Origin of the sequence: Bradyrhizobium sp. CW1 (genome assembly GCF_023100665.1) — a bacterium.
Taxonomy (GTDB): domain Bacteria; phylum Pseudomonadota; class Alphaproteobacteria; order Rhizobiales; family Xanthobacteraceae; genus Bradyrhizobium; species Bradyrhizobium canariense_D.
Map to the genome: position 1 here is coordinate 4,868,991 of NZ_CP064684.1, position 57,671 is coordinate 4,926,661.

Here is a 57,671-nt window from a genome sequence, read left to right on the forward strand (position 1 = left end):
ATTGGACCTCGATTGCAAGGGTCGGCTCGACCCAGGTCGCCTTCGGCTTTTTGATCGCCGCATCGAGCGGAGAAGTCTTGCGGATCAACGGATCAAGCCGCTCGCGCAATTCGCGCGCGGTCGTCTCGGTGTAGCCGGTACGCACCTTGCCGGCGTAGAGCAGTTTGCCATTCTGGCGCCGGCCGACGTAGAGGGAGGCGACCTTGCGCGGGCGCGCCCCAAGCTTCTCCACGAAGGCGACGATCGGAAATGTCTCGCTCTTCTTGCACTTGAGCTTGATCCAGCTCTCCTGCCGACCCGAGCGGTATGGTTCGCCGAGTCGTTTGGCGATCAGACCTTCGAGGCCCAGTTTGCACCCCTTGTCGAAGATCACGTTGCCGTCGGCCGCAAGCGCCTCGACATAGATGAAGGTCTCTGGCGCGTCCTTCAGAAGCCGCTGCAGCAGGCGCTTGCGATCCTCATACGCGACGCCGCGCAAGTCATAGCCGTCGAGGTACAGGAGATCGAAAGCGTGGTAGCGCACGCGCTCGCTGCGCTTCGGACCGAGCTCCCGCCTCAGCTGCTGGAAGTCCGGCAGGCCGGCACTGCCGTACACCACGGCCTCGCCGTCGATGATCGCACCGTTTGCCTTGAGCAGCTCGGCGCTCGCTGCAATGGAGGAGAATTGTTCGGTCCAGTCCAGGCCCGTGCGTGAATAGACTTTGACGTCCCCATCTCGCAGGTGCAGCTGCGCACGGTAGCCGTCCGCCTTGATCTCGTAGACCCAGTCTTCGCCGCGCGGCGGCTTCTCGCGTAACGTGGGATCACACGGCTCGATGTAACCAGGAATAGCAGCTTTGATGGCGCCGTGGACACGCGGTACTCCCGAACGAGACTGACGCAACGCCACAGCACACATGCCGATTCAACGTCGTCAGGCTGATTCGTTCCGTGTCTCATCTGCGGATCCCCGGAACGTGGCTTGCCTCCGAGCGTTGGCGAGCGGTGGTGCAGGGGGGGAGCGAGTGCGATGATCGAAACGGAGACCCTACTCGAAAAATGTCCCCGATGCGGCGCATGGCCCATGGCAGCGAACATCCCGAAGTCCGCTTCCGTGCGACGCGAAATCCAGTTCAGGTGTCCGAGGTGCCGGGCGGAAGAGGTCGGCTGGCTCCGTCGTCCGCAGTCGCCGCTGCGCGCTGCCTGATACCGAAGCGGCCCAAGAGCCCGTGGAAGTGTCGGCGCGCGTTCTTCCAAAGAGGCAGATGCCGTGTGGTTTCTCGCAAAGATGGCTTGAGCCCAATAATCCGGTCGAGGAAGGGCAGTGGCTCACCTGTTTTCAACAATCAGCAGCAGCAGGCGTTTTGGAACGTAATTGCCCTTCTCCGCTTTTTCTCCGTGATCGCCGGAGGAACGCGATGAAATCGACGTGGGCAGCTCTCACATTGACACTTGCCGCCTCGACATTGGGGGCTTCGGCCCAGCCGGTCAGATGGACCAGATACAACATTCCGGAGAGCGGCACCTCCGTCGACTTTCCGTCCGCGATTTTTACCGAACCAGCGGGCCGACCCGACGGTTACGGGCAACGCTTCCGCACCGCCGACGGACGCGCAGACCTCACGATCCAGGCGGCGCTGAACGTCGAGAACGATTCTCCCGCTGCTTTTCTGGCAAAGAAGCATCCGCCTTCACGCATTCAATACAAGCGAGTGACGCCACGGTTCTTTGCGGTCTCCAGCTACAAGGGCGACAAGGTTTGGTACAACCGCTGCAACTTCTCCGGGCGGCTGATCCATTGCATCCTCATCAACTATCCCGCCGACGAAGAGCGCGACTGGGACAACATCGTCACTCGCATCAGTCTGTCGCTCAGCGGCAAATAGCTTCTCCACGGGCTCACGCTGACATCTTCGCAGTCCCGCCGTTCAAAGCGCGCTGAGGTCGTCCGGGACTTCGCCGAACTTGCGAATGACGGTGGCGTCTCCGAACTCGCCGGTCGCAGGATCACCGCTACGGCTGAACGCGACCGCGCCCAGGACCCCGGGCTGGCGAGACAGCGCCTCGGCACGCATCACGGCGGCATTGGCCGAGAAGCACTCCGTCGCCTCGCCGGCGGCGGTCCCATCGTCGGCGGCAACGAAGGGCAAGGCGACGTAGTAGGTGACCTCGGCCATCTCAGTCGTACCAATCCTTCCGATCGCGCGGGATGTCGAGCCGGCGGCGCGAGTAGCCGGCGGAAACCGAGGCGCGTAGCTCCACGACCTGAGCCTCCAGGAAGCAGTTGGCGACAAGCAGCGATTTGACCGCTTCCCGCGCATCTCCGCCGCAGGCGGCGATGGCCTGGTCGGCGGCGGCTTCCACCTCGAAGGTGGCTGGTTTGGATGGCTCGGGTCGGGTCACGGGAGTATGTTCTCAGTTTGTTCGCAAGAGTCAAGGCTGCACGTGTCGTGTGATGGTGCCTCGCTGGGCAGTCAGGCACGGATATGCGTGGACGGGGGCGGCAGTGTCGGAACTGTGTCGCGCCGTCCGTCTTGAGTCCGAGTCCCCGTACCTGGAGCGTTGCGTACCGATGGCCCCCCGCGCGAACTGGAAAGGCTTCCTGCGCCTGTCGCTCGTCACCTGCCCGGTGGCGCTCTACCCGGCTACTTCCGAGAGCGAGAAGATCTCGTTCAACCAGCTGAACCGGCAGACCGGTCACCGAATCAAGTACCTCAAGGTCGACACCGACACCGGCGAGGAGGTCCCGAACGAGGACATCGTCAAGGGCTACCAGTTCGAGAAAGATCAGTTCATCGAGGTCTCCAAGGAAGAGCTCGAAGCGATCGCGCTGGAGTCCACGCGGACCATCGAGATCGACGAGTTCGTCGACAAGGCCGACATCGACCCGCGCTACCTGATCCGTCCCTACTACATCCGCCCCGACGGGAAGGTCGGCCACGACGCCTTTGCCGTGATCCGCGAAACCATTCGCGAGATGGACAAGGTCGCAATCGGCCGTGTGGTGCTGACCAACCGCGAGCACATCATCGCGCTCGAGCCTATGGACAAGGGCTTGGTCGGCACGCTGCGCTACCCCTACGAAGTGCGCAGCGAGCAGGAGTATTTCGAAGAGATACAGGACGTCAAAGTCACCAAGGATATGCTCGATCTCGCCAGGCACATCGTGAACCAGAAGGCGGGGCGCTTCGATCCGGAGAAATTTGAGGATCACCATGAAAACGCGCTGATCGAGCTCATCAACCAGAAGCGCGCCGGCAAGCCGATTACCCCGAAGGAGCGTCCGCGCGGTGATAACGTCGTCGATCTAATGGACGCGCTACGCAAGAGCGTCGGCAGTGCAGCAGCCGAGAGTAAGACAGCGAAGAAGCTCACGAAGAAAGTGAAGAAGGCGGCGGCTGGCCAGAAGGAAATACTGATGCCGATCGCCGGCAAGAAGCCGGCAAAGGAAGTCACCCCGAAGAAGCAGACGGCCGGGACGCGGCGGAAGTCTGCCTGACGTTGAAACAGGGGTCGCATGGAGGCGAAACGCGTGCTTGGAGAGCACGGTTTGGGTGGAAGACGCTGCGCCCGACCCTAACGGGTACGCCCTACAGAATACTTAGTAGGCCGATCGGTACGCCAAAACTAAGCGGCGACCTTCAGAGCGCCCAACCGCTTACGGAGAAACGCCAGGACATAATCTCGTTGGCGGTGAGCTTCGACTAACGCGCTCCAGATCTCGACAATGTCGCCGGCCGTATTTGAAGGGATGCTAAGGTCGCCGGACGAAAAGCGAAATCTGCGGTGTGGAATGCACTTGTTCTACTGGAGTTGCGGCCTTTCCGCCGTACTCTTTTGGCCAATGCGGTGCGTTCCCCCCACGCTCTGCGCGTTTGCGGTACCACGGCATTCCGTCAACAGGCGGCGGGCGGAAGGTAAGAAACCGAAGGTGATTCGGAAGATTTTCTTCTAACCAGATCCGGACACCCCGCCGAAAGCCAAGCTGCTCCTGCGTTTCAGAACGCAACATCCTTTAGGTTGCCGTTCTTTTTCAGCTACAATGACGCTAGGCGCTCTTCTCAAGGAGCTGGGCGCTTTTGATGAGGTCGGTTGCCCGATCGCGCAGTTCGCGTTTGATAACCTTACCGAGGGAATTTCGCGGCAACGCGTCGACGATGAAGACGTACTTGGGCTTTTTGTAGCCAGCGACCAGGTTGCGGACGTGTTCAACAACCGAACCCGACGTAGGAGCGGCTCCTTGTTCCCGCTCGATAAAGGCCGCAACCGCCTCTCCGAAAACGGCATCGGGTACCCCGACTACGGCGGCGTCGGCGACATCGGGATTTTGCAGCAGGGCCTGCTCGACTTCTTTGGTGTAGATGTTGAAGCCGCCGCTGAGCACCATGTCCTTCTTGCGATCGACGATATAGAGGTAGCCATCGTCATCAGCCTTGGCGACGTCACCCGTGTATATCCACCCGTCCTTGATGGCGTTCGCTGTTTCGTCGGGTCTGTTGTAGTATCCACGCATGACGGAATACCGCCCTGGCTGCCCCACGCGCACGAGCAGTTCGCCTGGCTCGCCCGTCTTCACCTCGACGCCTGTATCGTCGACGATCCGAATCTCGACACCAGGCGTCGGCCGACCGATCGATGAGGCGTGATCGAACTGCTCCTCATGCGAAAGCGAGGTCACGCCCCCTACTTCGGTCATCGCGAAGAACGAAACCAGCCTTACGTCTGGAAGCAACGCAAGAAACTGCTGCTTCAGCTCAACCGGAAACGCCTCGCCCGTCACGACGATGCGCCTGAGCGACGCGCAGCGCGCGGGATCGGCCTTGATCTCGGGAAGCAGCATGCGGCAAACCGTGGGGACCATGCCGACGACGGTAATCTTTTCCCTTGCGATCACGTCGACGGTCTCACGCGGGTCGAACTTTTTCATGACGACCAGGGTGCCACCTAGCGTCAACGAGTTGGCGAGCCGGGCGAAGCCCGTGCGATGAGCGAGCGGCGTAGTCACCAGATAGTGGTCTTCGCTCGAAATTCCCCATTCGACAGCGTTTATGAAACAATGCTGAACAACGACATTCGAGTGGGTCAGGATGGCTCCCTTCGGTTTTCCCGTCGTCCCCGAAGTGTACATTATTATTGCGTCATCCGATTCGATCGATAGCCGCGGTAAGAGATCGGGCTCCGTCTTTCTAAGCTCCGCATATTCAACTGCGCCCTCTACGTCCCTTCCTGTGGTGATCCATATGGCGTCCGGATTTGCCTGCAGCACCTCGGAGATAGACGCGCCATTCCCTTCGAAAACAATCGCAAAGGGCTGACTGTCGAAACAGATATGCTGCAGTTCGTGGGGCGTGAGCCGCGTCGTGACCGGGATCACGATGGCGCCGACCGAGAATGCCGCGTAGAATATTTCGACGATCTCGATGCCATTGGAAAGAAACACGACAATCCGGTCACCCTGACCAACGCCTTGCGTCCTAAGACCACTTGCGACGCTTCGGATTCTGCGGTCGAGATCCCGGTAGGTAAGCCGTTCGTCGCCGCAGACCAAGGCAATCTTGTCCGGGTGACGCAGGGCTTGCGCACAGAATATGGTTTCCAGACGCATGCCGGATGCCTCAGACCACGTTGAATGCTGGATATTGTACGTCGTCAGAAAGACGATCCCATGCCACCTCGACGCGTTGACCGATTGCGACCGTTTCCGCGTCCTTGTTCAGGATGTTCCCAATGATGCGCACCCCTTCGTCGAGTTGAACGGTTGCGACCGAAAGAGGAAGCCGGCCGTCGAGACCGGGGCCGGGAACGCGGATCACGGTGCAGGCATAGATCGTGCCCTTGCCTGCTACCTCGCGCCATTCCAGATTTCGGCTGCCGGTGAAGATGCTCACCGGGCGCGGGTAATGCTGAAACTGTCCAGTGTCCTTGCAGAACTGCAGGATCAGCTTGCCCGCCTTGGCACCATCCCAAAACGGCTTGGTGTCGACGTAAACCGAAGGTTTGGGGACCGGACGTCCCGCCTTGTCATCAGCCATTTATGCCTCCAGGATCATAGCGGCGCTGGTACCCCAGTTCCGCGCGTAGGGAATAACGCCAATGCCGGTCACCAGCGCGTTCTTCGGATTTGGCACCTGACGCCCGCCACCCTCGCCGAACATCTGACGCACAGCTTCTGCGAGATTCAGTCCTCCGCTCGCCAATCCCGGCTGGCCGGCCGAGATCTGGCCTCCTCCCGTGTTCAACGGCAGCGTTCCCTTGTGCGAGAGATCGGTATCGAGGGTGAAGTCGCTGCCTTGACCACGCTTGCAGAAACCGAAATCCTCAAACTTCATCATCACGGCGATCGTGAAATCATCGTAGGGCTGGAACATACGGATATCTTTAGGGGTCAGCCCGGATTGCTTGTAGACGCGGGGTGCAACCTGCGAAAAACCGGTCTCAGTAATCTCCGAGAGGGGCTCGGTGCCGTTGAAGTTGGTGACTTCGGCATAGGCGGTCGGATAGACCATTTTGGTGATCCCAAGACTGCGAGCCTTCTCTTCGGTCGTCACCAGGAACGCGTTGGCTCCGTCGCAGAACATGACGCAGTCAAGAAGACGCAATGGATCGGCAATGACGCGGGACTTTTCATAATCCGCCATCGTAATCGGCGTCTTGAACTTGCCATAGGCATTCTCGTTGTGCAGAGCATGCTCGCGTTGTGTGATGGCGATCTTGCCAAGCGCTTCCGGCTTGATGCCAAACTGATGATTATACCTGCTCATCAGAAGCCCAAAGGTCGCCGGCGGCCCCTGGACGCCGGGTGGATCCTGGAATTCCGACCGGTAAGCCCCGTAGTTAGCACGCCACGCCGTGCTTGGAGCGTCGGCGGACAGAACGACGACAACCTCGCAATGTCCATCGCGGATAGCGGAGGCAGCGCGGGCAACGCCTCCGGTCGCCGAGCATCCGCCGGTCCCGCCGTAGTTGAGCCAGGTTGGCGTGAGGCCCAACGCTTCGGTCATGTAGACAGCAAAAAATGGATTGGGACATTCACTCAGCGGCGTCGTCACCGACAGGCCATCGATGGCATCCTTTGGAATGCCAGTTGCGGCGAGAAGCTTGGTCAAGGCCTCGCCTCCGAGATCGAACGCGCTTCGTCCGGTCTTGAAGTCAATGGCCGTCTCCGAATAGCCGGCGATCACGATGTCTCGCTTTTCTGCAGTCATTTTCACTCTCCCCGGAATTCTGGCGACCGCTTCTCACGAAAGGCCTTGAGCCCTTCGTCACGATCCTTGGTGAAATAGAGCAGGAAGGAAGCATCGCCCTCGGCGTCGAAGCCGTCCGCGAGCGACATGTCGATGCCACGGTCGATGACGGACTTCGTCATCATCACTGGGATCGGCGCATTGTCGCTGATGCTCTTCGCGATCTCGCGAGCCTTTTCGAGTGCCTTGCCGTGCTCCGTCACGTGATTGAGGATGCGATAGCGCTCCGCTTCCGCGGCGGTGATCCGCCGACCGGTCCACATCAATTCCTTTGCAAGCGGCTTGCCTATCAGCCTTGGGAGCGTCTGGGTACCGCCGCCGCCCGGCATCATTCCCAACTTGATCTCGGGCAGACCGAATTTTGCATTCGCACCGGCGACGATGATGTCTCCGACCAGTGCAAGCTCAAGTCCGCCGCCCAAAGCGAAACCTTCGATAGCGGCTATCAGCGGCTTGGTGAAGCCTCCGATATCCTTGAACAGCCGATTCACCTTCCGGGTCCTCTTGCGGAATCGATAGAAATCAAAATAGCCGTTTTCCTCGATTCGGAATTCGCTGGTATCGATGCCCGTGCAAAACGCCTTCTCGTTACCGAGCAGGATCACGGCGCGCACGTCTCTGTCGTGCTCGACTTCGTTGAGAATCCCGAGAATTTCGTCGGCTGTCTGTTCGCGAAGCGAATTCAGCTTGTCGGGCCGGTTGATCGTGATTTCGATCCACCCTTTTTCCCGGTTCAGGATAACGTCCTGGTATTTCATATGACTTGCTCTCCGGTGATTCAGTGTGCGGCTTGGAAGGCACCACCCATCGCGGATGCGATCAGGGCGTGAAGCTCTGCGATCTTGTGCGGATTTGACCTTGCCTCGTCGCTGATCCGGACTTCGAGTGCTACCTTTGCCGGGGCGCTCAAGACCAACGCACGGTCGGCCATCTCGAGTGCATCGTCGATTCGGTGAGTAATTAGCAGACAGGTCTTTTGGAATTCGCGCGCTATCTGAAGGAAGTCCTGACGCAAAGTCTTTGATGTGACATGGTCGAGCTGGCTGAAGGACTCGTCGAGGAATACAATTTCGGGATCGATGGCGAGCGCGCGGGCAAGCGAGACGCGCTGCCGCATGCCACCCGAGAGTTCGTGGACATACTTGTCGTCGGCACCGTCGAGACGAACCCGCGCAAGCCACTCTCTTGCGCGCGCTCGTGCCTGTGATTTGGTTTTTCCCAGAATGAGAAGCCCAAGTTCGACGTTCTCCACTGCCGTGCGCCAGGGTAAAAGTCTGTCCGTCTGGAAGCTGACCGAAAGCTGTCCCTTAAGCGCTTTGAAAGACGCGTAAGGATCGACTCCTGCTACGCGGATCTGGCCGGAATTCGGACACGTCGTGCCCATGATCAGATTCAAGACGGTACTTTTCCCAGCACCGGTTTGCCCGAGCAAAACCACGATCTCACCGCGCCAAACATTCATCGACAGATTGTCCACTGCCAGATAACTGCCGAACGTCTTCGTGACGTCGCGAACTTCGATAAGATTGTGCCTGGTCATCTTACCGTCGCCTCCGCACGCCATTTCAGTGAAATCTTCTCCAGACCGTTCACGAATGCCTGTAGCAGCAGATTCAGGATCACGAGGAAGAAGGTCCATGCCAGCACCTGATCGATCCGAAACGTTGATTGGGAAAGGTTCATGCGCGCGCCGATTCCGACTGCGGATGCGACGAGCTCGGCGAAGATCACCATGCGGATCGCGTAACCGATTACCGATTTTGTGGTGAGGAAGATGTAGGCCACGATATGCGGGAGAATGAGATAGCGAAGCACCTGCCACCGCGACGGGCGGAAGCTCTCGATCATGTCGACGAGCTCCTTCGGCAACGCCCGTACGCCTTCGTAGACATTGAGAGCGTAGAACGGCAGCAGGATGACGAGCAGAATGAAGAATATCCGGGACTCCGGATTCTTGAACCAGAACACCGCGATCAGCATCCACGACAGCGCCGGAATGCCGGTATCGATAACGACGATGGCCTTCAGGTACGGGCGCACCGAGGGAAACATTCCCATCGCGAGACCGATCAGCACACCCGTGATCATCGCAATCATGACGGAAATGGCGAGACGTACGAGCGTGACCGCAACGTGATAGGGGTCCGAAAAGAACAGCTCCCGCGCCGCCTTCCAGACGGTCACGGGCGACGGCATGATGTAGTCCGGCACGAAGCGGCTGGTGATTTCCATCGCCGCAAGAAGAACAACGACGACGACGCACGTCGCAAAGATATCGCGTCTACCCTCGGGGCTCTTCCGAACCGCGATCACTCCGGTCAGGGGCTTAACCAGTTCCGCAGCGACTGAGCGCTCTGGACCTGACGTTCGTCCGGTATTTACTGTAATGGACATCGGTCTTTCCGTCATGATCTGTCAGACGGCAAAGAAGTTTGCATCAACCGGCTTGGTCAGCAGGCCGTTGCGCGCCAGAAAATCGCTCGCGAGCAGTATGGCTGATCTGGAAAGTTCGTCGCTCATAGGCCGATAGTTGAAGGTGAGTCGCTTCGAACCCATCGCCTCCTTCAGCGCGTCTGGCGCAACGCCAGTCTTGCTGCCAAATAGATCGACCGCCTTGGCGGTATCCGCGTTGATGCCGCTGAGGCAATCTTCAAAGACCTTACTGACCTTCGCTGCGATGCCAGGATTTGCGTCGGCCAATTCCTTCCGGATCGCCACGCCAAAGTAGGGCAGCTCCAGCCCTCCCGAGAGTCTTTTGTAGGCGTCGCCCGCCTTCAGAATCACGCGCAGGTCAGGCTTTTTCATCAGACCCGTCGTTATGTTTGGCTCCCACGACAAGGCCGCATCGGCGCGATCGGCCATTAGCAGCGTTACCGACGCGGCGGGATTGTCGACGTTCTGGATCGTCGCGTCCTTTTCGATGTCGAAACCGAAGGCTTCGTTGATGAGGGCCTTGACCATCCGGTAGGTGCCGGTCGACTGCAGGGCAGCGATCGTCTTGCCTTTGAGCTGCGATACATGGTCGACACCGCCCTTGGCCCCCAACAGCGCGATCATGTTGGCGTCGGTAATCGTGCAGAGGTATCTAATGGGCACGCCGGCCTGGTAGCGGGCAGCGAAGGTATCCCAACTGCCGATGCAGACGTCGTAGTTTCCGGCGACGAAATCGTTGTAATAGGTCGACACCGCCGTATACGGGGCAGGATCAGGAAAAGAGAGGCCGTTCTTGCCCCCAAGATCGTTGGCCAGAATGTACTGAACAGGTAGCACCGTAAAACCCGGCTGGAGCGACGCCCAGCGAACGCGAATATTCGCAGCCGCGAATGCATGTCGGATAGCCGATGGCAGCGTGAGAGAACTCGCGGCCGAAGCGGCAAGGAAGTTCCGCCTTGTAAAGTGCGCCATTTTCTCCTCCCAGAGCGATGCGTGCCCGTCTTTTCTTGCTTTTTGGGCCCAGTCCGGAAGATCGAAGCCATCACGATCCGAACCTTGAATTGACCCTAAGCTTGCCAAAGCCGGGACGATAGCGCATTTCTAGACTACCATCGTTCCATAAATGGGACGAGCGGACGGGGTCCGAGATGGAGGAGTGCAGTCGATGGCCAGAAAACTGGACCTGAACGCGCTGCTGCTGTTTTTTGAAGTCGTGAACGCTCGCAGCATCAGCAGCGCTTCGAAAAAACTCGATATCCCAAAATCCACGGTCAGCCGTAAGCTGATGTTTCTGGAGGATCAGCTTGGCGCAGTGCTGTTCAAGAAAGGAGGCCGCAAGCTTGCGGTCACCGACATCGGTCAGGCTCTCTACGAACATTGCGAACGCATCGCCGCCGAAATAGAGGAAGCTGGTCTCGGCACGACGCGAATGCAAACCGAACTGCGGGGAATGCTGCGCGTGAGCATGCCTGTGGATTTTGGCACCGGTTGGCTCAGCAGCGCTATCGCCGCGTTCGCTGTCAGTTATCCCGACATTCATCTTGTGATCGACGCTAACAGCCGCTGGATCGACGTATCGGTCGAGCCCTACGACGTCGCAGTACAACTCGGCACTCTTCCGGAGACGCACGGTGGCATCCGCCACCTGGCAAGCATCACGCGAGGCGTTTATGCAAGCCCGTCATTTCTGGAAAGAAAGGGCGTTCCCCTCAGCGTCGACGATTTCGAACGCTTCGATTGCATCGTGACCGAACATCAACGCGCCGAAGGCGTCTGGAATTTTCGCAGCGAGCTTGGTGTCAAGGTGATCGATGTGGTGGGGCGGATTTCCGTGAATCACATCGGCGTCGCGCGCGAGCTCGTGATCGGCGGGGTCGGACTTGGCATCCTCCCGAACATCATGTGTCAGAACGATGTAAGGGCGAAACGGCTGGTGCGCGTACTCACCGACTGGGAAAGTCCGTCGCTGCAGGTCAGTGCGACATTCCTCGGCAAGCGCAAGGAATCGCGCCGCCTGCGCGCGTTTCTCGATTTCATGGAGCGCAAGCTCAAGATCGAAGGCAGCGCCGGCCAACCATTGTCGGCTACGCAAGGTGTGGCTGAACTGACAAAGACTTGATGGTAGCAATATCGAAGGAGATCGCTCGCCTCTACACCACACCGCAATTCTGATAGACGTGCTTGATCTCGACAAAATCGTTCAGCGCCTCATAGCCGTGGAGGCGGCCAAGACCGCTGCGGCGGTAGCCGCCCGTCTCGGCTTCGGCAAACAGCTTGTTGTGGTCATTGATCCAGACGGTTCCATTGCGCAGCGCACGTGCCACCCGCATCGCGCGTGCGCCGTCGTTGGTCCATACACTGGCTGAGAGGCCATATTCGCTGTGATTGGCGCGGGCGACGGCCTCCTTTTCGTCTTCAAACTTCTCGATCACCACCAACGGGCCGAAGATTTCCTCCTGGACGAAGAATGCCGCGGTGTCGCGGTGCGCGACAAGCGTCGGCGTCAAAAAGAACCCCCGGCAAAGATCGCCGTCCGGTCGTCCCCCGCAAAGGACAACCTCGTCGGCAACGTCCACAGCTTCTGCAATTCGCCTGGAGACGCTTTCCAGAGATGTCGCGTCGATCAGGGGGCCCATCTCCACTGCGCTTTCTGTGCCTGCTCCAATCTTGACGCGTGCGAGCGCGGACCCGAGTGCAGTCTTCATTTCATCGTAACGCGAAGCGTGGACCAGTACGCGGCGGGCTGCGGTGCATTGCTGCCCAGCGATGATCGTAGCCGCCGCAGCAAGCTTCGGCGCAACGTCAGCCACTTCCGCATCTTCGAAAACAAGACAGGACGATTTTCCGCCCAGTTCAAGCGACAGCTTCTTCATGGTCGGGGCCGCCGCTGCCATAATGCGCTGGCCAGTGGCGTTTGAACCGGTGAAGCTTATGACGTCGACTTCGGGTGAGGTGACGAGATATTGCGCAACCTCATGCCCCTGTTCTGAGAGAAGATTGACGACTCCTTTGGGCAACCCCGCGATTTCGTGGAGGCATTTTACAAGCTCGGCGGTAATCAACGCGGTCTGCGGCGCAGGTTTTATAACGGCGGTACAGCCCGCGCAAAGCGCCGGCGTAAGCGCGCGGATTAAAAGCACTGCAGGCGCATTCCAAGGGATGATGAGCCCGGCGACACCGGCCGGTTCCTTGAGCAGGGTCGAGTATGCCCCGGGTTCGACCTCGAATACGTGTCCGGGAATGTAGCGTGTCAATCCAGCATAGTAACGTATCTCCGATACGCTGGCCGCGATCTCGCCGCGCGAGTGCGCGAGCGGCTTCCCATTCTCCAATGTAAGGAGATGGGCCAGTTGCTCCCCGCGGCTCTCCATCAGATCGGCCCATCGCAGCATCACAACTTGGCGGAGCCGTGCATTCTGCGCCCACTCCGGACGGTCGAAAGCCCGGCGTGCCGCAGCAACGGCCGCTTCTGCATCCGCGAGCCCGCTTGCTGCATAACTTCCCAACACCTGCTGGGTCGACGGGTCAATGCTCGGCACGGTCCGGCCGGATTGAGCAGGTTGCCAGAGACCGTCGATGAGATTGCGAGCCTGCGTTGATGTCATGGAATGCTGATCCTGAATGTTGCTTGCGAGGCGCACAGCGCGACGTGACCCGGCGAACGGTGGTCTTTCTGCCGTGGCACGTTCGATGTTGGCCTAGAGTCCGGTAAAATTCGGAGCGCGTTTGGCGTTGAAGGCCTCGACACCTTCCTTGAAATCCGCCGATTGGCGTAGACGGCTGTAGCAATGGCCCTCGAGTTCGATCGCAATCGCCAGCGTCGAATCCTCAGTATCGTTGAGCAGCTTCTTTGCCGTGCGCTGAGCCAACGGCGAGAACGTGCGAAGCTCGTCGACGAGCTTGTCGGTCGCCTTTTCCAGTTCACCATCAGGCACGCACTCGGTCGCAATTCCCCATTCCTGCGCCTGCTTTCCCGTAATCCGCTTCGAACGCATCACGATGTCCTTGGTGCGGGTGATGCCGATCATCTTCTGCAGGCGCGCGGATCCGCCCGAACCGGGAATTTGTCCGAGTTTCTGCTCCGGCAAGGCGTAAAATGTGGTCTCAGATGCGATCCTGAAGTCGCACGCCAGAGAGAGCTCGAACCCGACCCCGAAACAATATCCCCGGTTGGCGACGATCACCGGCTTGGCGCAGCGCGCCGGCGAGGCGATGTTCCAGGCGAGCTTCGACACGTGCTCCGGCGTTGCTTCCATGAAGCCTCCGATATTTCCGCCGCTCGAGAAATGCTCGCCGATTGATCGCACGACAATGACCCTGACACGGGGATCCTCGTCCAGCGTCTCGAACACCAGCCGAAGCTGGTCGCGCTGCGGCATCGCCACGATGTTGTAGGGAGGCCGGTTGAGAATGATGTCGGCCCGTTCATGCGCCTCGTCGATTTCCACCTGAAAGCCGTCGAGTTTACCGAGACGCGGGTCAGTGAAGTTGAAAGGTGATGGCATTTTCGTTTTTCCTTTTTTGACACTTAAAGCTAGGCTGTGGCTGATGGCGATCGACTTTCGGCTTCATATTCACCGGCGACGAGCAGTCGCCTCAGCAGTTTTCCCACGGGGGACTTCGGGATGGCGTCGACGAAGACGAAGCGGCGCGGACGCTTGAAGTTGGCCAGTCCGGAGTCGCGGCAGAATGCTTCGAGTTCGCCTTCGCTGACCGGAGCACTGCGCTTCACGAAAGCAGCGACGATCTTGCCCCATTTCTCGTCCGCGAGACCGACGACTGCTACCTCGGACACGGCGGGATGCAGCGACAGGCAGCTTTCGATTTCGACGGGAGATACGTTTTCTCCCCCCGTGATGATCATGTCATCGACGCGACCGGTGACGAACAGATCGCCATCCCGATCCGCAAAACCGGTATCGCCGGTGAAATACCAGCCATCTCGCAGAGATTTGGCGTCCGCATCAGGACGCCTCCAATAGCCCTCGAACGATTCGTCGCCCGCGAGCAGCGCGATGATTTCGCCTTCCTCGTTGAGCCCGGCCGTGTCCGCCGCCGACCGGGCCTCGAGTTTGACGACTTTGACGTGCTGGTTGATGCCCGCCCTGCCCGCCGATCCTGGTTTTGCAACAGAGTTCGGCTCGATAGTGAAGGTGTAGATTTCGGAGCTGCCGTAATGATTGACGAACAGGTCAGGTTTGAACGTCTGGTCCAATTTTTTCAAAAGGCCATCGGTCATTGGCGCGCCCGCGAATCCGAGCTTGCGCACGCTGGAAATATCGGTGTGCACGAAGTCGGGGTGATGGACGAGGTCGTGATAGAGCGTCGGAACCAGATAGAGATTCGTCACCCTCTCTCGCTCAATAGCCGCGAGGGCCTGTCTGGTGTCGTAGCGCGGCAGACACACAAAGGTTCCGCCGATCAACGACATTGAAATCAGCGATCGCACGCCCATGGTATGATAGAGCGGCATGACGCCGAGGGTACGTTCATCACGACCGTACAGATTTTGCGCCACATGGGCGACGCTTGCGGCGCGCTCCGCCCGGTGGCGGCGCGGAACCCCTTTTGGTTTCGACGTCGTCCCCGACGTGTAGAGCATGATCGACCAGGCGTCCGGACCCACGCGTGGCGTGATCTCAGGCACCGATTTTGCCAGCATCTCTCCGAACGAAACTGAACCTTGCTCCTCTGCGGCGATGCCGCCGACCGCGATACGCAGCGTGCGGCGCCCGAACTTCGAGCTCGCCACGGCTTCCGCCGAAACGCCTTCGTAGATCACCGCCCGCGATTCCGAGTTCTCGATGCAGAAATCGAGCTCCTCGGACTTGGCCCGCCAATTGACCGGAGTGATCACGATACCGGCGAATTGGCAGGCCCAATGGATGGTTGCGGCCTCCCAGCGGTTCTGCAGCGCAGTCACAATGTGATCGCCCGGCTTCAGCCCAAGCTCGTCGAACAACGCGACCACTGATGATATTCGCGCGTACCACTGCGAATATGTAAGGCGAAGGTCGCCATCGACGATCGCTACAGCAGTAGGGTCACGGGCCACGCTCGCAACGAAGCTGGTTCCAAGATCAAGCATCTGTCTTCTCTTCGCTTGTGGAGGAACTTGCCAGCTCACGCGCGGCATCGAGAGCCGCGCGGACGATGGGCGTATAGCCCGTGCAACGGCACAGATGACCACTCAGCAGGTCGCGGATATCGCCCTCATCGGGCGTCGGATGGTCGCGCAGCAAGTGATCAAGCGACATGAGGATTCCGGCCGTGCAAAAGCCGCACTGCAGCGCGTGATGGCGTTTGAACGCGGACTGCAGCACGCCGAGGCGGTCAGATGCCGGTGCGAGACCCTCCACGGTCCGCACTTCGCTGCCGTCGATCTGGACGGCGAGCGTCAGGCACGCCCGTGTGACCATGCCATCAACGGTGATGGTGCAAGCTCCGCAGACACCGTGCTCGCATCCGACATGGATTCCGGTGACGCCGATCTGGTGGCGCAGAAAATCGGTCAACAGCATCCGGGGTTCAGCCTCGCCATGCGCCGTCGAACCGTTCAAAGTGAAGCTGATATGATGCCGCCGCTCCGATTGCAGACGCGTCATTGCAATACCTCCCGCACGAGGTCGCGTCCGATCAAGCGGACCAGATCACGCCGATATCGGGCCGTTGCATGTACGTCGTCCCGCGCGTCCAGTTCGTATGCGAGCGCGTTCAACGCATCGTCGAGGGCGCTGCCGTCGAGGTGCGGCCAATCGCGCACGACGGCGGTGTCCGCAACGCCGCCGACCGCGAAGCGGACGCCGTTCAGATCGGCGACCGCCGCGCATGCGACGATCGCGAAATCGCCGTGACGCCGCGCCACCTCACGAAACGCGCAACGTGTCGCGTTGCCCGACGGAAAGGAAACCGCTTCGATCAATTCGTCGTCGGCGCGGGCCGTTGACATCATGCCCGTGAAGAATTCGCTGGCCGCAACCCTTCGGCGCTTCCTGGCGGTTCGCAAATGGACCTCACCACCCAGCGCCAGGAGAGCCAGCGGCATTTCCGCACTCGGATCAGCGTGCGCAATCGAACCGCAGATGGTGCCGCGGCTGCGGGTCTGGACGTGGCCTGTCCACGGCAGCGCCAACGCCACAAGATTCAATTTCTCGGCAAGCGAGGGCCAGGTCAGCAGAGCCGTTTGCCTGACTCCGGCACCGACCGTTACGGATCCGGCCCTGGTTTCGATGCGGTCGAGTTCCTTTAGCCGCATGATGTCGATCAGGACTTTCGGCTTTGCCAGCCGCGTGTTGAGCATCGCCATCAGCGACTGCCCGCCCGCCATGATCCGCGCGTCGCCGCCTTCGGCGGCCAGAACGGCAAGGGCTTCCTCGAGCGTCTCCGCGCGGACATAATCGAACCGAGCCGGCTTCACGACGGCCTCCTGAACAGATACCGCAGCTTGCCGATCAGGGACGCCCCGGTAACTGCAGCCGCCGCGCCGCCCGCCTGGCGGGCCAAGGCCGAAAAGAACTGTCCAATGATGACGCGTGCCGCTCCGTCCAGGAGACGCCCGCCGATAGTGGCGACCTTGCCGCCGATCGCGGCGTCGTATTCATAACGCACCAGCGTACCACCGTTCTCGGGCGCCAGCGTGATGCGACCTTCGCCACTGCCGAACCCGAGAGCCCCTTCAGCGGAGCCCCCCAGCGTCACGGCGCGGGGCGCGTCGAGATCGGACAATGTCACCTCGGCGCGGTAGCGGCCCTTGACCGGCCCGATTCCGATCGTGACGTCGGCACGAAAATGCGTGTCGGAGATCTTCTCTACCCCGTGACACCCCGGAATGACGGCCTGCAGTGTTGCGGGGTCGAGCAGCATCTCCCAGACCGCCTCGGGCGAAGCATTTACGTTCGCGCTGCCTTCGCCATTGAGTTGACGACCGCTCCTGCCGGATTCTGGCGTTTCGGCACGACGCCCAGCCGGAGGGATCGGCTCGGCCCCGCGAACGATCTCGGTCAATCTGGCGGGAACGATCGGCAGCTCCACGTCTTTGGTGCCAAGCGCATCGGCTACCGCGTTGGCGATGCAGACCGGCGTCGACATGCAATTCCCCTCCCCGACCCCCTTCGATCCGAGCGGAGTGAAGGGCGACGGTGTCTCCATATGAAGGATGACGGGATCCGGGACTTCGGCCGTGGTCGGCAGCAGGTAATCGGCGAATGTGCCCGTCAGGAAACTGCCGTCCGGCGCGTAAGCGTACTCTTCGTAGAGGGCGGCGCCCAACGCCTGCGCGAACCCGCCGCGGATCTGCCCGTCGACCATTGCAGGATGCAGGATGGTGCCGCAATCGTGCATGGTCACATAGCGATCGATGCGCGTCATCAGGGTCGTGCGGTCGATTTCAACGCCGCAGAAATCGAAGATGAAGCCGTAGCAAAGCGACGAGTTGATCCTGTCCTCGTCGTCCGGCGGCGTGAGTTCGGGCGGCGTCCAGAACACAGTCTCGCGAATGGTCTGTTGGACGTCATCGGGCAAGGTGCCGGGCGCCCAATGGCTCAGTGCGGCGAGCCGCGAGAACGCTATTCTGTTGTCCGGGTTCCGCTTCGAGTTCACGCTGCCGTTTGCGAACATGATGTCGTCCGCATCGGTATTGAACCGGCTCGCGGCGACGCGCGCCAGACGTGCTGCAATGCGTTCGGCAGCAAGCTTCGCGGTACCGGCGACCGCCGCAGCGAAGCGGCTCGCATAGTTGCCGGACGCGATCGACCATGCATCTTTCGCGGTATCGATTTCGGTATTGACCCCTACGTCAGCAGGAGTGAGGCCGAAGACGTCGGCCACCACCTGAGACAAAACGGTTCGGTGCCCCTGTCCCTGGGGGACCGATGCGACGTGAACGGTGATGCTACCGACGGGGTCGAGGGTCACGGTGGCCGTGGCTTGCGCGCCGTTTTTCGGTCCGGCCTTGCGGCGCTCGGCCGCGGTCAACACGGTGGTGATATACCCCATGTTTGAGACGCTTGGCTCGACTACAGCCGCATATCCGATTCCGTAGAGCCTGCCTTCGGCCCGAGCGGCGTCTCGGCGGGCTTTCAGCTTGTCGAGCGCCCCACCCGCGGTACCGCGCGCGATCGCTTCCTGATAGTCGCCGGAATCGAGCAAGGCGCCTGTCGCGGTCCGGTAGGGAAACGCATCAGCCGGAACCAGATTTCGCTTGATGACATCCAACGGATCGAGATTTAGCTCGACAGCGATCCGCTGCACCAACCGTTCCAGCGCAAAATAGACCTGCGGTCCGCCGAAGCCGCGATTCAAGCCAGTCGGCGTCTTGTTGGTAACGACGACCCGGTTCCGCACCGCGACGTGACGAACGTCATATGCGCCCGTCAGGTTGCCGTGCATGCGGTAGAGCGTGGCGGGTTCGGGCGCCCGCAAATGCGCACCGCAATCCTCCACCTGATCCCAGTCGAGCGCCAAAATCCTGCCATCGGATGCGACTGCCGCCGAAAGCGTGGTGGCACGGTTTGTCGCGGACACAGAGGCCGTCAGATGCTCCAGGCGGTCTTCGATCCACTTGACGGGACGATCGACCGCGCGCGATGCAGCGCAGAGAAGCACGATGTAGGGAAACACGCCCTGCTTGACGCCGAAACTGCCGCCGGAATCCGGAGGGGTACGCAGCCGCACGCGGTTGCCGGGCACTTTTAGGGCACGCGAGATCACCGCATGGATGCTGAAAGGTCCCTGGAAGTTTGCGAGTATGTCGAAGGCATCTTCTGACGCGTCATAATCAGCGATGACGCCATAGGTTTCGATCGGCGTGCATGAATTGCGGGGATATCTGATGTCGACCGAGATACGATGGGCAGCTTCGGCGAATGCGCGATCGGGATCGCCGTAGCGGAAGGCCCGGTCGCTCGCGACGTTCCCACGAAATCCATCATGAAGAACGGGGGATTCGGGCGACAACGCCTTGAGCGGGTCAATGTTGGCGGGAAGTGCCCGGTACTGCACGTCGATCAAGTCGATCGCATCTTCGGCCTTATATCTGTCAGACGCGATCACGACGGCGACCGGCTCCCCGACATAGCGGACCCGCCCGACGGCGATCGGCCAGCATTCGACCGGAGCCTTCACGCCGACGACAAGGCTGGCGGTCAATGCCTTGATGTCTTCGCCGGTCAAGACCGCGACAACCCCGTCCGCATGCCGCGCGACTTCGCTATCTATCCCAGCTATCTCAGCGTGAGCGTGGGGCGAACGCAGGATGGCGGCGTACAGCGTGCCGGGGCGGACGCCGAGGTCGTCGATAAAACGTCCGCGACCGGTTAGCAGCCCAGCATCCTCGACGCGATCGATCGAACGCCCGACCCACGGCCGGTCGGCGCCCCCGCTCTCGATCAATGTTGCGGTTCGGGCCGCGTCCTGCACCATGTCTTCGCCTGCTTCCCGACGCATTATTCGATGCGACGCAGACACTTGTCAGGACTGGGGGTGCAGGGCCATACCGCCCGCTCTCAGGACTTACCAAATCGTCTCATTTGAAGGAGCAGCCGCCGCAAATCAGCTCGCAAGACGCGAGACGTTGCGGAATTCGCGCGGGCTGACGCCGGCATGATCACGGAAGAAGCGCGTGAAGTGCGCGGGCTCGGGAAACCCGAAGCGCTCGCTGAGCTCGCCGAGCGGGGTGTCCTCGCGCATCACCGCGCCCAGCGCCCGTTCCATCCGCACGACATTGAGATAGAGCTTTGGCGAGACTCCGAGCGAGGTCTCGAACAGCCGGAAGAACTGCGCACGCGAGAGGCCTGCGCCCCTCACGAACTGATCGACGCTCGCGTAGGAATCCCTGCTACGCATGGCATCCATCGCGCGTCGGATCCGCCAGTCGCAGCTCACCGCGCTCATGCCCCGGATCGAGTTTGAAAAACTGCGCCAGGGCGTGAACCGCTCGATCACCGCAATCATGAGATCCGACAACGTCTGCTCATGGGCGCACAGGGCGTCCGGATGCGCCATCATATCGGCCGCGAGGCGCAGCGTAAGCTGGCGAATGCGCGGAGAAATCTCGCCCGACGGTTGCTCGAAGAACCCGGGCGCGCCGCTGGCGGCCCATCCCGGCCGGAACTCCTTTAGCCATTCAGGCTCTATATAGAGCGCCAGGATAAGGGTTCGCGGCCGGTTGACGTTATGCACGTAGGCGTGCGGCTTCCACCCGTCGACGAGCACGGTGGCCGTGTCCGTAAGCGGATAGACCCGGTCGCCAACCAGGAACTGCGTGTCGGCGCCTTCGACCTTGAGCAGGACATGGCAGTGATGATGGGCGTGACGGACCAGCGAACGGTCCATGTCGAGCAGAGCCACCCTGCCGAAAGCACCGTGAGCGATGCGCAGGGCCGTAGACATCAGGAGGACTTCCCTTGAGGCATTGCGATGCGGAATGATCTGGTTTCGGAAGCGCCAGTATAACTGGGATCTGGAACCGACGCTATTCGTGCGGATGGATTCAAGATGCAGTCATGCTGCGGCAATTGGATCACGACCGGACCTCTGCCAGAATTCGCGCGAATGCGGCGTTCGGATCGGCTTGCAGAGCCGCGGCCAGGTCGACCTGGTCCTCACCCTTCACACGTATCCGCTTGAAGGCGAGCTCGGGCGCATCGATGGGCGCTGTCGCGTCGAGGCCCATTTTTGCGCTAATACCATCGTTCGATGTCGGATCCAGCTTGGAGCCGAGGGCGCCGGCAACGACCAGCAAATCCCGGTCTGCCTGGAAGCGCGTGGCGACCGCCCATTCGATCTCGTCGGTGCTGCTGATATCAACGTCCCTGTCCACCACGATCACCTGTTTGACGTCGTAATGGGCCCCGAACGCCGACATCATGACGTTCTTCGGCTCGCCATCATTGGTCTTGTCAATCTTGATCGCGAGATGGTAGCGGCACGTGCCACCGCGCGTGAGGCGAACATCGAGCACATTGGGAAAGCTGCGCCGCAGATGCTGGAGCAGGGTCGCCTCTCGTGGAACGCCGCCGAGGATGAGGTGCTCGTAGCCACCGCCGACGATGGTGTGGAAGATGGGCTGCGCCCGATGCGTGATCGCGTCCACCTCGATCACCTCGCGATTGGCACGGGGACCGTAATATTGAGGAAATTCACCGAATGGTCCCTCCGGCTCGCGCACACCGGGCAGGATTCGTCCTTCGATCACAATTTCCGCGTGCGCGGGAACGCGCACCGAATTGGTCCGGCATTTCACGACGTCCACGGGTTTGCCCAGCAGCGCACCGGCAATCGCCATTTCGTCCTCGTCCAACGCCGCAATCGCCTGCGAGGCAAGCAGCAGGACCGGATGAGCGCCGATGACGATCGCGATTTCAAGCGCCTGCCCCTTCTTTTCAGCGATACGATGGTAGGAGAACGTGTGGCGCGGAAGCAGCAGGACGCCGATACGGTTCGGGCCGCTAATCTGGCAGCGGTGGATTGAGACGTTCTGGACGCCGGTTTCGGGATTGCGTGCGATCAGCAATCCGGCCGTGATATACGGCCCGCTGTCGCGCTCGTTGTGCTTGGGAATCGGAAGCTGGTGGAGCAAATCGACGTTGCCATGGACGACCTCCTGCACTGGCCCGCTTGCCACTTCATTGGTCGGCAGCGGCTCGCGCGCGGCCGCTAGAAATCGCGGCAGCAATTGATCCTCGCTGACCCCAATGGCGTCAGCGACCCAGTCACGACCGGTAAACAGATTGGCGACGATTGGAATCTCGTGTCCGCCGGGGCGCGGAAACAACACGGCACGGTCGCGCTCAAGGCGCTTGGCGACCGCGGCCAGTTCGTCGACGAGGCCAACGCCTTCGCGAGCAATCGCGAGCCTGCCACGTCCGATAAGATGGGTAAGCCATGCTCGCAGATCGGAAGGCGGATTAGCCTCTTGCCTTACCATGTGTTCAGTTCGCATATGACTGGTCTTTCCTCAAGTCGTCACAATCGTCAGGGAACGATCTTGCGCACCGCTCGCGGACGATGCTTCAGCGCATCGTCCTCGCCCCAGCGGCGCACGATGCCGACATCCACGTCGAACAGGTCGAGCACGCGGCCAACGGTATGATCGACCATCTCTTCCAGGTTCTCAGGCTTGGCATAGAACGCGGGCACCGGCGGCGCGACGATTGCGCCCATCTCGGACAATGCCGTCATCGTGCGCAGATGGCCGGTGTGCAGCGGGGTTTCGCGCACCATGAGCACCAGGCGTCGACGCTCCTTGAGCACGACGTCGGCGGCGCGGGTCAGCAGCGTAGTGGTCACGCCAGATGCAATTTCGGACATCGAACGCATCGAGCAAGGTGCTACGATCATGCCGGCGGTGCGGAACGAGCCGCTCGATATCGAGGCAGCCATGTCATCGATCGCATGGCTGACATTGGCAAGCCCCCTCACCTCCGCGATCTTCAGGTCCGTCTCATAGGCGAAAGTCAGTTCGGCGGTCTTCGACATCACCAGATGTGTCTCGACGCCGGCGTTGCGCAACAATTGCAGCATGCGCACGCCATAAGTGACGCCCGATGCACCCGAAATACCGATGATGAGCCGCTTGGGCGTGGCCTGCATGTTTGTCATTCCGCCCCCATGATTGGCGTTCGGGGGCCCATGACCGAGCCGCGCAACCGATGGACCAGACTATGCAGTGGCCATCATCAGCACAAATAATGATTGATTATGGTATCGATCACCTGAAATGATGGCTTCATCCGCAGAACGAGAGGAGAACGCCGTGGAAATCAGGCAGATGCAATATTTCCTGTGCCTGGCCGAAGAAAAGAGCGTCACCCGCGCGGCACGCCAGCTCAACATCGTGCAACCCGCGCTGAGCATGCAGATCGCTAAGCTCGAGGCCGAGCTTGGCCAGAAGCTGTTCGACCGCAGCGTTCAGGGGATGACGCTGACCAGCGCGGGCGAGACGCTGCTGCGGCTGACGGCGCCGATCGTGCGCGATGCCGAGCACGCGCAGCAGGAGATGGCGCAACTCGGCGGACGCATCTCCGGCCGGGTGTCTGTCGGCCTCATCACCTCGGTCGCGCAAAGCATCATGGCAAGGTCATCGGCAACCGTTGCCAGCCGATACCCCGAGATCACTCTGTCCGCCTGTGAAGGCTACACCGAAACGCTGGTCGATTGGGTCAACACCGGCCAGCTCGATTTCGCGCTCATCAACGTACCGCGCCGGCGGACTTCCCTCGCCGCGCATCACGTGATGGACGAGGAAATGGTCTTGGCCTGCCGGAAAGAGGGACCGATCAAGCCACCGGCAAGACTGCGCTTCGATCGCATCGCTGATTTCGATCTGGTGTTGCCCTCGAAACGGCATGGCTTGAGACTGATCCTCGACGAGCACGCTGCCGCGGTCGGCATCGACCTGAGACCGCGGCTAGAGCTCGACACCCTGCCAGCTCTGTGCGACGTGCTCGCGACGACCGATTTTGCAACGGTTTTGCCGACCATCGCGCTGCGGCAGTCCCTTTCGGCCGGGACCATCCGAGCCCATCGCTTCGGCGAACAAAAAATCGTTCGCTCGATTGCCTGGGTTCATCATCCACGAAGGGCGGTATCCGTCGCTGCAAGGGCCGTGCTTGACATTATCAGCCATGATCTGGCGGAGGCTGCGGCTTCGGTTCGGACGCTCGTGGGGTCGCCTTCTAGCGGCTCGCGCCAACAGCTTCGCAGACGAACTACCTTCTAGACTTCGATTCGCCGAACCCACTCGGAAGGATGACGCGCCGTAGCTCAGAATGAGACCGGTTGGTAAGTTTCGAGACGAACCGGCATGACGGTTACATTCCCGCCTGATTACGTTTTCGCCGCAAGCGCAGAATTCGTGGCGGGACAAGTTTTCCAGGCGAACGTCAAGGCCGCGGCCGCGGTGCCTCGCGCCATCCTAGCTCCCGGATATCTGGGCGAATTCCAACAGACTGCAATTCAAAAAGGCAGTCGAAAGATGGAGTCCGAACATGGGAAGGCTTGGTTGCAGCAGGACTACAAGGTGTACGGCGCGGCATGCAGAAGGCTTTAGGAGCGCCCGGAGATCGCTCCTGCCCATATGCGCGGCTGTGATCCTTGCGGTCGCGGGGGCGCCCTCCGCTGAAGCGCAACCCACCGATTATCCCAGTCGACTGATCCAGGTGTACGTGCCTTTTGCCGGAGGCAGCGCCAGCGACGTGATCACGCGTATCCTGCTCAACAGGATGGCCACGTCGCTGGGGCAGACTTTCGTGGTCGACAATCGCCCCCGCGCCGGCGGAAATATCGGCACTGCGGCAGCCGCGCATGCCGCACCGGACGGCTATACGCTGTTGATGAGCACCTCCGGGCCTCTGGCCGCGAATAAGTCGTTGTTCAGGGACCTCGGCTACGATCCACTGAAGGATCTCGCGCCGATTGGCCTGTTCGCCGTCCTGCCGAACGTCGTGGTCATCAATTCGAAACTTCCGCCGAAATCGCTTCGCGAATTGATCGGATACGCAAAGACACATCCCAAGGAACTGAACTATGGCACGGTCGGGGTCGGTTCGTCACAGCATCTGGCCGGCGCCTATTTCGAGCAACTCACCGGCACCGAACTCACACACGTCTCCTATCGCAACATTACCAACTACACGCCGGACTTCCTCTCCGGCCAGGTGCCGCTCGGATTCCAGCTTTTGCCCAACGTGATCGGCCTGATCAGGAACGGCGATGCGCGGGCACTCGCGGTCGCCAGCAGCAAGCGCATGACTGCGCTACCCGGCATCCCGACGGCTGCCGAGGCAGGCCTTCCGGACTACGAAAGCTCTGCCTGGCTTGCCCTGCTCGCGCCGGCCAACACTAACAAGGCCGTGATCGACAAGCTTTATGCCGCTGTGGTGGACGCCATGAATGATCCCAAGGTGCGCACCCTCTTCGTCGAGCAAGGCGCCGAACCGCTTGTCCTCGGCCCGGAAGAACTCAGAAACTTCATGGCGTCGGAAAGTGCCAAATGGGCCGCGATCATCAGAAAGATCGGAATTGAACCAATGTGAACGCGCCAGTTGAAACGGCCTGGGGCGGCGGCGCTACGTAAGCGTCGCTCTGAGGCCCATTTGATTGGTGCTTGACGTCTATTTTGAACGCGTGGTGCGCCGGCGCGGCTTCCATATTTCCGACAATGCGTTGACGGCGGCCTCGAGCGCCTTCCGGTCGACGACGTTGGGATCAAACTGCTCAGGGCCCCAGAGGCGCATTTGTTCGTGCTCCGGATGGGTGGGGTCGCGGATGGCGTCGAGGTATTCGGTATAGCCTGACGCACCGCCGACATCTTCCGGAGGACAACGGCCGGCGGCCTCGAGCAAGAGGGGAAGTCGCTCCGTTGTCGTGTTGTCGAACCACTTTTCGAGCTTGATCACGTGATCCCAGCTGTCGCCGAAGTCGTAGAGATAATGGATCGTCTTCGCGCCGGTCTCGTGAACGATATTGGAGAGCCGCGTCTTGCGAGCATCGATGGGCTGAGGGCCAAAATCTCCATCGGGATCAGGGATACCCCAACGTCCTTCGCCAGCCAAAAACTCGAAGAGATGGCTATTCGTCCAGCCAAACGCCGCCTGAAGCGTCAGATGCAGCCGATCAAGGCGCAGCGTGAGCGGCACGACAAGGCATCGCATCACCTCCGGTTTCACGTCCTTGAGAGTCACCTTGATCCGGACCGCGGTCGTGCTGAGGCTCATGCCGCAAGCCTCGGATCTTGTGCATGCATCGTATAGGTGGATGCCCAGGGAAGCAGTTCGTCCAGCCGTGCCGCCGGCCAGCCATTGACGAGCTTTGCGAGAACGTCGGCAAGCCAATACTCGGCGCTGACGCCGTTGAGCTTACAGGTCTCAATGAGCGACGCCAGCAATGCCCAATTCTCAGCACCCTCGTCACACCCGGCGAACAGGGCGTTCTTGGCATTGAGCTTGATCGGCCGCATCGCACGCTCGACTGCGTTGGTGTCCATTTCGATGCGCCCGTCATCAAGGTAGAGCGTCAAGCCGTTCCAATGACGCAGTGCATAGCGTAAAGCTTTCGCCGTCTCACTCTTCTGCGCGAGGTGACCAAGCTTCGCCTCAAACCACTGCTTCAAGGCTGCAGCCAACGGCCGGGCATGCGCCTGCCGGCCCGCGCGGCGCTCGGCGTCAGATCGGCCACGGAGGGCTTTCTCGACCGCGTAGAGCTGGGCGATGCGCTCGAGGGCCTCGCGGGCAACCGGCGCCGGCGCCGGCGAAGCCTCGCGCTCGATCTTCACAAACTGGCGCCGGAGATGCGACCAGCAGAATGCGAGCGTCCCGGACAAGGCGTCCGCACGCGTCTCTCGCATCATGGTCTTGTAAGCCTGATAGCCGTCGCAGTGGATGATGCCGCGATAGCCTTCGAGCAGTCGCAAGCCATGAACGGCGCCGCGGCCTGGTGCATAGGCATAGACCACGCCGGGCGGATCAGGCCCGGCCCAAGGCCTGTCATCGCGCGACAGCGCCCAGAAGTAGCCGGTTTTGGTCCTGCCGCGCCCGGGATCCAGCACCGGCGCCGGGGTCTCATCGACACAGAGCTTCGGAGAGGCGAGCAGAAGCTGGCGCAGTCGATGCCACAAGGGCTTCAATTCCTGGGCCGCATAGCCGACCCAGAAGGCGAGCGTGGAACGGTCGATGGCAATACCGTGCGTCGCCAGCATCTGCGTCTGGCGGTAAAGCGGCAAATGCCAATGATACTTGGCATCGATCACATGCGCGACGAGCCGCTCGGTCGGCAGTCCTCCCCTGATCAATCGCTCGGGAGCAGCATGCTGGAGGACGACGCCGTGACAGGCGCGGCAGGCCAGTTTGGGGCGGCGGGTGACGATAACGCGATACTGCGCCGGTACGACGTCCAGCCTCTGGCTCTCATCGTGACCGATCTCAAAAAGGTCGCCTGCGCAGCATGGGCAGCAGGTTGCAGCGGGCATCAGGTCCTCGATGATGCGCGGCAAATGCTCCGGCAGCTTGCCACGATTGGCCCTGCGCTCGGCAGCTCTCTTCTCGCGTGTTTTGGGATTGGCGCGGTCCTCGGCTGCTTCGAGAGCCGCGACAGCCTGATCAATATCCTCCAGAATAAGCTGGAGCTGATCAGCGTCAAGCTTTTCCGACGATCGACCGAACTGCGCGTCTTTTGCAAGCTTGAGCAACCGCTCGAGCCTGGCGCAGCGATCCAGCAGAGCCGCGGCAAAGGCACGCAACTCGGCTGGATCGCTCGGCAGTTCATCAGGCAAATCACTCATTGGCCCGAGTCTGCCATGCTTCGCGCCCCGATGCAGCGAAGATTTTATGTCCTACGCAAGCGCTTTCGGCTGCGGGATTCGAGGCGCATGCATGCGTGTCCAATCCATGCCGGCCAGAAGCGCGGACAACTGCGCGGCGTTCATTCGCATGACGCCGTCAACGACCGGCGGCCACTTGAAGGCGCTGCCCTCAAGCCGCTTCCAATACAGCACGAGGCCACTACCATCCCAGACCACGATCTTCACCCGATCAGCGCGCTTCGCACGGAAGACCACCGCCACGCCCTTCATCGGATCGTGGCCCAGCGTCTCCTTCGCCAACAGCGCCAGACCATCCGCGCCCTTCCTGAAGTCTACAGGTCGGGTCGCAACGTAAATCATGAGGCCAGCGGGAGCCGTCAGCATGAACGTGCCCGGCGCAACGCAACAAACACATCACTCAGCACGGCAAGTCCAGGCGTCCCTCGCACCTCAACTCGTGCCCCCTGGAGCTCAACCGTCACAACGGCTGCTTCCGGCGATGAGGAGGGCGCGGCAGCCGCCGATGGCGACGATTCCGACACCAACGGCACAAACGACAGTGCACCCGCCGCAGCTGGCAGCACCAGTTGACCTAAACGCGCCCGGCGCCGCCAGTCATGCACCTGCTGTGGCCGGCAGCCATGCCGGCGTGCGATATCTGTTACAACCGCGCCCGGCTCAAGGCTTTCCGCGACAATCCGGGCCTTCAAATCATCCGGCCACTGCTTACGGCCTGCGCCGGCGTACACTTCGATACGCTGTGTCAATGGTCGTCTTATGTCGTCCGAATGGTCGTCCATTATGAGCACCCTTGCAGAAGATGACTCTTCTAACGGTGCTCCCAAGATCGCGCACAGACAATCTAAAGGGCCGCGGCGCTACGCTTACGGCGCTACTCACCGCCGGCTGAGCGACCTTTGCCTTGGCGCCGCCCTGCTGACGCTTTTCTCTTCATGAACGAGCATGAACTAAGTGATCGCCGAACATCCGTGAGATTGGGATCTCTGGGTTATCTAACAACAAGTGATCGGTGGCTCTCCAGGAATTCCTCCGGCGGAGCTTCCAACCGCGCTGATCTCAACTAAGCTATCCGCGCAGGACAATTATTCGGCCCTAGGCTGCGCGCTTCATCAGCAGCCTGCGTTCTCGCGAATACCTGTTTTATTCGTGAGCGAAAAGCGCATCAAATTTATTCCCGTTGATCGGAGTCAACGTTGGCGCTTGGATTTAGGGAGGCCCTTGCTTTGTCCATCGACGTCTACATTCAAAAGACGGCGTGTCAATATCAATATCTGCTCCAGCGTTTCCGCATGTGATAGCCTTCCCTCAGGGTTGTACCAATAGGCCGAACGATCCCATTGGTTCATAATGGAAAGCGTGACGAACATTGGATCGACTGGATCGCTTTCACCGACGAAGTCTGTAACCAAACCGTGTATCTTGTATCTGTAATCGTCGAGACGCCTGCCAAAGTGTTTTCGGTCATCTTCGGAAAGAAACAGCTTCCCAAACTGAGGATCAATGAGCCGATCATTGGCCCGAGCGATCACCTGATGACGTAACTTATAACCCACATGACGCCGAGCGATTTCGAACAAGCGTTGGCCTCGCCCTATTTGATCGATATCTTTGAGGACGCACGAGAAGAAATTATCGATACCGAAATCAATCGCTGCTACGAGCAAAGCCTCCTTTGAAGGGTAGTAATTGTAAAGCGTCGGTGCACGCAGATCGACAGCGCTGGCAATTGTGCGCATACTGCAGGTCTCGTAACCTCGTTCAGCAAACAACGCTATGGCGGCCAGGAGAATGCGAATACGTGCCCGGCCAGCAGAAGATTCCGGCAGCTGAACAATGGCTGCCTCGTCGATTGCCTCGCCAAGATAACTGAGGGCTGCTCCGTCAGTTGGCACTAGCGCTCCTGTTCGAGTCCGCTTCATTACTGTCCGGCTCATCTACGTCTTGCTCCACACGACCAATCGACCTCAGCAAAAGAGTTGGCCGAACCATGCCGAACTGCCAAGCGCATCGATCCTCCAGACGGATAGTAGATACAGCCTAGACGCGCCGCACCTGCAACGAGGATTCAGAAGTACATAATTCAACCCCGGTGATCATCTCCGGGCAACTGTTAGAGACGATTATCTATTCGCGGATTCGCCTTCCTGCAGAAAGCGCCACATCACCTTGCCCGAGGCGTTCTTTGGCAACCCAACTACAAACTCGACAATCCGAGGAACTTTGTACGCGCTGACTTGGGTGCGGCACCATTCAATCAGGCTTTGCGCGGTGAGATCCCCATGCGACGGCTTGCGCACGACAAGGGCTTTCACTGTTTCGCCCCGGTAAGTGTCCGTTGAACTGATGATGCAAACTTCCTGAACTCCCGGATGTCGGAACATGAGCGCCTCGATCTCGGCAGGCCATATCTTGTACCCCGACGCGTTGATCATGCGCTTGAGGCGATCCGTGATGAAGAAATAGCCATCCTGGTCCTTATATCCGATATCTCCCGTACGCAGAAACCGCTTCCCGCCGATTGTCATAAACGCCTCTTTGGTGGCGTCTTCGCGCTTCCAGTACCCTCGAAAAATCTGCGGACCATGTACGACGATTTCGCCTTGCTCCCCGTCGGCCACCTCAAGCCCGCTATCGAGATCTATGATCCGCGCGTCGACGCTCATAAAGGGGATACCCAGGCATTGCAGCTTTGGCGTGTCGCACGGGTTCATCAGCGTAACCGCTGATGACTCGGTGAGACCATACCCTTCAACGAATTGCAGCCCAAATTGATCAAGCAGACGTTCGGCGATGGTCTGAGGCATCGCCGCACCGCCGCCCCCGATATAGACGAGGCTGGATAGGTCGTAGCTATCGAGACGGGGACTGGCCAACAGATCGATGATCATGGTGGGAATCGACGTCCAGTGGCTCACACCGTACTGCGAAATGAGTTGGCCGGCCACTTCGCGATCCCACCGCGGCATGATGACCATCGTTCCCCCCGAGAAGATCGAAGCGTGCATTACGCACACGATGCCCGTAATATGAAACAAGGGCAAAACCGCGAGACTCACCATTTCCGGCGTGCCGCTGGTCCAGAACGACATCGTTATGGCGTTGTGCATGACGTTCGAATGAGGCAGCATACACCCCTTCGGCAGACCGGTGGTCCCGCTGGTATACGGAAGAAGCGCGAGGTCATCGCAATTTATGAGCAGTTCGCCGGGCGCGTCATCTGTCCGCACTGCATCACGCCATTGGACGACGTTGCCGCGAGCGAGGTTCGGCGAAGGATGCCGCGCCGTTAGCCAGTCCCGCCACCCTTGCGGTATCGCCAATTGCTCGTCTTCACTGAACACATCGGCGAAGTGACTGAGGATCAGATGCTCCAGATGACTGCCGGATTCGATGCCATTGCTCGCAGCGGCTAGCTCCCCGGCCAAATCCGCTGTCGTAATCGCCACCTTTGCTTGCGCATCCGTGATGTAGTGACGCAGTTCTTCCGCTCGATTCATCGGATTGACAGGCACAACAACGGCGTTTGCTCGAGCAATTGCAAAGTGCGCGATCACGAGTTGAGGGCAGTTCTGCATCACCACGAGGACGCGGTCTCCCCGCCGAACGCCAAGCGCATGCAAACGGCCAGCCAATCGCTCAGAGGTCTGCTTCAGCTGCTGATAGCTGATGTTACCACCCAGGAAAGCCAATGCTGTCCGATCCGGATATCGGCGCGCATTGACGGCCAGATTGTCCCACAACGAGGTGGCGGGAGGCTCAACTGCAGCCGGCAGCCGCTTTGGCCAGGCCGTTAACGATCGCTTATCACGCTGCATTTTGCCAACCTTTAGTCCAGACGAAGAATTCGAACAGTCGCTCAACAGCGGCGCGGTTTCCGGGGTGTAGCTGTCACAGCATCGTTGGCGAGAATCCTCTTAGCTACATCCGTAGCTTTCCGGTCAGCCCACGCCGCCAACTCTGGTCATTTGTACACCAGCGGGCACTTTGACTCGGAAAGCGGCTGATAGACGTCTGCCCCGGATACTGTTTCGCGAACGTTGAGATCGTCCCATTCGCCGTTGGATGCCGCGGGTTTCTTCACGTCCAGGACGTACATGTCGTAGACCATGCGACCGTCCTCACGAATCCGCCCTCCCTTAGCGAAAACATCATTGATCGCCATTGTCTTCATGTGATTAAGCACCGTCTTCGCTTCGTCTGTCCCGGTCTCCTTGACCGCCTTCAGGTAAGTCGTGATGGCGGAATAGAGGCCGGCCTGGAGCATGATCGGCATTCTATTGCGCTCCTTGAAGAAACGCTGACTCCACGCCCGCGACTCATCGTTACGATTCCAATAGAATCCCTCCACCAGAACCATGCCTTGCGCGGCTTCCAATCCGATCGCATGCACATCCATCAGCGTCGCGGCCATCGGGGCAAGTGTCTGGGAAACCCCGAACTCGCGCGCCGCCTTAACCGCGTTGATCAGATCGCCGCCCGCATTTGCCAATCCGATCACATCCGCTCCCGAGCTTTGAGCGCTCAGCACGAATGACGAAAAATCAGAGGTTCCGGTCGAATGCTTCCGCGACCCGATGACCTTGCCACCCGCAGCGATGATCGCTTTGGTCGCATCCTTCTCGATCGCCTGACCCAGCGCATAGTCAACGGACAGGAAATACCAGTTCTTGTTACCTGAGCGCGTGATGGACCCGGCCAGAGCGCGGGAGATTCCGTACGTGTCCCAGGTATAAAGCACAGTATTTGGCGAGCATTGCTCGTTGATCAAACTGACGGTTCCTGCACCAGTGACCATCAGGACGCGATTTTTTTCGCGCGTAAGTCCCGATACCGCCAAAGCAACTGCTGAATTGATCGAATCCGTGACCATATCGACACCGTCGACATCATACCACTCGCGAACGCGGGTCATCGCGATATCCGGCTTGTTCTGATGATCGGATACGACCAGTTCGACCCTGAATGGAGGTTCTTCATTCTTGACGAAATCATCAATGGCCATGCGCGCCGCGACTACCGAGCTTGCCCCGCTGAGATCCTGAAAGACACCAGACATATCGCCGAGGATGCCGATCTTCACGACGTCGTTTGAAATACCCAGTCGCTGCGCTTGCAGGCCTCCCGTGAACATCACTCCGAGAGCGGACGCGAGCATTAATCCCCTGGCAATCCCCATAGAATTCTCCTCCTCATTTCGTGATTGGTCTTTCAACGAGGTGAGGCCACACCGAAGCGAGCCTGACTTCGCATCCAGGCTTATCGATTAAAACTTCCTTCGATCCATTCCCCAATCGCCTTCATTGTCGAGGCGGTCTCCGGCAGGAACGGAAAGATTGTGTAGACATGCACGGAATCATCCACGATCCGCGAGGTCACATCGACTCCGGCCTTCTGTGCACGCTCGATCAAGCGAGTTGTATCGCTCAGCAGCACCTCTCCTTCGCTCGCGGTCAGGAACAGCGGCGGAAGCCCGGCGAGATCGCCGTAGAGAGGAGAGACCATGGGGTCTGTGGGCTCATGCCCCTGGAAATACGAAGCGCCGAGATATGTGAGCATGTCGCGATTTGCGGCGGGATCATCTCCGGCGAACTGGGATACGCTCGGTCCGCGCAAAGTAAGGTCGACGAATGGGCACACGCCGATGATGCCGGCCGGCAACGGAGTTCCTGCGGTCTTCAGCGCCAGCGCCAACGCAAGCGCGAGTCCGCCGCCGGACGATTCTCCGCTGAGGATGATGGAAGACGCCGGAACGCCGCTATTAACAAGGCCACGATATGCGTCGAGCGCATCGTCTATCGCAGCTGGGTACGGATGATCCGGCGCCAGCCGATAATCCACGGCAATGGACGTACCACCGACGGCTTCCGCGAGCCGATGCGCATATTCAAGCGATCCGCGCGCTGAACCGAGCACGTAGCCCCCACCATGAAAATGCAGAACGGTCGGCGCGTTTGCGCGCTTCCTCAACGCATGCACACGCAGCGACGGGACGCCATGCAACTCAAGGGACTCGACCCCAACCTCCTTACTGAGGGGAAAATTCGTCGCCAGAAATTCCTCGTATCCTTCTCGAAGCCCGTCATGCCCACGCGCAACTTGCTCGGGCGAGAACGCATTTTTCCAAAGAGAAAACGCGCGCTGGCTCTCCGGCCGCTTCAGGCTCTTGCCTTCCTTGGTGGCCGACAAACCCAAAACTTCGCCGGCAGGCAGCTTGACGGCCTTCAACACATCATATCCCCAGACAAATCCCCATGTTGTCTCCGTCATGGGATCGATGTGCTGCATACCCTTCCAGCGTCCATTCCTTGCTCGAATGCGATCAGGCTCCGTTTCGTGGGTGAGTTTCACCATCGCACGAGCGCCTGCTTGCACACGCGTTGTCCGTGGACGGCGGCGTTGCTCGTATTCCTGAAGCGCAGTTGGAACGTCTTTCTTCGAGGCCTTTTCCAGCACCGTCGCCATAGTCCAGGCGTCCTCGATGCCTTGCGCAGCACCTTGCGCCAGGAAAGGCACCATAGGATGCGCGGCATCCCCCATCAGCGTCACGCGCCCATACGTCCAACGGTCGATTGGATCGCGGTAGTACATGCCCGTGATAAAGCCGGATTCGATCTGCTCCATCATCTTCCGCGCCCTCGGCTCGATGTCGGAAAAGGATCGTCGCAGGTCTTCAATGTCGCCGCTTTCGGTCCAAGATTCGCGTTGGACCTCCGCAGCGGGTACCGAGGCCAGAATGCTGTAGAGATTGTTCGGCCGCACCCAGTAGGTGATCAGCGTGCGCCCCGGCCCAAGCCAATAATTTCCCTTCTCTTCGAGATGAACATCACGCAACATTTCCGCGGGGATCAGCGCTCGCCACATCAAGATGTTCGAAAACTGCGTCGGCTCCGCGCCCCGCAACTGTTTTCGGATTACGGAATGGATACCGTCCGCACCGATCAGAATATCGCCGCGCACTTGCTCGCCCGAAGCGAGGCGAACGGTCACACCGTCGTCGTCTTGCTCAAAGCCAGCGACTTGCGCACCGAATCTCAATGTTCCCGATGGAACGGCGCTCGCTAATAGATCAAGAAGGTCGGCGCGATGAATATTGTACAGCGGCGCGCCCCAATGCCTGGTTCCGAGATCGCCAAGCGGTGACAAGTTTAACAGCTTACCGGTGCTGATATCCCGCATCTCGTACGACTGCGGAATCACGCTGACGTTTGCAACGTCTTTTTCAAGGCCTAGCTCGCGAAGGACCAGCGTAGCATTGGCGGCAATCTGAATGCCGGCACCGATCTCCTTGAGCGCTGTCGCCTGCTCCAGGACGAGGACCTCGTGCCCCTTCTGATGAAGCGCAATTGCTGCAGTCATGCCGGCAATTCCGGCTCCTACGATAATCATCCGCATCGGTTGTCTCGCTCCACCAGCTGCCGTGATCGACTACTAACGAATGTTCGTAAGTAGCTTCACTCCGGCAACCTCGTCAAGCGGATGCTCTTGGTTCACCGCGCTTGGCCGAGCCGGACCACCACAATGCCGTCGCTTCAACCAATTGATTTTGCTGAGGACTCTATGAAAAGAGAGAGAGAGAGAGAGCCCGCCGGGACGGAGGTAGCGCCTACGATCCGGGACCAGGATCTTCCCTGGTATCGCGGCGACAACACCCGCCACGCGGCCAGCTGGCCCCTCAAGCCCCGGCGCCCTAGGGTCCGGGCTCAGTTGGCCACCGCGAGATTGCGGCTGCGAGCAGACTGCAGACAGGAAGATGTCTGCGCGCTTGTCATATCGAGTTGCGATACGGCGGAAGTCTTTGAGCCGGCAGAACATGCGCTCGATGACGTTTCGACCTCATATGCTGCTTTGTCGTAGCTGCGGATGCTTGCGGGTCGGATTTAGCGGGATCATGGCCTTGATACGGCGTGCGGCCAGTTCGTCGCGTAAGCTCTGGCGTCGTAGGCTCGATCGGCCAGCAAGCGGCGCGGATTGCGGATTATGCCGATCAGGTCGCGTGCACCGACCAGGTCGTGGGTGTTGCCCGGGGTAATCAGGAAGGCCAAGGGACGGCCGACATCGTCAGTCAGCGCGTGGATTTTGGTGGTCTGCCCGCCCCGCGAGCGGCCGATTGCATTGTTGAAGGCCCCCCTTTTGCGCCAGCTGCGGAGCGATGGGCTTTGATGTAGGTCGAGTCCAGCGAGATCGATCCGTACATGCCGGTCGATCCGGTCAGCGCGTAAACGCGGAAGCTACTCTCAACCACCTCTCAGTTTTCAGAGATCGCCTCATGCCGCCGAATCGCGAGGAGTGTTGAGTAATTTTCATCAGGTGGAAATGGTGCGGTAAAGAGACGCGAAGCTGTGACCTGTCGTTAAGCACGCCTGTTTTTGGAACTAGACGACGTATCCTGTCGGTGCGGTAGCTATGTGGTAAGCAATCGGATCGTTCGAGTGGATACTGGGGTAACGCTTTGATTTTGTTGGTACAGTTGGGTGGGCTCGAACCACCGACCTCCTGTTCCACAGAACGAAGGTCGAGATTAGACCGCACCAATTTCGCACCAGAAACGGCGCTAGCGAAACGCCACAAACGCGATCTCCCCGAACGAAAAAGCAGAAAAATCCACGAAGGCGATCGATATTCTGCGGCTCATAACGATCTGGTTGCTGGTTGAAGGCGTGCCGCACACGTCGGGAGATCGTTCGCCCTCGATTTGACTAGCCTCTTTTACCCTGCGGCTTCGAAGCCGCCATTACTTCGTACGCTCGACCGCCGCGTGATAGCTTCGCCACTAGATGGGCTTTTTTCTGCTCAGCCTTCCAGGATATTCCTCTGGTCAACCGCCAATTGCGGTCGCCCAGCTGACATCATAATGAGCGCTCAACAACTTCATTGCGAGGACAGCAACGAGAACGCAGACGATTTGCAACAACGTTCTGGTCGAGAACACTCTATTGAGCGCCATAATGCCGCCTTTAGCGCTGGTGACCGAGTCGGATTCCAAGCTTGAGTGCCTTTTGGCGGAGTGAGCCTTCGGAGCGCTTTGTGAGCTTCGCGATTTTTGCAACGGGCGTCTTTGCTTTCGAATGAGCACGCAGCTCTTTCACGTCAGCCGTTGTGTATTCACGGCGCACAGTTTTCTTCTTTGTAGCCGTCTTCTTTGCGTTCTTCGCCACTCTAAGCTCCTCGATTCGAGAGTGGGCGTACTAGCACAGCCGCATTGAGGCGCAACTCTCGATCAGTTGACTCTGAACCCTGGTCCCGGCGCGCTGTCCGCAAGTGGGCCAGCTCACAGTTGGGCTTACGCAATCTGTGATAGATTGGCTTTTTGCGCACTTTTGGGGGATGGTGTGAATGCCGAAGAACATTGTGATCTTTTCCGACGGCACAGGTCAGGCTGGCGGCATCAATTTCGACGAAGCGCGGACAAACGTTTACAAGCTCTACCGCGCCTGCCGCGTCGGCCCGGACACGAAGGTCGAACCATCCGAACAGGTCGCCTTCTACGATGCCGGTCTCGGTTCGGCGTCGGATGGCGGTCATTTCAAGATTGGCTGGATGCGATGGCTGTACAATCTCGCCAGCATGGCGACGGGCCTGGGGATCACTCGGAACATTGTCGATTGCTACGCCGCTATCATCGCCCTGTATGAGGAAGGCGATCGGATCTTCCTGATCGGTTTCAGCCGGGGCGCCTACACGGTCCGATCGGTTGCAGGGATCATGACCCATTGCGGCGTCCCGCGCCATATGCCCGATGGCTCGCACTTGCGCCGCGATCCAAAGAGCATCCACAAGCTGGCCGAGCATGCGGTCAAGGATGTCTATCAATTTTGTCCATCCTACTCGCGCAAGATTCTTGGATACCGGCGGTTCCTGCTGGAGACTCGAGATGCAATCGCTGCACAATTTAGACGGCAGTACGGCAGTACAACCACCGTCAACGGCGCCGAGCACGCGAACGTCTTTCCCTACTTCATCGGCGTGTTCGATACTGTCGCCGCCCTCGGCCATAAATATCTGGGCGCGGCGCTCGTGACCGCCGGCATTGCGCTACTGATCGGGTTGCACTGGCTCGGTGGCTTCCTTCAGCCGGTCTTTCCATGGGCCGGATGGGTGGCCTGGATTCTGAGCTACCTCGGCATCGCCACAGCGCTGATTGCTTTTCTCATGAACTATCTGAAGATCGCGCCATCCTTGCCCGGCTATGGATTATGGAAGCGCCTCCAAACCGTGCATCTCGCCCCGCCGAAGCACAAATTCTACGACACCACCCTCAATCCCAACGTGGGCTACGCCAAACATGCGATCTCGATCGACGAGAACCGCGCCGATTTCAAGCGCGTCGGCTGGTCGCCCACAGCCGAGAAGCAGGACCAACGAGACGCGCACGGCAATCTTTACTTCGAACAGGTCTGGTTTCCGGGCGTGCACGCCGATGTCGGCGGCGGCTATATCGAGAACGAGGCTCGGCTCTCAGACGTCGCGCTCAATTGGTTGCTCGCCGGAGCTTCGCTCATTCCGGGCGGCCTGAAACACGACGGCAGTGTGCTACGGCTGTCGCCCAATCCCGCGGGTCCCCAGCACAATGAGCAGGCGGGAGGCTTCCTCAAGGCCGGGGTTCGTGACCTACCGATCGATCCCGAGACGGAAGAATCGAGATCACCGATGCACAAATCGGTGTATCGGCGTTTCGAGGCGGCGTCCGTTCTTCTCTACGATCGCATAGTGGCCTACCGCCCGGACAACATGAGGGTCCACGTCGACTTCAAGCACTATTTCGATGGGAGCGCGGCGCAGCTGCCCCAATGCGTCGCCGATGACATTGAACAGAAGTGGGAATACGCCGGCCATGTCGGGCGGCTCTGACCCAGATACAACAGTGAGGAAGCGGTTCTGTCGGGCGGCCTTCGAGACGCGTTTGGCCTCCGCCGAGACGAGGATGGCACATCACAATGCCGAGAGTGGACTCGCCACCCGGCCATCAAAAACACCGTTTGAAAAACCGTTTTAGTTCGACCTTCTCAAACGGTTTCTCTCGCTAAGGTCTTGATTTATATGGTGGGCGCACCAGGGCTCGAACCTGGGACCCGCTGATTAAGAGTCAGCCACGAGTTAAGAACGTTCAATGATTAGGCGGGTCGCCGCCTTAGCATACTCGGCCAAAAATTGGCATCCGTCGCACAGGCATAGAGCGTCCGCTCGGATGACACTATTTCCGGACGAGCGATAGGCTTGGCCGACATCAACTGCAATGCCCGCGAGCCTGCCGGTCCCAGTTGGAGCCAATCGCAGGATCTAGCGGGATCGTGCGTGGCGGTGCCGTCGCACACGCACGACTCTACAAAGGGAACCATATCTCCGGTGACCGGTTGGACCCCTGTTGAGTTGTGCGGCCAGTTGGGCACCAGCGGCCCCGTCCCAGCACCGGCCATCCGTCGGGGACGAATCCCGTGATGGATCACGCGACCAGAGTTGAGAATCGATTGTTAGCAGCGTTGCCGCCGGCGGATTTTGCCTTGCTTGCACCTCATCTGCGGAAAGTCGTGCTCGAGCGCGACGCAGTGCTGGTCCGATCGGGCGACCGGATCAATCACCTTCTCTTCCCCTGCAGTGGCGCGATTGCCTTTATTGTGGACTTGCCGAACGGGCAGACCGTCGCCACGGGGCTGGTCGGCCATGAGGGTGCCATCGGTCTGACGTCGGCGCTTGGCGCATCCCGCTCCCCCCTGACGGCGGTGGTCCGCGTCCCAGGGGCCGTGCTGCAGATCCCGGCGGCGCAATTTCTGCCGGCGCTGGGTCGCAGCCCCGCGATCGCATCCATGGTGCAGATCTTCACGAGATCGCTGCTGACGCAATTTCAGCACGTCGCGGCCTGCAATGCACTGCACTCCGTCGAAGCTCGGATGGCCTGCTGGCTGCTTCAAATTCATGACCGGGCGAATGGCAGCAATCTCCTCCCTTTGACCCAGGAGACTATGTCGGAGCTACTGGGCGTCCGACGCACCACGGTCACGCATGTTGTGAGGGCGTTGCGCGCGTCAAGAGCGTTGAAATCCAACCGCCGCGGTCAGCTCGAGATTGACCGGCCGCGGCTCGAAGCCGTGGCATGCGAGTGCTACAAGGTGATGAGCCGCAGGATCGATCGAATAATCTCGCGTGGCGGAGCAGGACTTATTCAAGCGGCGCCGGCACGAGACGCCTACCAGCCGCCCGGCAACCGACTATCCAGGGCAGGCTCGTAGACCCAGGCCTCTCGCGCGAACCACTCGTGTGTAGCCGCGCAGACCCGACAATAGGTGCGCGAGAAGAATACCGCGCTGCAGCGAAACCTTTCGCGATCAGTCTCGATACCCGTCGAAATAGCGTCGCCCGTTTCCGGGCACTTGATCATTACCACACCCATCTTGATTTCCTGCAATCTGTTGCGGACCCTGAGCACGTTGGCCCGCCATCGACTGGACCGAGCGTCCCCCCGTTGCGGAGACGCCTGTCCAGTCGATCCGCGCGGCCGGTAGCCTCGGTTCAGACGGTCTTGTGCAGCACTCTGTTGAAGCTGGTCTTGATGGGCTCGGTCGTCTCGATCGCAACTTTCTGCGCGAGCTCCCAAAGCTCCCTATTCTGTGCGGAGACGACTTCGAAAGCCTCGCGGCTTCGGGCGGTCGAAAGATGCACGATATCCAGCAGCGACCTGGTCTCAGCGAGGCGAGATAAAAACTCCAGGGTGGCGCTGGTATTGTCTTTGGAAATCTCGATGACCTTGGCGCCGTAATCGACGGCCCCTCTGGCGTTCATAGAGCAGGCTTCACGGAGAATGTCGCTGATCTCCTCGGAAGTCGCTTTCATGCTCGCGATATTGTTCTTGGTCTGTGCGGCGCCCTGCTCGGCGAAGCCACGGAGGAGTTCCTGGAAATTCAAAAGCGGCAAATCGAACCTTGGTTTTGCACCATTCGTGTTCTCATTCACCGGATCGGCCTGCGTTTCGACTTTCACATTGGCATCATTCACGAGCTTTCATCCTTTCGAGCGAAACTAGTTAATGGATTGAAGACTCCCCGCTCCCGGCACGTACTGCGCCAGAAAACCAGCGCCCCTGTTCTCGGCGTGACCGGAGGCTGCTGCGGATGAACCGCTCGGCCCCTGCCGAAGCCAAATATGATCGATTAAATTCGAAACATCCGTTCGCTTTCGGACTCTCGCTGAAATAATTTGATGGGTTGCGACCAGGCGGAGCTTTAGATCTGCGACGTTGCAGCGACCGCTCGGTTGCACTCTGAGCTTGCTCGTCGTCTGAGATAGCCGGACTGGCGCAGCTCGCGCTGATGGTTCTCTTCTCGATCCACCCGGTCCCTGAGACTCTCAAGTTCTGCGAGTTGAGAGGCAAGCGCTTCGAGACGCTGGCGAAGAACAGCGGCAGGATTGTCCACTCGAGCGCAGATTTTCATGTGAGGTCTCCTAGCAATATGTCCGCGAGAATTCCGCCAGCTTTGACGTGGGCAAAAAAATATGAAATCAAAGGAAAACGCGACTAATTCGGCATGCTGCGTTGCCGATGACGATGCGGCGGCGCGTTAAAAAAGTACTCATGTGCCCCGGCGCACGGCACGCTGCATTGGGTCTGGCTGCTCAGCTTGCAACAACAGCGGATCCAACCGTTGTCAAGGCTCGGAGCGGGTTGCGCTCGAAAGTCGAGAGGCGGCTCGCTCGCACTCGGGCTTGTGCCTCCGCTCGTCGTCTTCTTCATCTGCACAATCGACCCCTCCATATGCGGCCGGATTTCCGGAGTTCCCTCCCGTCGCGAAAGGTCCTTTGCCACCGGTCGCTCCGCCCGATCTGCCGCCCCCGCCGGATGGCTTTCCAGCAGCAGATGAGCCACCACGGCGCCCCCCAGGTCCGCCACTACCTCCAGGTGACCCGCCGCCAGAGGACCCCGAGGCCGCAGAGGACGGACGATCGTTGTCGAAGAATGACTGGTCCCTGTCATCGCCATGCGTTGCTCCGTTCTGTCCGCCTGAACGTGCGATGGCTGTCGAGGTCAGCGAGGTCGACAGCAGCAGCGTTATGACGGGGGGTGTCACGGCCGCGAATCTTCCGCAGGTTTTCAGGAACGCCCGCCGGTCGTCATCTTCATTGCCACCTTGGGTCACGATGGGCTCCCCTTGATTTAATTTGCTTTATTGGTATTATATATTAAATAGACTTTCAACCAAAATTTTGTTTGAAAGATGGGGATTGCGAGGCGTGCGCCGCCGGCAGATTGCCAGCATGGCCTCGGGCTTGCTCGCCCCGGCGCCGGGACCCCAATCTGGAGTGTCAAACTAATATTTAATATGCATATATCTGATTAGCTTGATTAAGGGCAGCGCACGACGGATGATTGCCATGCCACTGCAATTTCACCGGCCCATCGAAAACATGGAGATCTGGAGCGCGAGCGGCGATGGCTTCTCGTTTGTGATCAGCCTGGAGAGCCCTACCGGTCCGGGCTTTCACGGACGCTCCGGGTACCTGGCGAGTTGGCGACCACTCTACGAGAACAATGGCGCGATCAAGATCAGCGGGTCGCCCTTCCGAACATTGGCTGAGGCCGAAGGAGTCTGCCGCAACATGGCCGAGCATCTGCGCGCCGCAACCGATGCTCACGGCCCAGCATGATGCGATGTCCAGCTAACGCGTGCGTTCCGGAAGGACATTGCTGCGCTTGACGTCCTCGTCGTTTCGAACCGCCGAACCCTGCTGTAGTAGGCCGGAAGAGGCGAGTTCACGTGCGGCCGCATGTTTCCCGTTTTGCGAAATTGCAAATGCCGCGAGAACTGTTCGATTGCTGATATCGAGCTTCTGGAAGATGTGGTGAAGGTGGACTTTGATCGTACCATCGGTAATGCTCAGGAAACGCCCAATCTCCTTGTTCGACAGCCCCTCCGATACAAGTCTCATGATCTGCCGCTCCCGGTCGGTCAGCTGCGTCGGAGCCTTTTCCTCACCGGTGTGAGACTCCCCACGGCCCTCGCCACCTGTGCACGGCGACCGCGATACCGGTCCCTGGCGTTCCGCAACCTTCCTCAGGGTCGCGACCAGCATCTCCGGCTCAGCATCCCTCGTGAGGACGAGGCAGGCGCGGCCCGCGGCCAGCGTCTGCAACCTTTGATCGCCGGTCTTTTCAGCGAAGAAAATGACCCGGGTACCTTGGCCAGCGGTGTTTGCGATAGCCAGAATGTCCGGTCGACTGATACTGGGCATTGCAATATCGACCAGTGCAATGTCGGGCACCAGAAGTCGGATGGCCCCAATGCAGCTTGCAGTATCGCCGCAGGCGGCCACGATCGCAAAATCGCGCTGCGCCGCAAGGACGCTGCTGATCCCCTGCAAGACGATCGGGTGCCGATCCGCGATGACGACTCTGATGCGGCGCATGCTTCCCCTGCCTATTCCTGATACCCCGCGCGGCAGTTTTTATTCCTGCATTCACCTCACGACGCGCGGGAAGCACAACCAATCCGTTCTGCCAAAACGCCGCACTGTCAATTCGTCACGGCGCGCATCGGCAACGCATGATGGCCACACCACTGTAACTCGCTTTGAGAATGCGTGCAGCACCGTAGGATTGCGGTCCTCCATGGAAAATCCGAAGCAGCCGATTCATCTACAAAACAGCGCCTTCTCAGCTGGCTATGATCTGCAAAACTCTCCCGCAGATCTGGCGCTCCAGTATGTGGCTGCCTTGTCAGGATTGGTTAACCGCCATTAAGCTCATCACCGACCACTTATTACGAACGATATATAGTCACATTCATGATTCAAATCTAACATTCGACAAACTTGACCGGAGCGAGGCAGCTGAAAAGCCTCGACCCACAACTCGAAGAGGAGGCTCAAAAAGTAATACTATTCATCCAACCTCAATATGAGGAGTGGAAATTTTCCAACCATTAATCAGACGTCTCGAACGATAACGGCTCTGCTTCGGCAGCAGCACCGATGAAAACCTGGTCAGCAAAGTTCGGGCGACATTTTCGCTAACCCGGCAAACTTCAATCTGCGGTCACGGGTCATCGCTGGTAATGAGTAGGTGGTCATATGTATTCTTCGGCTGTTTTGCGGCAAACGCATGAATCTCTGATCGTTCAATTCACCGAATTGCAGAATTTACGTAGTCGCGTGTCGATGGCCGAGCAGCGCTTGCTCGGCCCGATGCGAAGGGTCCGCCGGCGGAGACCGGCTGGGAGGCGACCGGCCGGTCGAAGGCACAGGCCCGGCTGGTAGCGTCAAGAAGTACCGCACTGCACACTAGAGTTCTGTGCGCGGGCCGATCAGGCTTGCCCGACGGGGCTTCGACCTGATAAGCCCCCCTCCTATTTCAAATCGGAAGTAGTGGGGACGGCTTCCATGAGGAACGACGAGTGGGCATCCGCGACCACGGCTGAGCTGTGGCGGCTTTACGATGAAGTGACGACTGTTCTTAGTCGGAGAATGATCGCGGAAAAAGCCAAGCTCGAAGAGCGGCTTCGCAGGATCGAGGGAACTTCCGGGGCCCCCAACGGGGAACGTGCGCGCCGCCCCTACCCGCCAGTGCTGCCGAAGTATCAAAATCCGAAAAACCCGTCCGAGACCTGGTCCGGTCGTGGCAAGCAACCCCGCTGGCTGAAGGCGCAGCTCCGAGCCGGCAAGAAGCTGAATGATTTGTTGATTAACCGCTCATCCAGCCAAAAGCGCCGCCGCACCGGTTGAGCACGGCGTGGCCCCGACACACCGCAACGGCGCGGCCGTCCATGGACCGCAAAATCTAGCGATCGCGATCCTCTTTATTGTTAGGACTGCCGTCACCGCCGCCGTTGCCGTAGCCATTATTGCCATGCACAATACGGCCGCCTGAACTGGCCATGGCGGTTGAAGTCAGAGAGGTGGACAGCAACAGCGTCATGGCAGGAGGGGTGACGGCGGCAAATTTTCCGCAGCTCTTCAAGAACTCACGACGATCTTCGCCGTTGGTATCCAGGTGGGTCATCAGTGTCCTCCAATCGTCGTTGAGATAAAAATAGGCCAGAATGGACATGCGGCAGGTTAAATTTGTTAATTCAACGATTTAAAATGACGACCCGCCGTCACAGCATAGCCCTCAACGGCGACCCGGTCGCACAGTCCATTACGAGCATTGAGGTTGCACTACCGCGCCGTCTCTGCCAGAGCGCGGTCACGGCCCGTCATTGACATTAAATTCGCAATATTATAAACATAAATACATCAATTAACTCGCAAACAACTTTCGCTTATAAAACCTTTTCGGCGCACAACGAGCTCACGGCAGCTCGACCACATAGGCGGCGCACAAAGCATCGCTCTTGCCAAGTGGTAAAAACGAAAGTCAATTCATGACCGGAACCGAGACCGGAGCAACATTCAGGCAATTGCGGCCTGGCTTCGACACGGCCTTGCGACCAGGATTCTCACTCCCGCGTCTAGGAGCCTTGATGAGCCGAGCGCTAACGGCAACGCTCTTAGACCTGTCGGAACTAACGGTCCTCACCGAGGCTGCGACCGGCGCGTATGCCGTGACGGCCGTCCTCGCAGCGATGGCCGGAGCCAGGCACGTCTATGCCTTCACGAAACCCACGCGGCACGGCACACCAGCTGACGCAAGGCAACAGACTCTGGAGCTTGCAGATTCGGTCGGTGTGGCCGATCGCATCGACGTCCTGGAGCAGATCACCCCGGATATCCTCCATCAAACGGATATTGTAACTAACAGCGGCCATCTTCGGCCTCTTACCGCGGCGCTCATTGATGAGTTACCAAGGGAGGCCGTCATCGCCCTGATGTTTGAGGCTTGGGAATTTCGCCCCAAGGACCTCGACATGGAAGCATGCTTACGGCGCGGAATTCCGATTGTCGGCGTGAACGAACGCCACCCGTCAGTCGATGTCTTCTCGTTTCTGGGTCCACTGTGCGTGAAGCAACTCCACGATTGCGGTTTACCCGTGTACAGGAATCGCATTGGTGTGCTGTGTGACAATGACTTTGTTGGCTCGCTCCGCGCCGGTCTCACGAGCTCTGGAGCGAGCGTGGACACCTTTGACAACGTCCAAGCTGTGTATCGCGACGAGTGGGACGCAATCATCGTCGCGCTGCGACCGGCGGCTCAGCCTCGTATCGGTTCGCCGGAAGCAACGCACCTCGCTGCTTGCGCGCCCGCCGGTGGCGTTATCGTGCAGTTCTGGGGCGATATGGATCGAACTGTATTGTCAGCAAATGGATTGGCCGTTTGGCCAACAGCGCCTCCGGCATTGGGGCACATGGGCATTCTCCTGTCGGAGATTGGCCCTGAACCGATCGTGAGACTGCAGGCAGGCGGCCTCCGCGCTGCTGAGTGGGTTCGGCGCAGTAGAACCGTTTCGTCTGACGGATTCGCGCAACTCATTACTCGGCCCCTCGTCGAGCTTTCGCCAATTCACACTAGGTCCTAGCCTCGATGAGCTCGATGAGTGTGCGCGTCGCGGAGGCGAGAAACACTATGCGACGCATGTCGAACGCGACCGCGGGCGCAGGCGACGATACGGGAAGATACTGCCGCTCCCTGAAGCAAGCGATCGCGTCGTCGAGCCGCCCCACTTCGTAAGCAAGATGATAGAATTTACCGCCGCGCTTAAGGATACCCTCCACCGGCGATTGTGCGCCGGCCGGCTCAATGAGTTCCAGGCGCGGACCGCCGCCTGACACGAACTGGATCCGAACTTGCTGGATCGGGTCCTCGAATATCGGTCCTTCAGGCCTGTAGCCAGCTATCGCGAGTTCCGGCAACTCCGCCGCGATCTTTCGGCACGCCATTCCCAAATGATGAAAATGCAAGTCCATCTGCTATTCCTTCTTCCCTTGCTAGCGCAAGGAGACGGGTGCGTCCGGAAGCGCGATGCGCTGCTTCCGTTGCTCTGGCCAGTTGCTGGGGGCAGTTAACCTTCCCGCGCATCAAGGAGCAGCGCCGACCAGGCCTGCTTCAACCGCGGATAATCTTCGCGCGACATCCAAAACGTAATCACGTCGTCGCCGTTCCACCAAGCCTTCGGCGAAATCTTTTCGATTTGGAAGCCAAGGCGAATATGGAAGTTCTTCGCAGGCCCGTTCTTGCTTTGCACGTTGGCTACGACGACCGAAAGCCCTAGCTGCGCGAACGCGAAGACTAAAAGCAGATCGAATATCTCGGCCAGAAAGAGGCGCGCACCCGGATCGACGATCAACCGCGCCACCTCGCCGCGTTTCGCCGCGAAATCCAGGTTCGCAAGGGCGATGCTGGCAGCCGGTTTTCTCGAGCGCTTGAACTCCGCAATGAAATAGTAGTCGTCCGCCCTCGCCTGGTAACTTCGGAAAAACTCTTCCTGCTGGGTCAAGGTCAGCTTTTCGCGGGTCATGAACTTGCCGAGAACGGGATCGTTCCGCCAAGCGATGATTTGCGCGGAGTCCTCCAGCCGGACCTCTCGAAGGACCAGGTTGTTTCCCTCAGGAAGCCGTTTTAGATTCTCAGTCTTGGCGGCAAGCGTGCCCGAGCTCGGCGGCTCTGATCCCATATGCGCCGTCATCTATTTATTTCACCTTAATTTAATGCGCTTAAATATATTTAATTGACCCGAACGTTATCATTATTTAATGTGACTGACAATCAAACGATGCTTCTTTTCTGGGTGGAGGCTCGCTATTCTCGCCGCTGTCCCCGTTTTGCCGGTCCGGCATGTAAATGATGCCGAACTCAAGTCCTTAGCGCTGTCCGGCGATGCCGCGTTCTGGGGGCATCTCGCCGCCCGCTCGCGGGAGGCCGCGAGTTTTTCCGAACTGTTCTTTCTGTCGACGCTTCGAAAAAAGGCGAAGCTACATGCGACCGAAAGTGGTCAGCCAAGACTCCGACTCGCCTTGATCGGCGGCTACAACCTGTATCCGTTGCACGAACTGGTTGAACACCTCCTGGCCATTCGTGGAATCGAGTGCGAACGCTTCCTCGGCGAGTACGATAATTTCGTCTCGGAAATCCTCGACGGCTCGAGTCCGCTGTACGCCTTCAAGCCGGATCTCGCCTTCATTCTGCCGAACGCGAGCCATTGCCGCTTTTCGGGCTCGCTCCTCGATGCCGTGAAACATCAGCGCGAAGCTGCAGTCGGCGCCGCGGAGCAGCTCCTCAACCTCGCGCGGACTTTCATCGAACGCTCAGGTGCGGCGGTGATTCTCGCCAATCTTGCGCTGCCCGCCGACCTCGATCTCGGCTCGTTTCGTTCGCGCACGCTTGGGGCCGATTGGAGTTTCCGCAAGGCGGTGAACCTTGAGCTCGGGCTCCGGGCCCCGGCTGAGGTGCAAATCTGTGACGTCGAGTTCCTCTCGGCACGCCGAGGGATCACGGCTGCGGAGGATGCGCGAGCATGGTACGAATCGAAGCAGCTCGGCTCACCTGATTTTCTGGTGGACGTCGCGCAAGAGCTAAGCCATCTGATCGCCTGCCGTAAGCAAGGCCCGAAGAAGGTGCTGGCGCTCGATCTCGATCAGACGCTATGGGGCGGCGTGATCGCGGAGGACGGTATCGAGGGAATCGAACTTGGGGACTCGTCTCCCCGCGGCGAAGCTTTCAAGGCTTTCCAGAAGTACCTCCTTGCGCTTTCCGAACGCGGCGTCCTGCTTGCGGTGTGCAGCAAGAACGACCATGCGCGTGCGATCGAGGTATTCGAGAAGCATCCCGAGATGGTTCTCCGGCTGGAGCACTTCGCGGCCTTCAAAGCCAATTGGGACCCGAAGTCCGACAACCTGCAGCGGATCGCGGATGAACTCCGCGTTGGCGTGGACAGCTTCGTCTTTGCCGACGACAACCCGGCGGAGCTCGAGATCGTGCGCCAGTTTCAGCCCCAGGTCGAAGGCGTGCTCCTAGGGCCGGATCCCGCCGAGTTCATCGGCCGCCTCCAGGCCGGACGCCATTTCGAGCCACGGAACGTCACCGAGGAGGATCTCGAGCGGACGGCGCAATACGGGCAGGAACGGCGACGTACGGAGCTCGCGGCGAGCGTAACCGACATGCCAGCCTACCTCGCCTCGCTCGAGATGCGAGGCACGATCAAGGAGTTCGACCCGCTCGACCTACCCCGCATTGCCCAGCTGATCGCGCGCAGCAACCAGTTCAACCTGACGACGGTCCGTCGATCCGAAACCGAGATCCAGGGGCTCCTGAAAAGGCCGGACTACCGGTGCTTCACGATGCGGCTCGAGGATCGGTTCGGCGATTCCGGGCTCATCTCTGTGGTCATTGCAAAGATCGAGGGCCGCGTCTTTGTTCTCGATACCTGGCTCATGAGCTGCCGCGTGCTTAAGCGCCAGGTCGAGGACGAGATCATGAACGAGATTTTTCGGCTTGCAGAGGTCGCCGGCTGCGCGAAAGTGCGCGGCATTTATCTTCCGACGGCCAAGAACGGGATCGTCGCCGGGATCTACGAGGAGTTTGGCTTCGTGCGTACGGAAGACTCCGCCGCCCGAAAAGAGTTCGAGCTCGCGGCGGAGAAGTATCAGACGCGTTCGACAAAGATCCGCGTAACCCGGAGGGCTTATGAAGCAGGCTGAGGTACTGGCGAAGTTGCAGGAGGTATTCGACGGTATCTTCCTTGAGAAGATCGTGGCCAAGCCCGAGCTGTCGGCGGCCGACGTCGAGGAGTGGGACTCGCTCATGCAGATCTCGCTCGTCATCGCCGTCGAGCAGAAGTTTCGCGTGCGATTCCGCGTTGGCGAAGTCGAGACGGCCCGGAACCTGGGTGAGTTCGCCGATCTGATCGCGAAACGGATAGAGCCATAGGAGCTCGACATCGCGAGGACGATCGCGCGAGTGCGCGGCCCGCCACCCGTTTTTGGTGTCTCTCGCCCAGCTTATGGGCGTGACGCGGCACCGCACCGCAAAACCGCCGCCGGCGATTGTGCGTCTGGAAGCGCGCGGAACCCCTGCGCCGAGATATTCGCCTCCACTGAAGCGAGCGCGCCTGGGGCGGGCTGCATCAACGGGAGCAGCCGACAGCAGCTGTTCATGATCCGAAGGCTGACTGGGACCACACCTTCTCAAGAGAAATTGACACCTTGCAAACGCCGCTTGCTTCACAAGCGTATTAAAATATGTCATTAATAAATATAAATTCTTTTTAATTCATTTAACTTCGCGTTCCCTGATTTGATTCGTTGAATTTTCCTTACTGAGTAGAACCGACTGCGCGGGAGAACAACATGGCAAGCTTGTTCACCACTCAGGCCCCCGTCCTGACCAACAACACGGATGGGCCAGGGGCTGATTACGAGCTGGGGATGCGCTTCACCAGCGACGCTTCCGGCGTGATCCAGGCGATCCGGTACTACAAGGCCTCGAACGAGACCGGCACCCATATCGGCCACATCTGGTCGGCAACGGGCCAGGAGCTGGCGACGGTCACGTTCACCAACGAAGGCGCATCGGGCTGGCAACAGCAGGCGCTCGCCACGCCGCTCACCATCGCGGCCGGTACGACCTACGTGGTCTCGGTCAATATCAACAGTTACTACGTCTCCACCACCCAAGGCTTCGCGTCCGGCATCAGCAATGGTGGCCTGAACGCTGCGGCCGGCGCCGGCGTCTACGACTCCACTGGCGGCGTCTTCCCGACCAACGTCTATCAGAACGCAAACTACTTCCGCGACGTCGTATTCGCCGCGGGCTCGTCAAATCCTAACAATCACCCCGGTGCGGTGAGCGTCAGCGGGACGCCGACGCAGAACCAGATTTTGACCGCGACGGTGAGCGATACGGACGGAGTGCCAGGTACCATCTCCTATCAGTGGCAACAGAGCGCGAACGGCAGCACGTGGACCAACATCAGTGGCGCGACGGCGCGCACGCTGACCCTCGGGCAGGCCCAGGTTGGCAGCTTCATACGCGCCACCGCCAGCTACACGGACCTGCTGGGCAGCAGCGAGGCGCCAGTGAGCACCGCGACCGCCACGGCCGTGGCCAACGTCAACGACGTCGGCGCCGTCACAATCAACGGCACGGCGAGCCAGAATCAGACGCTGACGGCCAGCGTCACGGATCCTGATGGCGTGCCAGCGAGCATCACCTATCACTGGCAGAGCAGCCCGGACGGCACCACCTGGACGAATCTCGCCGCCACGACCTCGAGCCTCACTCTCGACAGCAGCCTGGTCGGCAAGCGGATCCGGGTGAATACCACCTACACCGACCAGCTCGGCACCAGCGAGAACGTGACGAGCGCGGCCACCGCGACGGTTGCAGCTGCGAGTGCCACCACCACTCTGTTCACCACTCAGTCGCCGTCCATCACCAATGCCACCGACGGGATAGGGGCGGATTATGAGCTGGGTATGCGCTTCACCAGCGACGCTTCCGGCGTGATCCAGGCGATCCGGTACTACAAGGCCTCGAACGAGACCGGCACCCATATTGGCCACATCTGGTCGGCAACGGGCCAGGAGCTGGCGACGGTCACGTTCACCAACGAAGGCGCATCGGGCTGGCAACAGCAGGCGCTCGCCACGCCGCTCACCATCGCGGCCGGTACGACCTACGTGGTCTCGGTCAATATCAACAGTTACTACGTCTCCACCCCTCAGGGTTTCGCCTCGGGCATCAGCAATGGTGGCCTGAACGCCCCGGCGGGTGCCGGCGTCTACGACTTGACAAAAGGCATTTTCCCGACCGCCGTCTATCAGAACGCAAACTACTTCCGCGACGTCGTATTCGCCGCGGGCTCGTCAAATCCTAACAATCACCCCGGTGCGGTGAGCGTCAGCGGGACGCCGACGCAGAACCAGATTTTGACCGCGACGGTGAGCGATACGGACGGAGTGCCAGGTACCATCTCCTATCAGTGGCAACAGAGCGCGAACGGCAGCACGTGGACCAACATCAGTGGCGCGACGGCGCGCACGCTGACCCTCGGGCAGGCCCAGGTTGGCAGCTTCATACGCGCCACCGCCAGCTACACGGACCTGCTGGGCAGCAGCGAGGCGCCAGTGAGCACCGCGACCGCCACGGCCGTGGCCAACGTCAACGACGTCGGCGCCGTCACAATCAACGGCACGGCGAGCCAGAATCAGACGCTGACGGCCAGCGTCACGGATCCTGATGGCGTGCCAGCGAGCATCACCTATCACTGGCAGAGCAGCCCGGACGGCACCACCTGGACGAATCTCGCCGCCACGACCTCGAGCCTCACTCTCGACAGCAGCCTGGTCGGCAAGCGGATCCGGGTGAATACCACCTACACCGACCAGCTCGGCACCAGCGAGAACGTGACGAGCGCGGCCACCGCGACGGTTGCAGCTGCGAGCTCGGGTACCACGCTGTTCACCACCCAGGCACCCGATCTGACCAACAACACCGATGGACCAGGAGCGGATTACGAGCTGGGTATGCGCTTCACCAGCGACACGTCCGGCGTGATCCAGGCGATCCGGTACTACAAGGCCTCGAACGAGACCGGCACCCATGTGGGCCACATCTGGTCGGCCACCGGCCAGGAGCTGGCGAGGGTCACCTTCACCAACGAAGGCGCATCGGGCTGGCAGCAGCAGGCGCTCGCCACCCCGCTCACCATCGCGGCCGGCACGACTTACGTGGTCTCGGTCAACATCAACACCTACTATGTCTCCACCACCCAAGGCTTCGCGTCCGGCATCAGCAATGGTGGCCTGAACGCTCCCGTCGGCGCCGGCGCCTACGACCCCACTGGCGGCGTCTTCCCGACCAACGTCTATCAGAACGCAAACTACTTCCGCGACGTCGTATTCGCCCAATCCAACGTCATCGCACTACTTAACAGTTCCACAATCTATGTCAGTGAAGCGGCGGGCACGGCCACCATCACTGTTGTACGCTCTGGCGACCTCCAGTCTCAAACGACCGTGGAGTACACGACGAACGAAATCGGCACCGGAGGCACGGCTACGGCGGGACTGGACTACACCCAGCCCACGTTCAATGGTCGGTCGAACACCGGTCAGATCGTCTTCGGACCCGGGGAGAGCACCAAGAGCTTCACCATCCCAATTGTGAACGATCAGCTCACCGAGGGTACCGAGACGTTCGCTGTCGGGCTTCAGAATCCCGGTTCCGGCTCCCTTGGAGCCCCGCGCACTGTGCTCGTCTCCATCATCGACGACGACTCACCCGCCTCCATAGCAATGGCGGACGCCGCCGTGAGCGTTGCCGAGAGCACAGCGACAGCGACAATCACGCTGCTGCGCAGCGGCAGCGCCAATCAAGCAGCTACGGTCGGCTTCACAACAAGTAACGGCAGCGCGGTCTCGGGATTGGACTACACGATCTCGTCCGGCACGGTGACCTTCGCCGCTGGCCAGGTGACCCAGACCATCACGGTCCCGATCATCAATGATACGACACCGGAGGGCGACGAGACCTTCACGGTCACCTTGAGCAACCCGACGGGCGCCACTCTCGGCGCACAGGCGACGACGACAGTGAAGATCCTGGATAATGACAACCCCGACCTCGGCAATTTGGTGGGCCAGACGGCCGTGACGGGGCTGAACGAACCAACAGCGATCGAATGGACTCCCGACGGCCGCTATATGCTCGTCGCGCAGAAGGACGGTGTGGTGCGCGTGGTGGACAACGGAACCCTGCGATCTACGCCGCTCATCAACCTGTCGAGCGAGGTAAATGACGTCAGCGATCGCGGACTGCTGGGCATCGCGGTGAACCCAAATTTCTTCGCAGGCAGCCCCTATGTCTACCTGCTCTACACCTACGATCCGCCCGAGACGGCGGGCCAGACGGGCCTCGCGGGACCCGATCAGGCCGGAAACCGACCTTCTCGTCTGGTGAGGGTGACTGTCGACCCTACCACCATGATCGCCGATCCGGCGAGCGAGTTCGTGCTGGTCGGCAAGAACAGCACTTGGGCGTATACGAGCCGTCCGGACTTGGACAGCAACGGCGATCCCAGCATTCCTCCATCAGGTATCGTCAACGGCACCACCATAACGGCCCCCGCCAGCCAGATAGAGACCGGAGCGCAGGACAACGATCCGAACTCGGCAGGGATTCAGAATCAGAACATCCGCGATTATCTGGCGTCGGACGGCGACTCGCATACCATCGGTGCCGTTCATTTTGGCCCTGACGGCTATCTCTACCTCACCGTCGGCGACGGCACGTCGTATAATTTCGCGGACCCTCGCGCAGTGCGGGTCCAAGACATCCACAATCTCTCCGGCAAGCTGTTGCGGATCGATCCGACCACAGGTGAGGGAGCAGCCGGCAATCCATTTTATCAAGCTAGCGATCCAAACAGCAATCAGTCGAAAGTCTTCTACTACGGCGTCCGCAACGCTTATCGCTTCAGCTTCGATCCGGTCACCAATCTGCCCGTGCTCGGAGATGTAGGTTGGGACAGCTGGGAAGAGATCAATACTGGTCCGGCCGGGTCGAATTTCGGATGGCCCTATCTCGAGGGCCCAGACAGGACCGCCAGCTACCAAACACTCCCCCAGGCGATCAGCTTCTACAACAATGGCAACCGCAACAATACGTCGGACCCGCCTGCCGTATTTCCCATCCTAACTCAGAGCCACGGTGCTCCGGACGGTGCCCACGTGATAACCGCGGGAGATTTCTACAATCAGAACACCATGTTCTTCGACGATGTCTACAATGGAACGATCTTCGCTGCGACCTTGAACGCAAGCCGGCAGGTTGCCAGCGTCCAGCTGGTGGACAACAACGCACCAGGCATCGTCGACCTGCAGAAGGGCCCCGACGGGTGGCTCTACGGGGCCGATATATTTGATGGTACGATCCGACGTTGGGTGGACCCCTCAGCCGCCTCCGCTCTGGGGCTCGCGGTGGGGTCCTGACGGGCGCCGGCCATAGTGAGCGTCGAACTGCGACTGTTCGGGGACGCGATCGTTCTTCCCGCGTGGAATGGCATGGATATCGATGTCCGGGAAGCTGACCCTGATGCGGCCAATGGTGGTTTTTCTAAACTCAATTGTGAGCCCTGCGATTTTCTATCGAATTCCAGTTGGCGAAAAGCTGCAGAAGATCGAGGCCGTTTAGGGGGACTGATGAGAGTCGCAGAAATATTGACGTCTATCGCGTCGATCTCTTTGAGTTTGGGGATCGGAGCAATGTCGCCGACCGCCGCCGCTCAAGAGCAGAAATCATTTAGATTTTCAACTTCATCCATACCGCCGAGGTTTAACCTTGGCGATCGCGTCGAGGCCTCGCGGCAGGTGAGGGTTCGAGCCAGTGGTTCACTCGGTGGCCCCCTACTTGGCACTCAACCTGCCGGGGTTTACGATAAACTCGTCGCTGGTCGGGCAAGCCCAAACGGCTATATCCCATGGCGCATCGTTCACGATAACGGCGTAGATGGTCCTCGCGGTAACGACAATTCCAATCCTCCCCCAGCTAGCTCGTCGCCGGCTCCCGCAGCAGCCCCCGCTCCTACTCCTGCACCGGCTCCGTCATCCATGCCTTCGAGTGGACCGCCGCTTTCCTTTAACGATCCGCGCTTTACCAGTGCTATCTCCCACAGCCGTTTGGATGATGGCGTACCGGATGGTGGATCACTCACAGATCGAAGCTATATCTATTACGAAGTCGGCGACAACACGGTTGGCTGCTGGGGCAGCTGCACCTTAACAAGACTCCGAATCCAATCGCGCGAATGTATCCGAGCGATTAAAGGCAATATCGTAATTGCGGATTCTTATCTTGAGGCGACAGGACAAGGCGATGACCATGCCGATGTGATTCAGGCCTATGGTCCCGGCAATCACGGAACGATCACTCTGCGCAATACTTCCATTGTCGCGCACAACACCTCCGCAACCGCCGGGATATTTGTCGCCGACAGTTGGAAGCCCGATTTGATTGATCTGGAAAACGTCATGTTCCAGGGGGGCCCGTTTGGTCTGCGTCTTCACGCCGATGGTTACATGAACGCACACTTGCGAATGAAGAATGTGTGCTTTGTCGGACCGTTCCCCTTGCGCAAGTTTTTCATCACCGACTTTATCATCGATGAGTGGACGAACGTGAATGACTGCGTCATTCAAAATGGTCAACTTGTTATTGTAAAATCAATTCGGCGCCCCTGACCGCTCTTTGAGAGAACGCAAGATTTCCCGAGGACTCCGTGACCTGCCCCTGCGTATTTCCTCCAGATGGAGTTAGAGTCCGGCCCGAGGAAGGACGGACAGATGAAGCGAGCAAGGTTCACGGAAGAACAGATTATCGCAGTGTTGAAGGAGCATGAGGCTGGGGCAAAGACGGCCGACCTGGCTCGCAAGCACGGGGTCTCGGAAGCACGATCTACAATTGGAAGGCCAAATTCGGCGGCATGGACGTTTCAGAGGCGAAGCGGCTGAGGGCGCTGGAGGACGAGAACGCGAAGCTGAAGAAGCTTCTAGCCGAGCAGATGCTCGACGCCGCCGCCCTTCGCGAGCTTCTTTCAAAAAAATGGTAGGGCCCGCCGCCAAGCGCGCTGCGGTCGCGCATCTGCAGGCCGTCATGAGCCTGTCGGAGCGGCGGGCCTGTTCGATTGTCGGAGCGGATCGGAAGATGATCCGCTATCGCTCCAGCCGTCCTCCGGACGCGACTCTCCGTGGCCGGCTGCGTGACCTTGCCAACGAGCGGCGGCGTTTCGGCTACCGCCGGCTGTTCGTGCTGCTGAGGCGGGAGGGTGAGCCATCGGGGATCTACCGGCTTTATCGGGAAGAAGGGCTCACCGTCCGCAAGCGGCGGGCTCGCCGCAAGGCCGTGGGGACCCGTGCCCCGATCCTAGTCGAGGCGATGCCCAACGCGCGCTGGCCGCTGGATTTCGTCCACAACCAATTCGCCAACGGTCGGCGCTTCCGCATCCTCAACATCGTCGACGACGTCACCAAGGAATGTCTGGGCGCCATTCCGGATAAATCGATCTCAGGACGACGCGTCGCTCGCGAACTGACGGCCGTCGTTGAACGACGCGGCAAGCCAGCAATGATCGTGTCCGACCACGGCACCGAGTTCACCTGCAATGCCATGCTCGCCTGGTGCAGGGACGCAGCCATCGACTGGCACTTCATTGCACCGGGAAAGCCGATGCAGAACGCCTTCATCGAGAGTTTCATGTATAGACGTATATGGACCCCGCCCGATTGCAACGACCGGCTTGATCAGGATCGACGGCCACAACTGCTGACGTATATCCGGCTTCTTGATGCGGCTGGACAACGTCTCCGCCGCGAGCCTCGATGGTTTTCGCCCGCTTCCACCTCAACGGCCCCGAGACATCGGCGCAAGCCGTGCCGGTCCACACATCAGGTTCGGGAAGCGACGGGGTGACCGTTTCGCCATCTGCTGCCATTTGTTGCAATTGCCGGTGAGACCTCCTTTCCTTGATTGCCGCTTCGCTTCAGGCCGCCTTCACCGAAAGCGCCGGCTCATAAGCCGCGCCGCCTGTGAGCATAGCCCACACGATCCGCGCGTTCTTGTTGGCAAGAGCCACGGCCGCGACATTGGGATGGCGCCGTTGCCGCATCTTGCCGAGCCAGAGGCTTCGCGGATCCTGCTTGCCATTAGCACGGCTTAAAGCGGCGCGAGCTCCGTGAATCATCAGCGTCCGGAGTATCGATCGCCCCGTTTGCTGATGCCGAACAAGCGGGCCCGCCCTCCACTGGATCGCTGCTTGGGTACCAGACCAAGCCAAGCCGCG

At 59.8% G+C, this 57,671-nt stretch carries 50 protein-coding genes and 4 pseudogenes (2 of these 54 cut by a window edge); 17 read left to right on the forward strand and 37 right to left on the reverse strand.

Annotated elements, in window-relative coordinates; all coding sequences use genetic code 11:
• A protein-coding gene (gene ligD / locus IVB54_RS24050) for a DNA ligase D (protein WP_247363340.1) crosses the window boundary here: on the reverse strand, positions 1–898 show its 5' portion. The gene continues 920 nt to the left of window position 1, outside the view; 898 of the gene's 1,818 nt are visible here — the first part of the coding sequence; the start codon lies at positions 896–898; its stop codon lies beyond the left edge, outside the window.
• 499 nt (positions 899–1,397) lie between these two features.
• On the opposite strand from ligD, the gene IVB54_RS24055 reads away from it, so the two are divergent.
• A complete protein-coding gene (locus IVB54_RS24055; protein ID WP_247364712.1) occupies positions 1,398–1,865 on the forward strand; it encodes a hypothetical protein in 468 nt (155 codons plus the stop codon).
• A gap of 42 nt (positions 1,866–1,907) precedes the next feature.
• On the opposite strand, the gene IVB54_RS24060 is transcribed toward IVB54_RS24055, so the two are convergent.
• Positions 1,908–2,156 carry a hypothetical protein gene (locus IVB54_RS24060; protein WP_247335577.1) on the reverse strand — a complete coding sequence of 83 codons (249 nt, stop codon included), beginning with the start codon at positions 2,154–2,156 and terminating at the stop codon, positions 1,908–1,910.
• Between the two features lies 1 nt (position 2,157).
• Positions 2,158–2,382, reverse strand: coding sequence for a hypothetical protein (locus IVB54_RS24065; RefSeq protein WP_026233688.1), 225 nt, complete (start codon positions 2,380–2,382; stop codon positions 2,158–2,160).
• 169 nt (positions 2,383–2,551) lie between these two features.
• Between IVB54_RS24065 and IVB54_RS24070 the strand changes: the two genes are divergently transcribed.
• The gene (locus IVB54_RS24070) at positions 2,552–3,478 is read left to right on the forward strand and encodes a Ku protein (RefSeq protein ID WP_018458923.1); all 927 of its coding nucleotides are present in this window, start codon (positions 2,552–2,554) and stop codon (positions 3,476–3,478) included.
• 549 nt (positions 3,479–4,027) lie between these two features.
• Here the strand turns inward: IVB54_RS24070 and IVB54_RS24075 are convergent.
• The 7 genes from IVB54_RS24075 to IVB54_RS24105 are packed head-to-tail and all read right to left on the reverse strand — an operon-like array spanning position 4,028 to position 10,628.
• Positions 4,028–5,584, reverse strand: a complete 1,557-nt coding sequence (locus IVB54_RS24075; protein ID WP_247363369.1) for a class I adenylate-forming enzyme family protein — start codon at positions 5,582–5,584, stop codon at positions 4,028–4,030.
• 10 nt (positions 5,585–5,594) lie between these two features.
• On the reverse strand, positions 5,595–6,011 hold the full coding sequence (locus tag IVB54_RS24080) for a Zn-ribbon domain-containing OB-fold protein (protein WP_018458925.1): 417 nt from the start codon (positions 6,009–6,011) through the stop codon (positions 5,595–5,597).
• Positions 6,012–7,184, reverse strand: coding sequence for a thiolase family protein (locus IVB54_RS24085; RefSeq protein WP_247335553.1), 1,173 nt, complete (start codon positions 7,182–7,184; stop codon positions 6,012–6,014).
• 2 nt (positions 7,185–7,186) lie between these two features.
• The gene (locus IVB54_RS24090; RefSeq protein ID WP_018458927.1) at positions 7,187–7,981 is read right to left on the reverse strand and encodes an enoyl-CoA hydratase-related protein; all 795 of its coding nucleotides are present in this window, start codon (positions 7,979–7,981) and stop codon (positions 7,187–7,189) included.
• A 20-nt stretch (positions 7,982–8,001) separates the two neighbouring features.
• Positions 8,002–8,763: an ATP-binding cassette domain-containing protein gene (locus tag IVB54_RS24095; protein ID WP_018458928.1), complete on the reverse strand. Its 762-nt coding sequence runs from the start codon at positions 8,761–8,763 to the stop codon at positions 8,002–8,004.
• Positions 8,760–9,617, reverse strand: a complete 858-nt coding sequence (locus IVB54_RS24100) for an ABC transporter permease (protein ID WP_026233689.1) — start codon at positions 9,615–9,617, stop codon at positions 8,760–8,762. The genes IVB54_RS24095 and IVB54_RS24100 overlap by 4 nt, the downstream gene beginning before the upstream one ends.
• A 21-nt stretch (positions 9,618–9,638) precedes the next feature.
• Entirely contained in the window at positions 9,639–10,628 is a 990-nt protein-coding gene (locus tag IVB54_RS24105) for an ABC transporter substrate-binding protein (protein WP_026233690.1), read from the reverse strand.
• A 193-nt stretch (positions 10,629–10,821) separates the two neighbouring features.
• On the opposite strand from IVB54_RS24105, the gene IVB54_RS24110 reads away from it, so the two are divergent.
• Positions 10,822–11,775: a LysR family transcriptional regulator gene (locus tag IVB54_RS24110; RefSeq protein ID WP_018458931.1), complete on the forward strand. Its 954-nt coding sequence runs from the start codon at positions 10,822–10,824 to the stop codon at positions 11,773–11,775.
• A gap of 31 nt (positions 11,776–11,806) precedes the next feature.
• Here IVB54_RS24110 and IVB54_RS24115 read toward each other — a convergent pair whose 3' ends face one another.
• From IVB54_RS24115 to IVB54_RS24155, 9 genes are all read right to left on the reverse strand, one after another.
• Positions 11,807–13,261, reverse strand: a complete 1,455-nt coding sequence (locus IVB54_RS24115) for an aldehyde dehydrogenase family protein (RefSeq protein ID WP_247776471.1) — start codon at positions 13,259–13,261, stop codon at positions 11,807–11,809.
• A gap of 93 nt (positions 13,262–13,354) precedes the next feature.
• Entirely contained in the window at positions 13,355–14,161 is an 807-nt protein-coding gene (locus IVB54_RS24120) for an enoyl-CoA hydratase-related protein (RefSeq protein WP_018458933.1), read from the reverse strand.
• Between the two features lie 29 nt (positions 14,162–14,190).
• Positions 14,191–15,744, reverse strand: a complete 1,554-nt coding sequence (locus IVB54_RS24125; protein ID WP_026233691.1) for an AMP-binding protein — start codon at positions 15,742–15,744, stop codon at positions 14,191–14,193.
• Positions 15,737–16,261, reverse strand: a complete 525-nt coding sequence (locus IVB54_RS24130) for a (2Fe-2S)-binding protein (protein WP_018458935.1) — start codon at positions 16,259–16,261, stop codon at positions 15,737–15,739. Before IVB54_RS24130 ends, IVB54_RS24125 begins: the two co-directional genes overlap by 8 nt.
• Positions 16,258–17,073: an FAD binding domain-containing protein gene (locus IVB54_RS24135; RefSeq protein WP_018458936.1), complete on the reverse strand. Its 816-nt coding sequence runs from the start codon at positions 17,071–17,073 to the stop codon at positions 16,258–16,260. Before IVB54_RS24135 ends, IVB54_RS24130 begins: the two co-directional genes overlap by 4 nt.
• Positions 17,070–20,075 (reverse strand): molybdopterin cofactor-binding domain-containing protein, encoded by a 3,006-nt coding sequence (locus IVB54_RS24140; protein WP_247335551.1) that lies wholly within the window; start codon positions 20,073–20,075, stop codon positions 17,070–17,072. The genes IVB54_RS24135 and IVB54_RS24140 overlap by 4 nt, the downstream gene beginning before the upstream one ends.
• Positions 20,076–20,204: 129 nt before the next feature.
• Complete coding sequence (locus IVB54_RS24145) at positions 20,205–21,044, reverse strand: helix-turn-helix transcriptional regulator (RefSeq protein ID WP_018458938.1); 840 nt, start codon at positions 21,042–21,044, stop codon at positions 20,205–20,207.
• A gap of 130 nt (positions 21,045–21,174) precedes the next feature.
• Positions 21,175–22,596 carry a UbiD family decarboxylase gene (locus IVB54_RS24150; protein ID WP_026233693.1) on the reverse strand — a complete coding sequence of 474 codons (1,422 nt, stop codon included), beginning with the start codon at positions 22,594–22,596 and terminating at the stop codon, positions 21,175–21,177.
• Positions 22,597–22,628: 32 nt separating this feature from the next.
• Positions 22,629–23,246 carry a UbiX family flavin prenyltransferase gene (locus IVB54_RS24155; protein ID WP_026233694.1) on the reverse strand — a complete coding sequence of 206 codons (618 nt, stop codon included), beginning with the start codon at positions 23,244–23,246 and terminating at the stop codon, positions 22,629–22,631.
• A 163-nt stretch (positions 23,247–23,409) separates the two neighbouring features.
• Here IVB54_RS24155 and IVB54_RS24160 point away from each other — a divergent pair, with 163 nt between their 5' ends.
• From IVB54_RS24160 to IVB54_RS24170, 3 genes are all read left to right on the forward strand, one after another.
• Complete coding sequence (locus IVB54_RS24160; protein ID WP_026233695.1) at positions 23,410–24,375, forward strand: LysR family transcriptional regulator; 966 nt, start codon at positions 23,410–23,412, stop codon at positions 24,373–24,375.
• A gap of 84 nt (positions 24,376–24,459) precedes the next feature.
• Positions 24,460–24,705: a hypothetical protein gene (locus IVB54_RS24165; RefSeq protein WP_018458942.1), complete on the forward strand. Its 246-nt coding sequence runs from the start codon at positions 24,460–24,462 to the stop codon at positions 24,703–24,705.
• 115 nt (positions 24,706–24,820) lie between these two features.
• Entirely contained in the window at positions 24,821–25,690 is an 870-nt protein-coding gene (locus IVB54_RS24170; protein WP_245288519.1) for a tripartite tricarboxylate transporter substrate binding protein, read from the forward strand.
• A 78-nt stretch (positions 25,691–25,768) separates the two neighbouring features.
• Here the strand turns inward: IVB54_RS24170 and IVB54_RS24175 are convergent, their stop codons facing one another.
• The 11 genes and pseudogenes from IVB54_RS24175 to IVB54_RS24225 form a co-directional block, all read right to left on the reverse strand.
• Positions 25,769–26,371, reverse strand: a complete 603-nt coding sequence (locus IVB54_RS24175; protein ID WP_247776472.1) for a plasmid pRiA4b ORF-3 family protein — start codon at positions 26,369–26,371, stop codon at positions 25,769–25,771.
• Entirely contained in the window at positions 26,368–27,933 is a 1,566-nt protein-coding gene (locus IVB54_RS24180) for an IS66 family transposase (RefSeq protein WP_247776473.1), read from the reverse strand. Before IVB54_RS24180 ends, IVB54_RS24175 begins: the two co-directional genes overlap by 4 nt.
• 51 nt (positions 27,934–27,984) lie before the next feature.
• The gene (tnpB, locus tag IVB54_RS24185; RefSeq protein ID WP_091898177.1) at positions 27,985–28,338 is read right to left on the reverse strand and encodes an IS66 family insertion sequence element accessory protein TnpB; all 354 of its coding nucleotides are present in this window, start codon (positions 28,336–28,338) and stop codon (positions 27,985–27,987) included.
• Positions 28,332–28,754 carry a transposase gene (locus IVB54_RS24190; protein ID WP_247365184.1) on the reverse strand — a complete coding sequence of 141 codons (423 nt, stop codon included), beginning with the start codon at positions 28,752–28,754 and terminating at the stop codon, positions 28,332–28,334. The genes tnpB and IVB54_RS24190 overlap by 7 nt, the downstream gene beginning before the upstream one ends.
• Before the next feature lie 408 nt (positions 28,755–29,162).
• The gene (locus IVB54_RS24195) at positions 29,163–29,909 is read right to left on the reverse strand and encodes a TetR family transcriptional regulator (RefSeq protein WP_083926536.1); all 747 of its coding nucleotides are present in this window, start codon (positions 29,907–29,909) and stop codon (positions 29,163–29,165) included.
• Between the two features lie 186 nt (positions 29,910–30,095).
• Positions 30,096–31,790 (reverse strand): long-chain fatty acid--CoA ligase, encoded by a 1,695-nt coding sequence (locus IVB54_RS24200; protein ID WP_026233697.1) that lies wholly within the window; start codon positions 31,788–31,790, stop codon positions 30,096–30,098.
• A 146-nt stretch (positions 31,791–31,936) separates the two neighbouring features.
• The gene (locus tag IVB54_RS24205) at positions 31,937–33,151 is read right to left on the reverse strand and encodes an ABC transporter substrate-binding protein (protein WP_247335525.1); all 1,215 of its coding nucleotides are present in this window, start codon (positions 33,149–33,151) and stop codon (positions 31,937–31,939) included.
• Positions 33,152–33,231: 80 nt separating this feature from the next.
• Positions 33,232–35,367, reverse strand: coding sequence for an alpha/beta hydrolase fold domain-containing protein (locus tag IVB54_RS24210; RefSeq protein ID WP_247363378.1), 2,136 nt, complete (start codon positions 35,365–35,367; stop codon positions 33,232–33,234).
• 295 nt (positions 35,368–35,662) lie between these two features.
• Positions 35,663–35,805: pseudogene (locus IVB54_RS24215) on the reverse strand (transposase); the annotation flags it as partial.
• Positions 35,806–36,014: 209 nt separating this feature from the next.
• Positions 36,015–36,157: pseudogene (locus IVB54_RS41700) on the reverse strand (IS5/IS1182 family transposase); the annotation flags it as partial.
• A 772-nt stretch (positions 36,158–36,929) separates the two neighbouring features.
• Complete coding sequence (locus tag IVB54_RS24225) at positions 36,930–37,130, reverse strand: hypothetical protein (RefSeq protein ID WP_026233801.1); 201 nt, start codon at positions 37,128–37,130, stop codon at positions 36,930–36,932.
• 178 nt (positions 37,131–37,308) lie between these two features.
• On the opposite strand from IVB54_RS24225, the gene IVB54_RS24230 reads away from it, so the two are divergent.
• The gene (locus tag IVB54_RS24230; RefSeq protein ID WP_018459415.1) at positions 37,309–38,823 is read left to right on the forward strand and encodes a DUF2235 domain-containing protein; all 1,515 of its coding nucleotides are present in this window, start codon (positions 37,309–37,311) and stop codon (positions 38,821–38,823) included.
• 584 nt (positions 38,824–39,407) lie between these two features.
• Positions 39,408–40,199 (forward strand): Crp/Fnr family transcriptional regulator, encoded by a 792-nt coding sequence (locus IVB54_RS24235; protein ID WP_088930821.1) that lies wholly within the window; start codon positions 39,408–39,410, stop codon positions 40,197–40,199.
• Here IVB54_RS24235 and IVB54_RS24240 read toward each other — a convergent pair.
• Positions 40,157–40,360, reverse strand: a complete 204-nt coding sequence (locus IVB54_RS24240; RefSeq protein ID WP_083926557.1) for a hypothetical protein — start codon at positions 40,358–40,360, stop codon at positions 40,157–40,159. The two genes, IVB54_RS24235 and IVB54_RS24240, sit on opposite strands and share 43 nt — an antisense overlap.
• Positions 40,361–40,479: 119 nt before the next feature.
• On the reverse strand, positions 40,480–40,962 hold the full coding sequence (locus tag IVB54_RS24245; protein WP_018459417.1) for a phasin family protein: 483 nt from the start codon (positions 40,960–40,962) through the stop codon (positions 40,480–40,482).
• Positions 40,963–42,336: 1,374 nt separating this feature from the next.
• Here IVB54_RS24245 and IVB54_RS24250 point away from each other — a divergent pair.
• On the forward strand, positions 42,337–42,609 hold the full coding sequence (locus IVB54_RS24250; protein ID WP_039800762.1) for a hypothetical protein: 273 nt from the start codon (positions 42,337–42,339) through the stop codon (positions 42,607–42,609).
• A gap of 12 nt (positions 42,610–42,621) precedes the next feature.
• Here IVB54_RS24250 and IVB54_RS24255 read toward each other — a convergent pair whose 3' ends face one another.
• Positions 42,622–43,368: a response regulator transcription factor gene (locus tag IVB54_RS24255; RefSeq protein WP_018459419.1), complete on the reverse strand. Its 747-nt coding sequence runs from the start codon at positions 43,366–43,368 to the stop codon at positions 42,622–42,624.
• Between IVB54_RS24255 and IVB54_RS24260 the strand changes: the two genes are divergently transcribed.
• Together IVB54_RS24260 and IVB54_RS24265 are read left to right on the forward strand one after the other, a co-directional pair.
• The gene (locus IVB54_RS24260; RefSeq protein ID WP_157643100.1) at positions 43,358–43,702 is read left to right on the forward strand and encodes a hypothetical protein; all 345 of its coding nucleotides are present in this window, start codon (positions 43,358–43,360) and stop codon (positions 43,700–43,702) included. The genes IVB54_RS24255 and IVB54_RS24260 overlap by 11 nt on opposite strands.
• A gap of 638 nt (positions 43,703–44,340) precedes the next feature.
• Positions 44,341–44,682 (forward strand): H-NS histone family protein, encoded by a 342-nt coding sequence (locus IVB54_RS24265; RefSeq protein WP_026233804.1) that lies wholly within the window; start codon positions 44,341–44,343, stop codon positions 44,680–44,682.
• A 55-nt stretch (positions 44,683–44,737) separates the two neighbouring features.
• On the opposite strand, the gene IVB54_RS24270 is transcribed toward IVB54_RS24265, so the two are convergent.
• Positions 44,738–44,959, reverse strand: coding sequence for a hypothetical protein (locus IVB54_RS24270; protein ID WP_026233805.1), 222 nt, complete (start codon positions 44,957–44,959; stop codon positions 44,738–44,740).
• A 463-nt stretch (positions 44,960–45,422) separates the two neighbouring features.
• Between IVB54_RS24270 and IVB54_RS24275 the strand changes: the two genes are divergently transcribed.
• Positions 45,423–46,415: a hypothetical protein gene (locus IVB54_RS24275; RefSeq protein ID WP_018459422.1), complete on the forward strand. Its 993-nt coding sequence runs from the start codon at positions 45,423–45,425 to the stop codon at positions 46,413–46,415.
• Here the strand turns inward: IVB54_RS24275 and IVB54_RS24280 are convergent.
• Complete coding sequence (locus IVB54_RS24280) at positions 46,405–46,803, reverse strand: VOC family protein (protein ID WP_039800752.1); 399 nt, start codon at positions 46,801–46,803, stop codon at positions 46,405–46,407. The two genes, IVB54_RS24275 and IVB54_RS24280, sit on opposite strands and share 11 nt — an antisense overlap.
• Positions 46,804–46,898: 95 nt before the next feature.
• Positions 46,899–47,522: a GNAT family protein gene (locus IVB54_RS24285; RefSeq protein WP_157643101.1), complete on the reverse strand. Its 624-nt coding sequence runs from the start codon at positions 47,520–47,522 to the stop codon at positions 46,899–46,901.
• Between the two features lie 328 nt (positions 47,523–47,850).
• On the opposite strand from IVB54_RS24285, the gene IVB54_RS24290 reads away from it, so the two are divergent.
• The 5 genes and pseudogenes from IVB54_RS24290 to IVB54_RS24310 all read left to right on the forward strand — a co-directional run.
• Complete coding sequence (locus IVB54_RS24290; protein ID WP_247776474.1) at positions 47,851–49,533, forward strand: HAD-IIIC family phosphatase; 1,683 nt, start codon at positions 47,851–47,853, stop codon at positions 49,531–49,533.
• Entirely contained in the window at positions 49,520–49,762 is a 243-nt protein-coding gene (locus IVB54_RS24295; RefSeq protein WP_018459426.1) for an acyl carrier protein, read from the forward strand. The genes IVB54_RS24290 and IVB54_RS24295 overlap by 14 nt, the downstream gene beginning before the upstream one ends.
• 419 nt (positions 49,763–50,181) lie before the next feature.
• Positions 50,182–54,825, forward strand: a complete 4,644-nt coding sequence (locus tag IVB54_RS24300; RefSeq protein ID WP_247776475.1) for a DUF4082 domain-containing protein — start codon at positions 50,182–50,184, stop codon at positions 54,823–54,825.
• Positions 54,826–54,840: 15 nt separating this feature from the next.
• Positions 54,841–56,073 carry a hypothetical protein gene (locus IVB54_RS24305; protein WP_247338537.1) on the forward strand — a complete coding sequence of 411 codons (1,233 nt, stop codon included), beginning with the start codon at positions 54,841–54,843 and terminating at the stop codon, positions 56,071–56,073.
• Between the two features lie 102 nt (positions 56,074–56,175).
• A pseudogene (locus IVB54_RS24310) lies at positions 56,176–57,085 on the forward strand (IS3 family transposase); the annotation flags it as partial.
• Between the two features lie 286 nt (positions 57,086–57,371).
• On the opposite strand, the pseudogene IVB54_RS24315 reads toward IVB54_RS24310, so the two are convergent.
• Positions 57,372–57,671: pseudogene (locus IVB54_RS24315) on the reverse strand (IS110 family transposase); it runs 731 nt beyond the window's last position.

What these genes read in the sequence shown, in the direction of transcription:
- IVB54_RS24070 (WP_018458923.1), top strand. Translation starts at nt 2,552, where the DNA reads ATGGCCCCCCGCGCGAACTGGAAAGGCTTCCTGCGCCTGTCGCTCGTC.
- IVB54_RS24100 (WP_026233689.1), bottom strand. Translation starts at nt 9,617, where the DNA reads ATGTCCATTACAGTAAATACCGGACGAACGTCAGGTCCAGAGCGCTCA.
- IVB54_RS24140 (WP_247335551.1), bottom strand. Translation starts at nt 20,075, where the DNA reads ATGGTGCAGGACGCGGCCCGAACCGCAACATTGATCGAGAGCGGGGGC.
- IVB54_RS24300 (WP_247776475.1), top strand. Translation starts at nt 50,182, where the DNA reads ATGGCAAGCTTGTTCACCACTCAGGCCCCCGTCCTGACCAACAACACG.
- IVB54_RS24250 (WP_039800762.1), top strand. Translation starts at nt 42,337, where the DNA reads ATGCCACTGCAATTTCACCGGCCCATCGAAAACATGGAGATCTGGAGC.
- IVB54_RS24265 (WP_026233804.1), top strand. Translation starts at nt 44,341, where the DNA reads ATGAGGAACGACGAGTGGGCATCCGCGACCACGGCTGAGCTGTGGCGG.
- IVB54_RS24060 (WP_247335577.1), bottom strand. Translation starts at nt 2,156, where the DNA reads ATGGCCGAGGTCACCTACTACGTCGCCTTGCCCTTCGTTGCCGCCGAC.
- tnpB (WP_091898177.1), bottom strand. Translation starts at nt 28,338, where the DNA reads ATGCTGACGGCTCCCGCTGGCCTCATGATTTACGTTGCGACCCGACCT.
- IVB54_RS24205 (WP_247335525.1), bottom strand. Translation starts at nt 33,151, where the DNA reads ATGGGGATTGCCAGGGGATTAATGCTCGCGTCCGCTCTCGGAGTGATG.
- IVB54_RS24095 (WP_018458928.1), bottom strand. Translation starts at nt 8,763, where the DNA reads ATGACCAGGCACAATCTTATCGAAGTTCGCGACGTCACGAAGACGTTC.
- IVB54_RS24280 (WP_039800752.1), bottom strand. Translation starts at nt 46,803, where the DNA reads ATGGACTTGCATTTTCATCATTTGGGAATGGCGTGCCGAAAGATCGCG.
- IVB54_RS24180 (WP_247776473.1), bottom strand. Translation starts at nt 27,933, where the DNA reads ATGAGTGATTTGCCTGATGAACTGCCGAGCGATCCAGCCGAGTTGCGT.
- IVB54_RS24075 (WP_247363369.1), bottom strand. Translation starts at nt 5,584, where the DNA reads ATGCGTCTGGAAACCATATTCTGTGCGCAAGCCCTGCGTCACCCGGAC.
- IVB54_RS24085 (WP_247335553.1), bottom strand. Translation starts at nt 7,184, where the DNA reads ATGACTGCAGAAAAGCGAGACATCGTGATCGCCGGCTATTCGGAGACG.
- IVB54_RS24195 (WP_083926536.1), bottom strand. Translation starts at nt 29,909, where the DNA reads ATGAGCCGGACAGTAATGAAGCGGACTCGAACAGGAGCGCTAGTGCCA.
- IVB54_RS24210 (WP_247363378.1), bottom strand. Translation starts at nt 35,367, where the DNA reads ATGCGGATGATTATCGTAGGAGCCGGAATTGCCGGCATGACTGCAGCA.
- IVB54_RS24150 (WP_026233693.1), bottom strand. Translation starts at nt 22,596, where the DNA reads ATGCGAACTGAACACATGGTAAGGCAAGAGGCTAATCCGCCTTCCGAT.
- IVB54_RS24175 (WP_247776472.1), bottom strand. Translation starts at nt 26,371, where the DNA reads ATGAGCCTCAGCACGACCGCGGTCCGGATCAAGGTGACTCTCAAGGAC.
- IVB54_RS24190 (WP_247365184.1), bottom strand. Translation starts at nt 28,754, where the DNA reads ATGGACGACCATTCGGACGACATAAGACGACCATTGACACAGCGTATC.
- IVB54_RS24295 (WP_018459426.1), top strand. Translation starts at nt 49,520, where the DNA reads ATGAAGCAGGCTGAGGTACTGGCGAAGTTGCAGGAGGTATTCGACGGT.
- IVB54_RS24115 (WP_247776471.1), bottom strand. Translation starts at nt 13,261, where the DNA reads ATGACATCAACGCAGGCTCGCAATCTCATCGACGGTCTCTGGCAACCT.
- IVB54_RS24275 (WP_018459422.1), top strand. Translation starts at nt 45,423, where the DNA reads ATGAGCCGAGCGCTAACGGCAACGCTCTTAGACCTGTCGGAACTAACG.
- IVB54_RS24240 (WP_083926557.1), bottom strand. Translation starts at nt 40,360, where the DNA reads ATGGGTGTGGTAATGATCAAGTGCCCGGAAACGGGCGACGCTATTTCG.
- IVB54_RS24120 (WP_018458933.1), bottom strand. Translation starts at nt 14,161, where the DNA reads ATGCCATCACCTTTCAACTTCACTGACCCGCGTCTCGGTAAACTCGAC.
- IVB54_RS24055 (WP_247364712.1), top strand. Translation starts at nt 1,398, where the DNA reads ATGAAATCGACGTGGGCAGCTCTCACATTGACACTTGCCGCCTCGACA.
- IVB54_RS24080 (WP_018458925.1), bottom strand. Translation starts at nt 6,011, where the DNA reads ATGGCTGATGACAAGGCGGGACGTCCGGTCCCCAAACCTTCGGTTTAC.
- IVB54_RS24260 (WP_157643100.1), top strand. Translation starts at nt 43,358, where the DNA reads ATGCGGCGCATGCTTCCCCTGCCTATTCCTGATACCCCGCGCGGCAGT.
- IVB54_RS24090 (WP_018458927.1), bottom strand. Translation starts at nt 7,981, where the DNA reads ATGAAATACCAGGACGTTATCCTGAACCGGGAAAAAGGGTGGATCGAA.
- IVB54_RS24105 (WP_026233690.1), bottom strand. Translation starts at nt 10,628, where the DNA reads ATGGCGCACTTTACAAGGCGGAACTTCCTTGCCGCTTCGGCCGCGAGT.
- IVB54_RS24200 (WP_026233697.1), bottom strand. Translation starts at nt 31,790, where the DNA reads ATGCAGCGTGATAAGCGATCGTTAACGGCCTGGCCAAAGCGGCTGCCG.
- IVB54_RS24255 (WP_018459419.1), bottom strand. Translation starts at nt 43,368, where the DNA reads ATGCGCCGCATCAGAGTCGTCATCGCGGATCGGCACCCGATCGTCTTG.
- IVB54_RS24230 (WP_018459415.1), top strand. Translation starts at nt 37,309, where the DNA reads ATGCCGAAGAACATTGTGATCTTTTCCGACGGCACAGGTCAGGCTGGC.
- IVB54_RS24270 (WP_026233805.1), bottom strand. Translation starts at nt 44,959, where the DNA reads ATGACCCACCTGGATACCAACGGCGAAGATCGTCGTGAGTTCTTGAAG.
- IVB54_RS24145 (WP_018458938.1), bottom strand. Translation starts at nt 21,044, where the DNA reads ATGTCTACGGCCCTGCGCATCGCTCACGGTGCTTTCGGCAGGGTGGCT.
- IVB54_RS24165 (WP_018458942.1), top strand. Translation starts at nt 24,460, where the DNA reads ATGACGGTTACATTCCCGCCTGATTACGTTTTCGCCGCAAGCGCAGAA.
- IVB54_RS24110 (WP_018458931.1), top strand. Translation starts at nt 10,822, where the DNA reads ATGGCCAGAAAACTGGACCTGAACGCGCTGCTGCTGTTTTTTGAAGTC.
- IVB54_RS24285 (WP_157643101.1), bottom strand. Translation starts at nt 47,522, where the DNA reads ATGACGGCGCATATGGGATCAGAGCCGCCGAGCTCGGGCACGCTTGCC.
- IVB54_RS24130 (WP_018458935.1), bottom strand. Translation starts at nt 16,261, where the DNA reads ATGACGCGTCTGCAATCGGAGCGGCGGCATCATATCAGCTTCACTTTG.
- IVB54_RS24155 (WP_026233694.1), bottom strand. Translation starts at nt 23,246, where the DNA reads ATGCAGGCCACGCCCAAGCGGCTCATCATCGGTATTTCGGGTGCATCG.
- IVB54_RS24125 (WP_026233691.1), bottom strand. Translation starts at nt 15,744, where the DNA reads ATGCTTGATCTTGGAACCAGCTTCGTTGCGAGCGTGGCCCGTGACCCT.